Consider the following 48,137-nt stretch of genomic DNA (forward strand, 5'->3'; position numbering starts at 1 on the left):
TTCATTTAAAGCTTGACCACTGCCAACAGTTAACCAAAAACGATCAGGAAACATTTCCGCTAAAGTTGCTGCGGCTTGGGCAATAATAGCGGGGTGATAGCGTTGACCAGGGGCGCAAACAATGCGATAGGATAAATTTGGGGTTGCTTGCATTGCAGCGCCTAACCAAGACCAAGCAAAACCGCTTTGTCCTTGCTTTTCACTCCAAGGATAAAAATGATCGGAAGATAAGCATAAATTAAACCCTGCTTTGTCAGCTTGTTGAACATAATTTAACAGTTGACTGGGTTTAAATTGTTCGTGGGAGGCATGATAACCAATTTTAACCATTACTATTTTCCTTTAATTGTTAGCAGTCATAATCTTACTCACGCATTTTAACGAATAATCTAACACCTTTTATTTTAATAATTTTTAACTAAATTTATTCTATCTTTTGGATGATGTAGAGATTCAAGATTCGTTTCTTTGTAAAAATCAACCTCAAGATAGATGATTTAAAATTGATTCTAGAATAAATCACTCAACAGACCGATTCAATCCCTAATCCCTGTAAGGGCGGGTTCTTTGAAATTTATAAGATCCATTCTAGATTAAACTAAACCCGCCCAAATCTATTAAGTGCTAAACCGAAACGCCCCTAAATATTGATAGGTTCCATATTGTTCTTGACTGCTAAATAGTCGAACTTCATGGTTTCCTGAACCCGGTAAAGAACAAGGAATATTAGACGTTTTACGAGTGGGAGGACTACAGAGAAAGGTTTGTCTATGTCCTTGGGGTACAACTTCCGCCATCATCCAACGATTTTTAGAATTTTCTAACTGAATATCAACCTTATTTTGGACTCGGATATTAGAAAGTTTAGGGGAAATTAACCGGAACCCTTCCGCGAAAAATTCAGGCTGTAAAGAGGGCTGTCTAATAAACTCAGGACGAGATAACGGACGAGCCAATAATTGCCAAGCGGAATCATTTGGAAGATGAGTCATAATCATCACTTCAGGAGGGGTCAGTAAATAGTTTGTTCGGTACTGTTTAACATAGTCCGAACCGTTAACATAGCCCGTGTCCCAAGTGACATCCATTAAATACCATTGATCATTAATTTTAATCCCATTCCAAGCATGACCTTCACCGCTTAAACCCCCATTCAAAGTGCGATAATCTCCGGGGATATAAGCCACTTCTAAACCTGCTGCTTTTCCTAAAGCTTGCATCAATCTAGCATATCCTGAACAAACGGCTTTACGAGTTCTAAAAACAGTTTGGGCATCTTGAGGTGGATAATATTTTCGCAGATAAGCGGCATAATCATATTCAATCTTTGTGACAACATAATCATGCAATGCTTTAACGACTAAAAACGGATCTGATTCTCGTTGAGTAATATATTGGGCGACGGAGATTATACTACTTTCTGCTGAAATTGGCATTCGAGTAACAAGGGAATCAATGCTAGTTTTTTCCCAGGGCCAAGAATTAGTTTGCTGTCGAAAGGCGAGAGTTTGTTGTAGACTGGGAAGGCCAGAAGAATCTGCAACGGCTTTGAAAGTTGTGAGCGGATTGAGTACCGTCAAGCAGGAGATTATTGCCAAACTGAGCGCCAATATTTGCTTTCTTGTTCGTCTAATTTTCATCCATTGAAAAATCTGAAAAGATTTGAATAAAATCAATAAAGAAGCTTGCTTATTCATAGTTTTCACAAAACTTTTGCCGGGTAATGTCAGCTTTTTCCGATGATCAACACGCAGAAATGACTATCCCAACCTGCACCAGAGGTAGGAAAAACGTAAGAAATTCAATTGACTCATAATTCGCTCAGAGAGTATTCGGCTATAGGATTAGAGAGTAATTTTACGAATCCTTTTGACTCCCTTGTGAATTTAATTTCGCTCCGTTTATTAGGATTTCCGGGAGTTTTGAGAATTGCTGTTATTTTTTTCAATCTAATTTAATCAAGCTTAAGTCAATTCAAACCCGAACTTTTTCAAGAAGTTTATGGCAGAGATTTTCCTGAAAATCCTCAGTATAGATGAAGGATTAATGAGATCAGTTGTCTTCCTCAATTCCATCAACAACCGTCAGTGTATAGAAAGTTTTTCTGATGGGGTTTACGGCTAACAGTTAAGCGACAAGAGCCAACAATTATTCACTGCGTTAAGCAATCTGACTCTTTAGAGAGGGAAACGAGTTCCCCAAAGCCAGAATTTAGGAAACAAGGGAAGATGCCACGTTAAACTGATAGGAGTCTAGCTTAGGTGAAGATTGTCATGCCTACAGATCGTCGAGTTTCCCGAGTGGCTGCACAGATTAAACGGGAGGTGAGTCAAATATTAATGCAAGAAGTGAAAGATGATCGAGTCGGAAGTGGTATGGTGAGCATCACAGATGTGGAAGTTGCAGGAGATCTTCAACACGTTAAAATCTTTGTGAGCATTTACGGTAGTGAAGAAGCTCGTCAAGAAACGATGGTAGGTTTACGAGCGGCGACGGGGTACATCCGCTCTACTCTCGGTCAACGGGTGCGTTTACGTCGAACTCCAGAAGTTGTGTTTTTAGAAGATCGTTCGTTAGAGCGAGGTGATAAAATGTTATCGCTGCTCAATCACATTTCTGAAAACCGGAAACCGGATGAAGATCAGCAACCTCTGGAGGATTCTTCAGAGCAATACATTCCTGATACTCCTCAACCTGAATGAATCTCTCGCTAGCAGAACAAGTCGCCCAGATGGTCGTGGTCCGAGCTTCCGGTTATCTGTTTGACCATCAAATTCGCTATCCGGTTTGGGAGCCTCCCTCTGCTCAGTTACAACATTGGTTGCAAGACTTGGCCGTGGGTGGGGTTCTTTTAGTCGATGGTAGCGCTGTAGAAATCACGGCTCGTACCCAACAACTCCAGTCTTGGGCGAAATTTCCCTTGCTGTTAGCCGCCGATATTGAAGAAGGGGTGGGTCAACGCTTTGCGGGAGCGACTTGGTTTCCACCCCCGATGACCATTGGAACTCTGGCGGCGACGGATGTGAAAAAGGCTGTAGACGCTGCAAAACAGATGGGAGCGATTACCGCTCAAGAAGCCTTAGCGATAGGTTTAAACTGGATTTTGGCTCCGGTGGTGGATGTAAATAATAACCCGGACAACCCGGTGATTAATGTGCGTTCGTTTGGAGAGACGGAGGGTACTGTTAGTCAGTTAGCGAGCGCCTTTATTCGCGGTTGTCAATCTTATCCGGTTCTCACGACAGCCAAACATTTTCCCGGTCATGGTGACACGGCGATTGATTCTCATTTAGAATTACCAACGATTCCCCATTGCGATCAACGTCTCCATCAGCTAGAGTTGCTTCCCTTTCAAGCGGCGATTTCTACTGGGGTTGATGCGGTGATGAGCGCTCATCTGTTAATAGCGGCTTGGGATGACCAACGACCTGCAACCTTGTCGAGATCTATTTTAACGGGTCAGTTGCGTCAAAAGCTGGGGTTTGAAGGGTTGATTGTTACCGATGCGTTGGTGATGGGAGCGATCGCTAACCAGTATAGTCCAGAAGAAGCGCCTGTCTTGGCAATAGAGGCGGGAGCTGATATTATATTGATGCCTGTTGATCCAGAGGTGGCAATTCGCTCTGTTTGCGATGCGGTGGTTTCGGGTCGAATTTCCCCAGAACGGATTCGAGCTTCTGTACAACGAATTTGGAAGGCGAAGGCGAAAGTCTATCCGGGATGGAATACAAAGCATCCGGGTTTGTTTCCGCCAGAGATTGAGAAACGATCTTTTAGCGGTTTGAGTCAAAGGTTATCGAGTCAGTCTGCTCAGACGGTGGTTTCTCATCTAGTACGGGAGACGTTGAAGATTGGAGGAACTATCCCGTTAGAACGCTCTTCTCAAACTCACACCCCCCCACTGCGAAATTTGGTGATTGTCGATGATTTGTTGAACTGTCCCTTTTTAGGCAATCATACTCCAGCGATCGCAGGTCCTGCTGAATGGGGTTATCAACTGCAATTGATTGACTCCAAAGAGCAACTTGTTCAGGAGTCGCTCTCGTCGGAGGGGGGTTTAACCTTGCTTCAGCTTTTTATTCGCGGAAATCCTTTTCGCGGAAGTGAGGGTTTGACTGAGGTTGCAGAGAATAGGCTTAAGAATTTATTAAAAACGGGTCAATTACAAGCCTTAGTGATTTACGGTAGTCCTTATGCTTTAGATCGGTTTAGACTTCAAATTCCACCGGATCTACCTTACGTCTTTTCTTTTGGTCAAATGCCATCTGCTCAGGCGGTTGTATTGAAAACCTTGTTTGGACTGTCAACAACCCGCCGTTAAGTTCTAGGACTCTAACGGGGGCTTGAAAAAGCCCAAGTTGACCAGCCTAAGTGTCTAGCGCACTACGTTAGAGGTAAGTGTTAAAGTTCCTACCGGAGGATGCGTAGCTAGTCCCCCGCTCTAGAACCAAGCAGTTAAACAGTCGCGTCGGGTCAGTGGTAGTGCTGATTGGAAAGTACCGACCTCTAACATTGGCGAAGCTCACTTTACCCCGAAAGGGAGAGGCGTTAAGCCGAAAAACAACCCCTATGCGTACAGGTAGAACGCACAAGCCTGTAACTGTCCAGGCGAAAGGCGAATGCAAAACGTCGAATGTCGTTAGTACATCCAAGGCGCCATTGGGTTCTCAAAATTAGTAAGGAAGCAGTACGCCCTGCCCTGCTTTCCTCTCACCGTTAAATCAAAAAGATTATAACGGGAGTCTCCAGCAGGTTAGAGAGATGAAAATTGGATCATTCGCCCCCGGAGCTAGTATTTTTCGGCTAGCCAGGGGCAGTTGTTTTATAAATCAACTATGGTCGAATTTACTTGACCAAGGAGAGAGTGTTTACCGGAGTCAAACCCCCGTATGATCACCCTTTGAGGTCTATTTTCGGAAATTTTAATTTCTTTATGGAAAGATTAGAGGGGAATTGTAATCGCTTATACTGAAAAAAATACTTCCCTAAATTCGATTTTTCCATTATGATTAGATACTGATGCCGTAAACCACCAAAGGCAACCCCAAGAGGGCAAATCTATGACTTACACCACTGTTCAATACTCACTCAATTTGATCAAAGACGAGGCTCGCGAACTCGTCAGCCAAGGCGTCGTTAGCCGTCAACAGCCTATCTACACCCTATGCCAATATATTCCGGCTCGGGAATGGGCAGGCGTGGAGTGCGAGTTAGAAGCTTGCAATTTCCTGCTACGAGATCGGATTGGCGATCTGATTGGCTGTGAAAAGTGGGATAACGATTAAACCTTGTTGAACTGGAAACCTAGCAATCATGCTGGTTTTCCCTAGAATAACCCTATGGTTTTCCCTGTGATGTAATCCAGATAACAGTTACCCAAAATTGGGCTGTGTTTGGAATCAGAAGTTACATCACTTCAATCCATAGCACTCAATTAACACGACTCAAACCCATACAACTCAATTAACCTAATAATAGACGACCACTACTGATCTCAAACAACAGTACCATCGAACGGGAGAGATCTCCCAGGATTTTTCCGCTTAAGTTGACTCATCGTTTGCGTGAGTGAGTGGCATTTAGTTTTTTTTACTCTAAAGTGTTAAATTTTGCAGCCAGCTTTTGGAGCTACTTGTATCCCTTCAGGTAGCCTGGAGCTGGCTTATTAAGTAGTCTGTCGGTAGCTCAATCGGAGTTTGAGTTAGTTTGAGGACTCAGAGCCGCGTAGACGTTCTAGCTCTTGTCGGAGGGCTGCAATTTGAGCGGTGAGTTCTTGAAGTTCTTGGGCGGAGTTCGTCGGTTGAGAAACTGAGACTGAGGTTGTAGTCGTCATCGGGGATGAATAGGTTGAGGCTGTCGGCTCAGTCGTTGCGGAGTTGGTTTGTTGCTCTAAGAGAGTATCTACAAACTTGCGGGCTTCAAGTTCAGTTTGTTCTCCTTTTTCAGCCCACTCCTCAGCGAGCTGAGTCCATTGAGACTGCATTTTTTCTAGATTCTCACTTCGCTTTTGCGAATCTTGCAGCATTTCAATCATAGAGGAGGTTGCGCCGAGTGTGACGCGAAACCCTTGGTGAAGAATCTGAGTTAGGTTATCGGCATTCATGAGAATCAGAACATGAGTGGGTTGAAAATCGACGGTCTCTAAGCAGATGAGTCAATTTGGTTGAATATTTTAACACTAGGTTGAGTATCTGAGCTAGAAACTCATAATCTTAGCTAACTTGCTCTAGGTACTGATTGACATCTTCAACAATGCGAGTCAATTCAGCTTCACTGTTCACCTTAATTCGGTCATCTCTGACTGTAATCAGCAACTTGGCGGCAAAAGGACTCGGCCAAATATTGGGGTTACAAAACACTTCTAAAAACACATCCTCCGTATGTTGATATTCCATTGATTTTTGCGGCGTGGGCTTACCTGTTGTACCGGGAGTAGACTTCGCCGCTACTGCTTTGAGTTGCTCCATCAGTCCATCAAGGGCTGTTTTTAAGCCTTGAGCCGCTTCTGGGGTAAAACGAATCGAAACTGAGCCTTGAATCAAATTTAATGTCAGTGGAGCAGTATACATAATTAAATCGAACGGTTTTCACAATTGCCGCTCTGATTTTACCAAGAAAAACAGGTTTAAAGCCCCGTCGTTCACGACGGATTATTTTATGTTACAATAACTTATCGTGGAGCGACAATGATAAACATGATTGTCTATGAAATGAAGCTACAAGGAACACAAAGCCAGTACAAAAAGTTAGACGAAGCCATTCGTACTGGTCGTTTCGTTCGCAACAGCATCATTAAAGCATGGATAGACGGTCAAGTTCAAAGTCGTAACGATGCTTATACCTACTGCAAACTGCTGTCAGACAACCCGAGTTTTCCCTGGGTAAACCAACTCAACTCTATGGCTCGACAAGCACACGCAGAAAGAGCATGGGCATCCATTTAAAAACGGATAGAGAAGCGGAAGAACGGATTAACTTAACTGTAAAACGCATAGATCTTGGCATCTCACAGATAGCTTAATCCGTTAAATCCTTATCCTATCTGTTTTAAATTGAACGATTTTATCAAAATTGTCGGCAAAAAATACCGGGAAAAAAAGGATTCCCAAAGTTTAAAAAATATCAAGTTAGAGCATCTGTTGAATACAAAACATCGGGATGGAAACTTTCAGAAGATAGACGTTATCTAACGTTTACTGATAAGTTTCAAGCAGGTAGATTTAAACTTTGGGGAAGCCGAGATTTACACTTCTATCAACTCCAACAAATCAAACGAGTGAGAGTCATTAGAAGACACGATGGGTATTACGCTCAATTTTTAATCGACCATGAACGAGAAGAAAACAAAGAACTCACAGGAAAACAAACTGGGCTAGATGTAGGTCTTAACTATTTCTACACCGATTCTTTTGGCTCACACATAGAAAATCCTCGCTTTTTAAGAAAAGACGAACAGCGTATTAAAAAGCTGCAACGTCAGTTATCTCGAACAAAAAAGGGAAGTCAAAACCGTAAAAAAGCCAGAAATCGTTTAGGTAGAAAATATCTTAAGGTTTCACGCAGGCGTAATGATTGGGTTTGTAAACAGGCCCAACACGTCATACAGTCTAACGACTTGGTAGCAATAGAAAACCTACGGATACGCAATTTAGTTAAAAATCATCATTTAGCCAAGTCAATTAACGATGCTGCTTGGTACAGATTTAGAGAATGGTTGGAATATTTTGGGAGGATTTATGGGGTGACGGTGATTGCTGTTGAACCCGCATACACGTCTCAAAACTGCTCAAATTGTGGTGAAAAGGTGATCAAAACTCTCAGTACCCGGACTTCACGAATGTCCTCACTGCGGGTATGTAGCAGACCGAGACGAAAACGCCGCCAAAAACATTCTAAAATCTGCACTCAAACAGCTATCAAATCAAGAAACGGATAAGAAATAGATTAACGGATTAACTTGACTGTAAAACGCATAAATCTAGGCTTCTCACACGTAGCTTAATCCGTTTTTCCGCTTAATATCTGTTTTGAAAATACCGTCGGGCAGATGGAAATCAACGCCTCCCGAGAGACTGATCTCTGCTTAAGTGGGGAAACTCAATTGAGTAAGTCAACTCGACGAAAGAGGAAACCCAAATCGTGAGGTTTGGAATCTCCGTCGTTTAGGGCGGAGAGGATGTCAAGCGCCTCAACTGGAGATATAAAACTTAACGTCTAATAGCGAATTTGCAACGTCACAGAGGCTTGTACTTGCTGTTCTCCACCAATAACAGGGGTTTGCGCTCGTTCTGCGGCTGCCATAGCTGCCTGGGGCATCATTAACGGTTGAGGCACAGGCGCACTGGCACTATTAATTTGAATACCGACAATTTCTCGTTTGGTTAATTGCAAAGTCTCCAGAACCGCATCGGCTTGACGTTGGGCTTCTTGAGTCGCCTGTCTCAAAGCCTGTTGTTGAGCGGTTGAAATTGCACTGTCGGAGGCGACAAAACTAACGCCATCAATGCGAGTTGCTCCGGCTTTTACTGCATCATCAAGTAAACTGCCAATCTTATCAGTTGGGATACGGAAACTCACGGTATTTGTCGCGGAGTATCCCGTTAATTCTTGTTGGTTGTTGAGATAGCTATAGTTCGGGTTGAGACGAATTCCGGTGGTTTCCAGTTTCTCAACATTTCGCGATCGCAATAATTCTACTACGGCGGTGCTGCGTTTGGCAGCCTCTTGTTGAACTTCATCAGCCGTTTTTCCCGACACTTCTACCCCCAGTTGAACTTGAGTCATAGAAGTGGGAATATTAACAATACCTTGACCACTAACAGTTAACGTTCTCATTTGTTGTTCTTGAGCGATAACGGGGGGAGTCTGGGAAAAACTGACTAAACCAACAAAGCCTAAACCTAATGATAACGCGGTTAATAGACCCCAGGAAGAAGAATATAGACGAGGAACGGACATGGTAGGTTTTCTCTCAATAAAATTGTTAAGTTGGCTGAGTTGCAAATAGAAGTCTCTGCTTAATTCATCCGTTTCAGTTTGCCCCAATTGAGTTCAGGATATTTCATTAATTTAATTCGGCTTCAACTCTGGGCAATTACTTCATAAGCTGACGGAGAATGAACCGGAAAAGATTCCGAATTGTGACAGTTTTTACAGTGACCCGTGTAGGGGCGGGTTCCGCATTTATATCTATTTCTTACAGACCACTTTTATCAACCCGCCCTTCCCCAATGTTGAAAGTTGCAATGACCTGTTTGTTTTCCATATACCATTGCGTTTCGTGAACGTATTTAACCGCATTAATATCAAGGCCGCCATAGCGATCATTTTCTGAGGTTTGAACTAACTGTTTGAGTTGCTGAAAACAAACCTCACCTACCGGATCAAGAATTCGTCCGAGGGAGATATGTCCGAGATTGGATTGTTGGAGTGAAGCCCAAGGAATCTGTTGACGCAATTGTTCCCGCAGTTGCTCAAATTCCCCATATCCTTTAACTATTATTGTACCATCGGGCGTGATTAAAAATCCCCGATAAGTCATTTTAAAGATTTGAAAATTATTCAATATTTCTCGACAAATTTCTGTTGTTTTGGTCAGTAAATTGTCCTCAACAGTTTCATCGGGTCGTTTAATGATAAATAATTCCCAGTGATAGTTTTGCGGCTGAACTTGATAAAATCTCGTTGAATTGGGGAGTTTTTGAACAATTTGATCAAAAAGGGATTGAAAGCTTTGAGTTAAAGCATCAGGAAGCGGAAGCCCGACTAGAGTTGTCCAAACTTCAAACTGTTTAGGAACAATTTCACCGTTATTGATGTCAAAGAGATTTCGAGACGTTGTTAAAAACTCCAAGGGGAAATCATCAAGGTCTAGCAATCGCTGTTTTAGGGTTTGATAGCGCTGATCAAGTATCATCGTTTAAAATTGTTAGAGCCATCTACTCATTCAACTTTTCAAATATTGTAGCCTGTTCATCCCGTTTTAGATGTCTAATTTCTTTATCTTTTAAACATGACAGAATCTTTAATACAGTCAGAAAGTCGGCGTCGTTCAAGAATTGTTGTTGCGACAAATAATCCTAACGAACCTCGTTCTCTTATTCAACCCGGAACGGGCTTTGATGGGGTTGTCGCATGGGGAATGAATGGAGAAACTGAATGTAGTGGATCATTACTGTATACAGGTCGTCATATTCTCACGGTTGCACATTGTTTTAATAATATTGATGATACTCCCAATCTCAATCCTAATCCTAACAGTTATACGGTCTTTTTTGATTTACCAATAGGTCGAATCTCAATCCCCGCTAAACGGATTTTTGTTCATCCCAATTGGCGATCAGATTATGATAATAACTCAGATATTGCGATTATTGAACTGTCTCAACCTGCACCCATAGAAGCAGATCGTTATCAAATTTACACCGAGTTTGATGAAGTGGGTAAAGTGTTTGAAAAAGTTGGATATGGGGTGAGTGGAACCGGATGGGAAGGAGAAAATTTTGATGAACTTTCTCAAATTAAGCGTCGAGGAAAAAATCGCTATGATGCTTTTAGCGAGATTTTTAATGATGATCCTCAGAGTAATATTGCACCCAAAACTCAACTGGCTTATGATTTTGATAATGGTTCGTTTTTCAATGATGCGTTTGGTGTAGAATATGGTATTGTAGACTTAGGATTGGGTTCAGAAGAAATTGGCATTAGTGGCGGAGATTCAGGCGCACCTGCTTTTATTGATGGAAAAATAGCAGGTTTAAGTTCTTTTGGTCAAAGTCCGTTTGATCCCACAATTGACGTTACAGACTTTAATGATACCAGTTTTGGCGAATTTTTTAGTGATACGAGAGTCTCAATTTATGCGAGTTGGATCGAAGAAACTATCGCTTTATCTAACAGTGGCGATGATTTAATTGTAGGAAGTAATAAGATCGATATTTTAAATGGAAATCAGGGAAATGACACCATAGAAGGCGTAGGGGGCGGAGATACATTATTTGGGGGTCGAGAGAATGATCTCATTAGAGGTGGAGATGGCGATGATTTTCTCTCGGGAAATTTGGGGAATGATTTCTTAGAAGGAGGATCGGGAAATGATCAGCTATTTGGGGGTCAAGCAGATGATATTCTTAATGGAGGAGAGGGTCAAGATAGCCTGAGTGGAGATAGAGGACGGGATATTTTAACGGGAGGAAATGGGGAGGATTTGTTCATTTTATCTAATCAAACAGCAGTGAATGATCCGCTACAAGCGGATGTGATTATTGATTTTAGTTTAGGCGATCGCATCGGTTTAACAGAAGGACTAACAACCGAAAATTTAACCCTAGAAACCGTTAATCTAGATGGAGTTTCAGGTATTTTAATCCGTAATAGTCTAGCCAATACAGTATTAGGATTTGTGCAGAATACCTCAGTCGAGCAACTCTCGGGGAACTTGATCTCAATCTAATCTGTTAATTGGGTTCGTCTTCTATCAAATAAGAACACCAATCACTCCAACTTCCAGCATAAAGTTTTCCTTGATGAATTCCCGCCATTTCCAGTGACCACAAATTCACACAAGCCGTTACTCCCGAACCGCAATAAACGATGATTTCTTCTGCATCTTTTAGATCAGTCCAACGTTGAGTTTGTTGGTCTATTTTAACATATCCGGCTTCATCAGACACCTGTTTCCAGGGATAATTAACAGCACCCGGAATATGTCCGGCGATGGGATCAATGGGTTCCGTTTTTCCTAAATAGCGTTCCGGTTCACGAGAATCAATTAAAGCAACTTTTGGCTGATCTTTTCTCGCTTTCACGGTTTCAATATCAACCACAAAATCAGGATTAATTTTGGGGATAAACTGACCCAATTTAGGAGTGCTTTGAGTATTATTGACCGGATAACCTTCCGCTTTCCAATGACTAAATCCTCCATTTAAAAGAGCGATTTTTTCATGTCCCATGTATCGCAATAACCACCAAAAACGAGCCGCAAAAGCAAAGTAAGAATCATCATAAGCCACGACAAGGGTATCGGAATTAATCCCCATTTCGCTCAAAGTTTGAGCCAATTTTGTTGGCTCTGGGAGGGGATGACGCCCGCCATGTTGAGCAACTGGACTCGAAAGATCGCGGTTTAGATCGAGATAATATGCTCCTGGAATATGACTTTCTTGATATTGGCGCTGTCCTAATTCTACATCGGCTAAGGAAAAGCGACAGTCAACAACAACAACATCAGGATCATCCAGGTGATTAACTAACCAAGAAGCGGAAACCACAAAAGTATTATCAGTCATCTTTTGCTCTCAAAATTAGAAAAAATAAAGGTTCCCTTTCAAGAACCTCATTGTTGATTATACTTTAATGAGACTCAGATATAGATTTTTCAAAGTCCATGCGTTGTTTAGCATTGTAGAGGAAGTAACCATTCATCATCGCCGAAGCCAGAAGACGACCCAAATTTTTACGATTTGTAGTGATACTAACATCAAACTGTTCGGATGGTAAACCTCCCAACAATTGATGGAGACGACGTTCCATAATTTGAGCAACTTCGGGATCGGGTTTGGAAAGTTGAGCGATGGTTTCCGGGTTCATCGACTGAAGATATTTGAACAGTTCATTTCCGTCGGATGAAGCATCGTTGAAAAACTCAGAAGTTCGATTGGACAGATTTTTATCTTGCATTTTTAACCGTTTTTATTTTTTGAAAAAATGTATGGCTCACGTGGTTCCTAGTTTAACCTAAAATCCAACAAAGTTATAGTGAGTAAAACCGAACCCAATTGGGGGATGTTTCGACTTTCATCTTTCTTCGGGGTTTGAATTTGGCTGACGTTGAAAGAACTGTTTTAAAATTGTTTGGGGAGAACGATCCCAAGTATCTTCATGGCGATAGATTAAAGCTTGGTTGTTGAGGTGGTAAGCGGAGGAACCATTGAAGAAAATTTGCGGTTTCCAGGGAAGTCGTAGGGTTCCTCTTACTGTCCAGTCTGCGGTAATCAGATCAACTGCGGTTTGTTGAACTTGATGCAAATCAAAGTAAATTTCGCGAAAAAATAAACCCGCATGAAATCGCAACGTCCAAAAGATAATTCTATAGTTAAATTTCCATTTAAACGTATTAACAGGGTCAGTAAAGTAAATGTCTGAGGTATAAATATCGTAGGAGATATCTTTCTCAAACAGGGTGGGTAAGTCTTGTTTGAGAGTGTTAATAACAGTCTCTATTTTAGCTTGATATTGTTCGGGAGTGAGTGGGGGTGAGGTTTTGGTTTTCATCTTCTGTAGCCTAACTCTAACAAGAATAGTTCAATCTAGAGATAGACTAACATTGTCTTGATATTTTGCAAATATTGAGGTCAATTTCCCTCCTACGTTTATCCTACAGGAGGGAGCATTACTTTTTTTGTCAACTCTCAACCTGAATCCTGTTTATCGAGTATTATTACATTTTACTCGTTGTTGTTCGATGTTGTCATTACGGGGAATGTTAGATAAATTCATTCCGTTTGTATAAATCGTTTTTGCATCCCAAAGTTTCGCGCCGTCTAAGTTTGCTCCTGTTAGATTGGTTGTGCTATCTATAATGGCACCACTGAGATCAGTTTTACTCAAATCAGCACCGCTCAAATCAGCACCACTGAGGTTAGCATCAACGAAGTTTGCGTAGGGAAATTCAGCATTTTTTAAATTGGACTTGCTGAGATTAGCACAGGTAAAATAAGAGCCTTCAAAATAACCATCGCTGAGATTGGCTCCTGTGAGATCGGCTTGTCGGAGTTGAGCATTAACACGGCGGGTATTACTGAGATCAGCACCTTGGAGATTACATCCCTGACAAGATCTCGCCTCTCCCCGGAGAAAGACATCAGAGTTGTTAGTATTCAGTTGAGCAATAGAGGGAGCAACAATAACCAGAGGAATTAATATGCCAACTATTCCTAAAAGTTGAGATTTCATTTTCTTAGCCTCCTAAGCGTTTTATCGGTTGTTTATGTTTATTTTAGTTTGACCCTCTTTGTTTTGTCGATAGAGGAATAAAAAAGGTTCCGAAGATGAGAATAAGCTTATATTTAAATGATCCGTTTATATCCGAAATCCGCAGTTGTATCTCTTGATAAAATATTAGGTTTTCCTGAAAATTATTGACGCTATTCCTGTCAAAATAAGACTTTTGGTTGGGTATGGATCTATCTGGAGATAGATGCAAATTTATTTCCAAATAGATCCACTTTCAGCCCATCAGATTGATGAACAAACTTTAATTATCGTAAACCCGAGCTTCAAAAGCATCTGGATTTTCGTCGCAGTAAACCTCAAAGGCTGTTTTCTCAATTCGTTCAGCTTTTTGGTGTGCTGCTTCGGCTTGTAATTCTTCTACAATATCCCAAGCCGCAGCACATTCTTTGGAAGTTGGGCCGTTTTCAGCACAAGTCGCCCGAGCTTCTACAATGGCTTCTTGAATACGATCTTCGAGTAAAAGCGCTTTAGGCTTCTCGACGAAATCACCTTTTTTGAGGATATCACTAATAGAAATCACCCCGAGCAAGGTATCTTGAATGACGGGTGCTAAATGAATGTGAGTCTGAGCAAACAAACGAGCCACATATTCTACACCCAGGTCAGGGTTAACGACGATGCAGGGTTTCGTCATAATCTCATAAACTCGCATCTGTTTGGGGTCTTTACCGAAAGCGGCGACTTTGTAAATAATGTCAGTTTCGGTGACAATACCATAAGCGTCTTGGTCGTGGCGACGTTGAACAATTAAAGCCCGCAGTCCTTGAGAGTTCATTTTCTTGACTGCTTCAGCAACGGTGTCTGAACCGCGAATGGTCACGACATCAGTCGTCATAATATCTTTGGCTTTGAGCATCATGGCTCTTTCTCCCTTGATTCACTTCAAACTCTAGCTTGCCTTGTTATGGTATCAAAATAAAGCATTGTTATATTGATTCTAAACTGTTAAAATACATCACCTAAAATATTTAAGGATTGGGAATAACTGCAATTACTTGGACTTGATACGTCGATATTGATAGGGTTGATTTTCAGCGCCCCAGATCTGATTTCCCTCTTGGTCGTATCCGCGATCCAAAGTATCCATGCTTTCGGCGTCCAAAGTGATACTATTGGTGACTTTGACAGCACCTCGATAATTAACGGGACAACCATCGGGTTGGGTTTTCCCAATATATCGAGAACCCGCCAACTCCAGAAAAACACTACAGCGATACTCCCCAATATCCTTAACCGTAACCTGACGTTCGGACTGGGGTTTGTTACATAAATTAGCCCAGGCTTCGGGCTTAGGAGGGATAAACGTCGCCGACTCCACCTTCTGACTATCGGCACTGGGAGAAATCTGTAAAAAACGCTGACGGTAGGGTTTATAGAGCTTATCCGTCATCGCCTGTTCTTGGTAGAGAAAAATAGAGGGGGAACGCTGGGTAATCTCCTCAGCATCAGCCACTTCCACCACACAAGCCGTCATGCGAACACTGGGCGAACCGGGAGAAGCTTCAGCTTGGGCGGTTGTTTCCATTACACCTGTTAGATAAGAAGCTACTTCTATCACCTGTCGCTGGATGGAATGGAAGACTAAGCCACATCCAGCTAAACTAGCAGTAGTCATCAAAAAAGCGATCGCAGAACCGATTTTCAGGGGATAACTCACCCATACCTCCATTGCATGAAATAAAATACTGTTGTTTCTATCATTTGCCGCTACCTTGAGAAATTTGTCAACATAATAATGTCAGACCCAAGAGATGGAAATCTCTATCTGCGATCAGCCTGATTGGTCTTTGATATTAAATTTAACCTTACACCAATTCTTTATGAAGCTGCATCTAATTTATCCCCCCAGCCCCCCTTAGTAAGGCAGGGCTGTTTCATTCTCGGTTCAAAAATGCGATCGCCAAATCTTAAAAGCCTTTCTCTGTAAAGAAAAGGAGGATTATTTCAACAGTTTTGAGATTTTCTGTTTAAATAGAGCCTAAAACTTGCCCCCCATCAAAGGTTTAGCGATCGCCAAATTTTAGAACGAAACGGCCCTGCCTTAGTAAGGGGGGAAGCCGCAGGCGGGGGGATCGAAAAAAGCTGCATAATTAGAAAGAAATGGTATTACACATCCTATGCCAACTTACACCGGAATTTCAAGTGAAGCCTTTCGTCATCCCCTCGACAAACAAGCGGAAATTGCCCTCCGCAGTGTTCCGGGGTTTGATTTAATTGCCAGTAAGTTTGTTGAATTTGTCTATGAACGGCCTCAATACGTTTACCTGATGGGCAATAGTATTCAAGTCGGGCCGCGTCAATATGCCAGCATTTATCATCTTTTTCGCGAATGTGTCCGCGATCTCGATGTCTTGAATGAACCTGTTTTATTTGTAGCACAAAATCCCCAGGTTAACAGTTATGCTTTGGGTCAAGAACGTCCCTATATTGTCCTGAATACAGGTTTATTAGATATCGTCGATGAAGCCCAATTACGAGCCGTTTTAGCCCATGAACTCGGACATATTAAGTGTGGTCATCCGATTTTAAATCAGATGGCTATTTGGGCGATGGGTGTGGCTTCGACCATTGGAGAAATGACAATGGGATTAGGGAATTTAGTCAGCAGTGGATTGATTTATGCTTTTTATGAATGGCGACGCAAAGCAGAACTTTCGGCTGACCGGGCGGCGTTGTTGGTAACAGATGATCTAAAATGTGTTACTCAGTCGATGATGACGATGGCGGGAGTCAGTGGTAAATACGCTTCTGAATGTTCTTTGGATGAGTTTATGCGTCAATCAGAACAGTATCAGAATCTTGATAGCGATGGTTTAAATCAAGTGTATAAATTTTTGTTGTATAACGGCGGTCAAGGGGGAATGTTAACTCATCCTTTCCCCGTTGAACGTCTTCAGTATTTACGGGATTGGGCAAATTCTGAGGACTATCGACAAATTCGTTTAGGAAACTATAAACAAACGGTTTCTGAAGGGGTTGTTGAAGTCGAAGTCGAAGAATCTACTGATGAAGTCGAGACGTTACGGCGTCAAATTGACGAGTTACAACAGCAAATCAATCACATCAAATCGGGTCAAGCAGAAAATTAGAAACAATGGGATGAGGAGATTTGCTTAACGGCAAAGGATGGGGACACAGACCTTGAATCATTCATCCCTCATCCTTCCTCAACTCGGGTTTATATCCGGAATTGACGAACTTGGAAATGAAGGATAAGGTTAAAGTAAAGCGTTAAAGTAGGGGAATATCTCAAATGTTAGGGACTTTTGATCGGAAAAAAGATAATTCGGGCGGGTTTAAGCCGAATTGGGGTGATTTTTTTGGCAAAGGCGCGATTGTATTAGCCATTTTAGCCGGTACCATGTATCTGACTAATCCCGAACGAGAAGAATATTTGAATTATGCTTCGGGTCGATTAGCAGCAGAAGCAAAAGAAAACTGGTGTAAGGAATCTAATGTCCCTGATCTGTTGAGTGGGATTTCAGGATCTTTAGTTGATGCTTGTCAATCTTTATTGACGACTCAACGGGGAACGATTAAGAAATATATTGATAATTCAACTCAGCGTCAGAATGCGGTACTGTTTAGCATTTATACCACAGATTTAGTCGATCACCGCTATCAAACCATTGGAGTTTTTGGTAATTTTCTCACCTTCTCCTCAGAAGATATAGAAGATATAGAAGAAGCAAAACCAGTCGAGCCTGTTTCTAAATAATTGAATGAATTGATGTGATCTGTAAGTTTCGCCCTCATTCTTCCAGAACTCTTTGTTGGGTTTCGTTCCTCAACCGAAGCTACTACTTTTTTTGTGGTTTTCATAACCCTTTGTTGGGCTTCGTTCCTCAATCCAACCTACCATTTGATTAACCCTCTAACGCTTTATCTTTTGATTTTTTGGGCGCAAGCCTTGCGCCCCGACATTTAAAAAATCATTTGTTGATCAATTCTGAATTTCCATCACTTTTAGATTTTGATCGGAAGTTGGAATTTTATTAATTTGTTGAGTTGTTGGACTGAGAAGAAGTAAGCGCTCGGGAGCAAGATGAACAAACCAAGGAAACGGACGATTTTTAAATTTTTCCCATTTTTCCTTAAAAACTTCTGCTTGTAAATGATAATCTTCAGGACTATTTGAGGAGGGTCGATGAAGTTTCAGGAAAAGTGTCATGCGGTGTTGGGTTTCACTGGTCATCGCTAGCCAACAGGGGAAAGTATTGGGATGATTTTTGTCTTCTAGAAAGGTAAATTGATGAGCGCGAAATCCGACATGAGAAAGGGTATCAGGAATCGGTTCAACGGTTTGTAAAATACATCCCCAGTCAATCGCTTCAATTTGATGTTTATTCACAACAACAGCAGGTGAGAAGTTCTTACATCCGGTTAACTGTGCGACTCGAAAAACAGAGGGATGTTCAAAGATGTCTTGTTTGCTTCCTTGAGCGACAATTTCACCGCTATCAATCACTAATAAATTTTCACAAACCCGATAGGCTTCTTCTAAATTGTGAGTTACAAATAATGTTACTCCATCGTGATGCTGAACCGTTGAAATAATCAATTTTTCGACTTGATCACGCAGATGAGTATCTAACGCTGAAAGCGGTTCATCCAGTAATAATGCTTCCGGTTGACTCGCTAACGCCCTCGCTAACGCCACCCGTTGCTGTTGACCCCCGGAAAGTTCACGAGGATAGCGATCGCCCATTCCGCCTAATTGAACAGAAATAAGCTGTCGTTCCACCTGTTGTTTAATTATACTAGAAGATAACCCTTTGGGTAAAGCAAACGCAATATTTTCAGCTATCGTTAGATGAGGAAATAGTGCATAATTTTGAAATAAATAGCCAATATTTCGCTGAGAACTGGGTAAATTAATCCCTCGTTCGGAGTCATAAAGTACCCGTCCGTTGAGGATAATTTGACCGCGATCTGGTGTTTCTAAACCCGCAATACAACGTAAAATAAAGCTTTTCCCGGCACCAGAACCGCCTAACAACCCTAATGGTTGATTGTGGGTACTGAAAGACACATCTAAAACAAAATTTTGCAGTTGTTTTTGGATATTAACAAGGAGTTCTGGTTGGGAAATTGTCTCAGAAATATGAAGGTAACGATATCCATAATTCCCCAAAGTATCTTTTAATTTTTGGGCTTTTACACCTTTTATATAACTCGATTCTTCTGACCAATTGACCGCCGTAATAATGCCTAAAGAAATGACTAAAATAACCACAACCCAGGCAAAAGCTACATCCATTCTGCCACCTTCAGCCGCAAAAAAGATAGCAACGGGGATGGTTTGAGTGCGTCCGGGAATACTTCCTGCTAACATTAAAGTTGCCCCAAATTCACCCAAAGAACGAGCAAAAGCTAGCATTGTTCCTGAGAATAATCCAGGTTTAGCAAGGGGAAGCATGACTCGCCAAAAAATCGTCCATTCAGAAGCGCCTAACGTTCTCGCACAAGCTAATAAGCTGCTATCAATTTGTTTAAACGCACCTAAAGCCGTTTTATACATTAAGGGAAATGCTACAACTGTCGCAGCAATAACAGTCGCATACCAAGTGAAAATTATAGAAAAGTTAAGGCTTGCAAAAAAATTTCCAAAAGGCCCATTTCGGCCAAATAAAAGTAAGAGCAGAAAACCGACAACGGTTGGCGGTAAAACGAGAGGAGCGGTTAAAATACTATCAATTAATCCTTTGCCTTTGCCGCGATAACTGAACATTAAACGAGCCGCAATTATCCCTAAAAAGAAAGTGATAATAGTGGAAATAATTGCAGCTCTAAAGGAAATCCAGGCCGGAGATAAATCAGAAAAAATTTCTTCAAACATGAATCTATTTATAAGGTTAGATAACTTCGTAGGGGTGCAAGGCTTGCACCCGGAATTAATTGGCTTGCACCCGGAATTAATTGGCTAACCCAAAACCATAGCGCTCAAATAAAGATTTAGCTGTATTACTGGATAAAAAGCTAAGAAATTCCTTGGCTGCTTCAGGGTTTTTGCTATTTTTAACAACAGCAATCGGATAAATAATCGGAGAATGAGACTCTGGGGGTGCAGTTGCCACAATTTCTACTTTTTCAGAGAATTTAGCATTAGAACTGAAAGTAATTCCGGCATCAACATTACCCGTTTCCACATAGGATAAAAGTTGACGTACATCTTTGGCATAAACTTGTTTGGGTTGGATGGTTTCAAAAATATTTAAAGACGTTAACACTTCTTGAGCATATTTTCCAGCCGGAACACTTTCCGGTTCACCTACTGCTATTTTTGTGACTGTATCTGCTGTTAAATCCTCAAACCTTTGAATTGTACTTTCTCCTTTGGGGATAATTAAAACCATCTCGTTTTTTAGCAAATCTTTGCGCGTTTCATCCAGTAATAAGCCTTTTTCTTGTAACTCATTTATTTGTTTAGGGGCAGCAGAAATAAACACATCAACGGGAGCGCCTTGTTCAATTTGTTGTTGCAGAGAACCAGAAGGGCCAAAATTATAAGTCAGTTTAACTTTGGGGTTTTCCTGCTGATAAAGCGGTTGAATGGCGTTCAGCGCATCGGTGAGACTGGCTGCGGCGGAAATGATTAATTCGGTTTGTTCCGCCGAACTGACTGGAGAACTGGTTTGTTGAGGTTCTGTGCTTTGGGGAGTGGTTTGGTTACAGCCAACGGCTAGCAGTAGGGAAAGGACAAAGCCACAAGCCAGGTTGAGGATGCGACGACGATTCATTTGAGTGCTAGTTTTTTTGACTTTTGTATAAAATACTTGACATATTAAGTTAGATTTTTTTAAATTTTTGTATTTTTATATACAGAAATCCCAACTAAAGTGATGAAAAACCCGGTAACTTTAGCGCTCACCGGGTTTTGAGGATTCTTTGCAATTCCCTAATAACTGCTAAAAAAATATTCTTTTCAAATCGTTAATTAGACTACTGAATCTCTAAGTCTTATTGATGTATTGTATTAGTATTGAAAGAGTAAAGAGAAAGCTCAAATGGAGTTTTAAAATACCCAATGTAAAACTCCGTGTCCAGAAGGAGAACACGGAGCGATTCAGAATGGAAAAAGTAAAGTTAAAGTTTGATCGTAGTCTCGTAGATTCGTTGACAGATGACTAGAATCGTTAGAGAAATCAGAAGCTTCATGAAGAGTGGAGCGAGTAAAAATCCACAACCCAGAATCACACATCCAGATAAAATCACCAAAATAGTATGAATTTCATCCGGGTCAGCAAGCTTCAGGAATACTGTAGCAACGACAGCAATAGACAAACACAGATAAAAGATAATCACGAGAGATAACCTAACTAAGAACAAAAGATTAGTTAGTCAAAAAATGGTCTTGGGTTGAAATCCAATACAACTCTAACCAAAATCGAGGATTATCTTTTTTAAGTTTTGACATGGGGTCACGAATGAGACGTGTTGAATTAATACAAACGACCTCAATTAACCCCATATTTTCAGCAATATCCTTGAATGCTTCTTGTTGGGCAAGCAATTCTCGTCTTCTTTCTTGAGGATAATAAATCCCGAGATAGTAGAATTGTTTGCCTGAGCGTTCAAGATAGCATTCAAGGACTTTGACATAACACCAGTCTAAAACCTTTCCGGCTTCAGGATAGTAATTCTCGACAAGATGAACAAACTCTTGAACGAGATAGTCACGACTAATCATCATAGACGTTGATAGGTAAGCCAACTTGGTCTTACATAGGGTAAACACCAAACCTTCGTACAAGGATTTTTCAGCTTCTTACATTTGTTTTCAAATGTATTAAATCGATGCTGAAAATCCTCATATTTAGAAGTCTCATTCAGCTCTTTGACCGTAGTAATCGGACAAAATTCTTTGATTTCTTTGCAATATTGAGGGGGAAAATTAGAAATTTTGATCGTGCGATGATTTTTGAGATCGAGTTCTTTTTCTAACTCTTGATCAACGAGAAACTCACTATAATTAGCCAAGTTATCAAGGCCTAAGACATTTAGCCAAACTTCGGTTGCTAGCCAAATGCCAGTTTTGATGAAGAACTTTTTCCACCGAATTTCCATTAGCCCTAACCTTCTGATTACAAGATCCGATCTCCTTCACTCGGCTGACTATTACCCTAGTTCATTAAGCCTTCATGTGATTTCAGAGAAGTTGAAGCTGAATCGACATTCTAGGGTGAAGTGAGAGCGGAGTTTACTTAACTTGAACTTCATTTTGGACTTAATCTGAACGAGATTCAGATAATAGATAATTGCTGAAAGTTTCAGTAAGTTGTTAAGACTACAACTTTCAACAGGTTTTAAATCTTGTAGTCGCTCATTTGGTGAGAAACGAATGTTGATCAGGAAAAACGGATGGGAACCCGTTATGAGTCACCCTTAATTATCCGTTTTTCCACACCCTATCCGTTTAAAAATTAGCCGAGATAAGCTTCTTGATGGGTTCTAATCGTGCAATCAGAGCGAGGATAAGCAACACAAAGCAAAACCCATTTCTTTTCTAATTGTTCGTCATCGAGGAAGCTTTGATCTTCTTGATCAACTTCTCCTTCTTCAATGCGACCTAAACAACTAGAGCAAGCACCAGAACGACAAGAAGAGGGTAAATCAAAGTCTTCTAGTTGTTCTTCAGCCGCTTCTAGGATATAAACATCTTCTGGAACTTCAATCGTTACATCCTTTTCTGGGGGCTTTTTCTTGCTGCCTTTGATCAGGCGAACTTTGTAGGTTGCAGTCATAATAATATTCTCCAAAAGTTGGTCGAGAGGTTTTGGGTTTTTTAGCGTTCAATACGCTCAAAACATCAGACTTTGAACCTTAGCTACAAGGTGTAGCAGAAGGGGTACAGTCACCTGCGGCAAAGGATTTACCACAGCCACAGGTTTCAGTTGCATTGGGGTTTTTGAAGACAAACCCGCTTTGCGTCAAACTTTCAACAAAGTCAATCACAATCCCATCCAAAAGCGGCGCACTTTTCGGATCGACATAGATACTTACTTTGTCCTGCTCGAACGTCAGATCATCTGGCTTGGGATTGCTGGTAATATCGATTGAATATTCATAACCATTGCAACCGCCATCAACCACAGCCAGACGAACACCTTTTTGAGCCTCAGTGCCACCTGCACTGCCTCGTACAAAAGTCCGAAGCCTAAAAGCAGCTTTTTCTGTCAAAATAACACTCATCTTAGTCTCCTGAAGGGTGAGAAGAGGAAGTTTGCGCGTGGTTAGCAGGCTAGCCTCTCCAATGAAGGGTACAAAAGCTCACTAGCCGATCCCGCTTGATCAGATTTGCCTTGACCACAAATCTGACAGTTAGGATCATGGTAAGCGCGAAGTTTCGTAAATTTAGCGTTCCCTAAATCCATCGTTAGAAGTTGCCCGTTTAGAGTTTCTCCTAACCCTGTAATCAACTTGACAGCTTCCAGCGCGGTTAGACAAGCCAGGGTTCCTGAAACCGCACCCAAAACCCCAAATCCCCACCGATCCCACTGGGGTTTTTCAGGAAAGATGCACGATAGACAGGGGGTTTGACGAGGGATAATGGTCGTGAGGTAAGCCTCCATTCCACTCATCGCTGCTTCAATCATGGGTTTATCCCACAACACACAAGCAGCGTTGAGTAAATCCCGTTCATCAAAGTTGTGAGCGCAACTTAGAGCCAGATCAGAGCGTTGAACCAACCCATCGACGTTATCCGACGTAATGAATTCCGGAATCGCCTCAATTTCGACATCAGGATTGATTTGAGATAGGGTTTCCTTCGCCTTTAGCACCCTCGGTTGACCGACCCAATCATGAGTCATCAAGATTTGACGGTTCATGTCATCGAGGCGCAAGTCTCCTCCCCGGACTAGGATTAATTTGCCAATCCCAGCGACTGCGAGGTAAAGTGCGACGGTTCCCCCCAATCCACCCACGCCTGAAATTAGAGCAGTTGAGGCTTTCAGTTTGGCTTGTCCAGCTTCTCCGAAACCGGGAAGTTGCATTTGTCGGCGATAACGTTCGAGTTCTGTTGGTGTCAGTTCTAATCCGCCCATGATGATTATGATTCAGTACCGATGTCTTTGGTTAATACAACGTTTTTGGGTGCGTCTTTGAAGACTTTAAAGAGTTTGGTTTCGAGCGGGCTAGACGTCTTAAAGACTTCATAGGCTTCCTCTAGAGCGAGCTTGTATTTGTCTAGTTTTTCTGCTTCGCTCAGATCAGGAAAGGCGCTGTCAATTTCTTCAATTAACAGAGAGAACTGTTTTAAAATATGAAGACGATTGACGTTGACAAAAGTTTGATCGTAGGGCAACTCAAAGAAGATAAAAAATTCTTCGGCATCGACGAGTTTTTTGAAGTCGGCAAAGCTTTTGGGGCTAGAAGTTGTAGTCGTCATTTGAGTTGAGCCTCCCAGGTTTTGAGTTGTTTTTTGAGATCAGATAACTCACGAAACACTTCGTAAGTTTTAGCTGCTTCTTCTTGCAGCTTTTCAAAATCGGTAGGTAAACCTTCTGCGAGATCATGCAGATCCATTTTCATTTGACCTGCTTGGCTATTGAGGCGTTTGATTTTGGTTTTCAGTTCCTCAACAGCTTCGCTCGTTGGAATTTCAGTCGTGTGAGTCATTCCATCAACTCCTAATCATCCAGTCACTTAGCAGTCAGAAAAAGAAAATGATTTCCTTTTCTCTGTGAGAACATTTAAGCTTTAGCAGCATCCGCAAACTTTTCAATGCTCTCGATACCGGATTGAACCAGTTTTTCACCTTGGGCTGCTAATTTTTCCAAGGAATCAAAACCAAAACGTTGAGCGTCCCGCAGCGTGCGGTTAATCACAATCAGGCGACCTGTCCAAACTAATGCCCAACCAAACCCTTCGTGACTTAAATCAATCACCACTTGGCAAAGTTTTCCGGTTTCTGTTTCGACGCAAGCCGCTACAGCTCTATAAAAACACAGAATCCGAAGTTGGGTGGCGGGATCGACTTCTCCCTCAAGCGAAATAGAGCGTTTTTTGTCTTTGGTGACAATAAAAGGAGAGAGAACTAACTCATCTGACCAACTGCGATAAACACCGTAGTGATCTTGAGCGCGAATTTGTTGGACTAGCGCCTGTAACAATGGATTGGATTCAACAATATTGGTACTGGATTCGCGGGTAGCAGTTTGTGTTGAACTCATAGTTGGTTTGTTCGTCATTACTATATTAGGCTCGGAGCAAAGACATCCAAATTGAATGTCTATTTTGTAAAGACGTGGCATCAACACGTCAGTACAAACTTTTAGCAAGATAGAAGACCCGGATGAAGGGATTTATTCGTCTTCTTCCTCAAGACCAGCGTAAGAGAATTTTTCTTCTTCTTGCTGGATGACTTTCCGCAACCACGGCGGCGGATTGCCATTGAGAGTTTTGACTAACTTATCCAGAATTGCCGTAATTTCCTCTTCATCCGATTGGGCTTTCACGGGCGTTATTTTTTTGCGAATTAAACGCGCCGCCGCACTGCCTCCAATCGCTGAAACATAAACTAGAGTGCAGTCGGATAGTGCCTCGATTTTGGGAACTAGCTTATCTTCATTCCCATCTTCTTTTAGATTATCATCAAATTCCAGGGTATTTGAAAAATTATAACCCTCTTTTGAAACTTCGTAAACATCAATTTTTTGTGCCGATCCAAAATGAGAATTGATGTGAACTTGATCGCAGGTTGCGAAAGCAACTTTCATTTCATACCTCCTTTAGCTTGCTCTTTTTAAGGGAACAGACAGCCCTCGGGCTGGAAAGTCAAAATATTCTCTAGCTCGTTCTAAAGCATTTTGGATAACCCTTTCACCTTCGTAGGTGAGATGTTCCACTGATTCAAAACGAAAGCTATCGGTATCTCGCAAGAACTGAGAAATCACCAAGAGGCGACCGCAAAAGACCAGAATCCAACCGATATCATCTTGACCGAGATTGATAAAGATCTCAACCCTTTGACCCGTTTCTTGCTCAAGACGAGAAGCTACAGCCCGATAAAAAGCTGAAATCTTTTGTAGGCTTGGGATATCGTTATCCGCCCCTAAAGTCGAATAGCCTATTAAAGATTTTAGCAACAATTCATCGGATAAATCTTGATCAGCAACTGTCGTATCTTGAACACGAACTTGTTTAACGATCTCTCTGACAAAAGAAGGATTGAACAGAGAAGAATTGGAGTGGGAAATGGCTTCAAGATGAATCATAGTTCTAGGTCTTACGATGCAGTGTAGGAGGTGAATGATTCGCAACTCTTGTCAGAAACATTGGCGAGAATATAGACTCTATTAAGTCAATACATATCGGGGCTATTCCTTTTGATTTTATCGAATTAAAAGCGGGGATTTTCCACTTTTAATTTTGATTTTAGGATTCTTCAGCCTCGATAAAAAGATTACCTAAATCCATCAGAAACTGAATCGTTCCGCGATAACCAATTAAGCATCTTTGACCATTTCCAAAACGATCAAAAATTGGATAACCCATACGATAAAGAGGAATCTTGAGTCGTTCAGCAATGGCTCTCCCGTGAGAGTTTGTAATCAACAAGTCTGATCCAACTGCTAAATTTTCAAAGTCTTCTAAATCGCCTATCGTCACCGATTCAATTGGTAAATTTTCCAGTAACGGAGATTTAGTTGTCGTCACAGCCGCTTGAATTTCAGCGCCCATTTCATGTAGCAACCAACTGGTTTGATACAGCAAATCCGGTTCCATTGCCAATGAAATGCGCTTGCGACCAAAATAGAAATGCGTATCTAACATCGCATCCTGCAACTGACGTCGTTGACGATTGAACTTCTCCGGCACCTCATAGGGCTGAACAAAATGAGCATCTTGGCGGGAGTGAACAATCTTCGACAGACGCAACAAAAACCGATCCATCGCCTGCAAACCGCTTAAGCGCGGAAACACTTCGTAATTCGTCCCGAACTTTTGCTTCAAAGCGTCCGCCGACTTCCGCATACTTTCGCCGATCGCTAAAGTAAACGTTGATTCCCCCAGACGGCGCAAATCATCTAACGACGTTCCTCCAGTGGTTACACTGTTGAACCCATCATCGAGATGCCCATCCATCGATCCCGACAAATCGGGGATCATCACAGGCGTTAACCCAAAGGCTTCAACAATAGCCTTCACTTCTTCAACGTCACCCGGCCCCAGGAGCGAACCCGCTAAAATTGTTACCCTTGGCTTGACTTCGCTCGACAAGTTTGGTATAATATCCTCGGATTCAACGAAAGCCCCGTAATAAGTGGTGACAATCTCCTCAACGGTAGCCGCATAACCATCTTGCATTGCCCCTTTATAATCGGGAGTCGAAACCGAAATAATCGGCAACCAATCTAACTCTGGGTGCTGGATGCGGAAATCCTTGAGGATGCGTTGCATATCATCCCCCCGGGTTTCCGTTAAGCCTGTCGTCAACAGACCGATCACATCGGGCTTTGCCTTCTCAACCAAAGTTAAGATCGCAGTCGTTATATTTTCCTCTCCGCCCAAGATGCTACTAACTTCCGTCATAGCCGTCGTAGACAGAGGAATCGCTTCTCGGAAGTGACGCACTAAAATCACTTTGGCAAACGCTGTACAACCCTGAGAACCGTGAAATAGAGGAATCATTCCCTTCAACCCCAGAAATGCCAGAGACGCACCCAGAGGAGGACTCAATTTTAAAGGGTTAACAGCCGCCGCTTTTTTCGGTTGAGTAATAGTTGTCATATCTTCTACCAGGGAACGAGGAACAGGGAATAAGCTAGGCGCAGCGCAGACCTTGTGAACTCTTGAACTTGTGAACTCTTTAACTTCTAACTGGTCACTGTTAACTGGTCACTAAGATTGCGAACTGTGCTTCTGCCGGAAACCGCCGGGCCGCAAGTTCGCGCTGGTCACTGTTAACTGGTCACTGGTCACTGGTGACTGTTCACCCTTCCCAGTTTCCCAAGGTGCGGGAGTCCGAAGTTGTTCCCAAATCGGGGAGTAAAGTGCTTCTTCAAGTTCTTTAGCCATCTCAATCATCCCCTCGTAACCCGCATAAGCATGATGGCGTTCTTGGTTAATATCAAGGAAAGGAACACGAGCCTTCAATGCCGTATATTGGTTACGACCTCCAGCAATTAACAAATCCGCTCCCGTTTGCTCAATCACTTTCAGCAATTCTTGCGGACTGCCTTTTTCAATCGTGATTCCATCTTTACCCAACAATTGCTTAATGCGAGCCTTATCTTCTTCGGTGCTTTTCTTTGTGCTAGTGGCAACCACCTCAATCCCTAAATCCTTCGCTGCCGAAATAATCGACCAACTCTTAACCCCTCCGGTATACAACACAACCCGTTTACCTTTGAGTCTGCTTCGATAGGGCGCAAGCTTTTGGTCAAGGGCTGCATTTTCCGAAGCAATTAGTTTTTCTACCCGTTGTTTCAAGGCTGGATCGCCAAACTTCTCGGCAATATTTCGCAGACAACGATTCATATCGTCAATGCCGTAGAAAGACTCTTCGATGAAAGGAATGCCGTATTTTTCCTCCATCTTCCGCGCCATATTGATCAACGCTTTCGAGCAGATCATCACATTCAACTTGGCACGGTGGGCGTAGCAGATTTCTTGATAACGAGCATCTCCGGTGATTTTTGATAACACCCGAATGCCGACTTTTTCCAACAACGGAATCACATTCCACATTTCCCCGGCGATATTATACTCACCGATGAGATTAATATCGTAAGGTGTGGTATACTCAGGTTCAGCCGTACCCACTACATGGTCAAGTAAAGCTTCTCCTGCCAGTCGATTCCCTAAGTTTTTGCTCCCTACGAAACCCGCCGCATGAACAGGAATCACGGGTGTACCGAATTTTTGAGCGGCGGCTTCACAAACGGCATCAAGATCATCTCCTATCAGAGCTGTCACGCAAGTCGAATAGACGAAAACGGCTGCGGGTTGATGATGTTTAACGATTTGAGCGATCGCTTGATAGAGTCGCTTTTCACCGCCAAAAATGATATCGTTTTCTGTTAAATCAGTCGTAAACCCAGTTTTGTAGGTCACGGGACCCGATGAAAGACTGCCCCGACTTCCCCAGGAATTTCCCGAACAAGCAATAGGGCCATGAACTAGGTGAGCTGCATCAGTAATCGGTACAAGCGCAATAGAGGCTCCGTCAAAGGCACAACCCCCTTGAGCTGCTCCAGGTTGAGCTTGTTGTTTACAGGCTTTCTTGTTGGGTTGTCCGGCGTGAGAATGATTATGTTCGCAACCTGGCTCGTTAACCAGTTCTGTGATTTTGCCTCGGGTGAGTTTCATAGCAGGGATGTATCGTCTACAGTTATCAGTTTTACGCTGTTAAACCCATTAACAAATGTATTGGGAGATATCTTCACCGCATTCATCGGCTAGGTAACTCAAAGCCCGGAAACGCAAACCGACAAACTCGTTATAGAGAGGATTCAATTCACATAAGGGTGGAATATGAAACAGCTTGCGTCCGAATAGAGCAATATCACGGTCAAATGGACAATCACAAGGAATCAGTCGGCAGATGATGTGAGCGTAGTTGGCGTTTTTGACTTCGATCAGGTCTACCCAACGGCGTAAGGGAGCCAAAAGGTCAAGTTTAGGTTTGGCGGGAGATGAAGGGGTAGAATAAGTATTAGCTTGGTGGGTATGAGTGATTGCCATAGCAACCTCTTTTACAGTAATCAGTTTACGGTTATCAGTGATCAGTGTTTTCAGTTATCAATTAACAGTTATCAGTTATCAATATTTTCTATTCACTGGTCACTGTTTACTGATTACTGTTTACTGATTACTGTTCACTGTGTAGGAAGCCCGCTTTTTGGCGGGCTAACCTAGTGAGCGATTAACGAACCAAGTCGAAGGAGATGTCGGTTTTCGCTACGATGCTGGTGCTGCGATCTAAGTCTTCAAAGATTGTATTGACAATCCAGTTCAGCAGGTTGATCGCACCCGAGTAACCAATTGTTGAATAGCGGTGCAGGTGATGACGATCAAAGATCGGATAACCAATACGAACTAAAGGAATCTTGGTATCGCGCCACAGGTATTTACCGTAGGAATTTCCAATGAAGAAATCAACGGGTTCAGTAAACAGCAGTGAGCGTAAATGCCAGAGGTCTTTGCCGCCCCAAATGGTCGCTTGTTGACCATGAGGACTAGAAGCAAGCAGTGCTTTCGCTTCTTCTTCAAATTCGTTGGTGGTGTTTGTTACCAGAACATGAACAGGTTCAATCCCCATTTCCAGCATGAACTGCAACATTCCCATGACTAAATCGGGATCACCATAGATAGCAGCGCGCTTACCATGAACCCAAGCTTGAGAATCTGTCATAGCGTCAACTGCACGACCGCGCTCGAATTCGAGTTCTTCAGGAATCGGTTTTCCGCTAACTTCAGACAACTTCATCAAGAACTCATCAGTTCCGCGAACGCCCCAAGGACGAGCAACGGCTGTGCCTTGCTTCCATTTCTTCTCGATATATTTGCGAGTTTGAACGGTGGGATAAGCTTGTAGAGCGAAGGTAAATTCACCATTGATGGCGTCAGCCGCATCTTCTAGAGTTGTACCACCTTGGTACATCTTGAATTCACCTGTATTCGGAGAATCCAAATAGAGTTCGTTGTCGGCTAAAATCGTTGCATCAATTCCCATCGCAGAGATGATGTGCTTCAGTTCCCGCAGGTTGCCCATGTAGGTTTCAAAGCCAGGAATGAAGTTGATTTTGCCGTTGGTGGTTTCTTTCTTTTTGCCTTCGGTTAGATCTGACAGAATGCTCTTGAGCATATTGTCATAACCGGTGACGTGAGAACCGACAAAGCTGGGCGTATGGGCAGCAGGAACGGGTAAATCTTCAGGGATGGCGTTTGCTGCTTTAGCGTTTCCGATGAAGGCACCTAAGTCATCTCCGATTACCTCTGCCATACAGGTGGTGCAGACAGCAATCATTTTCGGTTTGTAGAGGGCATAGGAGTTTTGTAGCCCATCAATCATGTTCTTCAGACCACCGAAAACGGCTGCATCTTCGGTCATCGAACTCGAAACCGCACTGAAGGGTTCTTTGAAGTGACGAGTGAAGTGAGTACGGAAGTAAGCCACACAACCTTGAGAACCATGAACGAAAGGCAGTGTATTTTCAAAACCAACGGCCGCTAAAATCGCACCTAAAGGTTGACAAGCTTTTGCGGGGTTGATAGTCAGCGCTTCACGAGCAAAGTTCTTTTCGCGGTATTCCCAGGATTTCGTCCATTCTGCAACTTTATCAACTTCCTCAGAAGCGGGCATTCCTTCAACTTCCCGCTTGTTGGCAAAAAGCTCTTGGTATTCAGGCTGGCGAAATAACTCTACGTGATCTTTAATATTCTCGACGTTCTGAGACATGATGTTACTCTCCGTTCGTTGGGATTACTCGATTACAGTGATCAGTGATCAGTGACCAGTGACCAGTTTTGTAGCGATCAGTTTTCAGTTATGCAGTGACCAGCTTTTACAGTTTTCAGTTATGCAGTGACCAGTGACCAGAGTTTTCAGACGTGCGCGTTTTCACTTATCAATATTCACTGGTTACTGGTTACTGTTCACTCTCTTACGAACTTCGCTCTCGGCGGAAACCGCCGGGCCGCGAGTTCGCGCTGGTCACTGGTTACTGTTAACTCTTAACTGTTTTTTTCCAGGGAGCGCCGATTAAGCCCCAGGTCGGACTGTTCAGTGCTAAGTCCATGTCACGGGCAAAGATTGCGAACCCGTCATAACCGTGGTAGGGACCAGAGTAATCCCAAGAGTGCATTTGACGGAAAGGTAAGCCCATTTTTTGGAAGACGTACTTCTCTTTAACGCCTGCTGCAACTAAATCCGGCTTGAGTCCTTCTGCAAATTTCTCGAACTCATATCCCGTTACATCGTCATAGATTACCGTTGCATCTTTGACGTAGTGGGTGGTACGTTTGTAGTCGTCGTTGTGAGCGAATTCATAGCCTGTACCGACGATTTCCATGCCTAAGTCTACGAAAGCGGGAACAACGTGGCGGGGGCGTAAACCACCGACCATCAGCATCACTTTTTGACCTTCGAGCTTCGGACGATATTTAGCGATTACATCGTCAGCTTGCTTTTGGTATTTAGCGATGACGCGCTCTGCACCTTCTTTGATATTGTCATCGAAGTTGGCTGCGATCGCCCGGAGAGATTCAGCAATTTTGGTGGGGCCGAAGAAGTTGTATTCTAACCAGGGAATACCATACTTTTCTTCCATGTGGCGGCTGATGTAGTTCATCGACCGATAGCAGTGGATGAGGTTCATTTTGACTTTGGGAGTCATCTTCATCTCATGGAGCGTACCATCTCCAGACCACTGAGCAACAATCCGCAATCCCATTTCTTCGAGGAGGATACGGCTAGCCCAAGCGTCTCCACCGATGTTGTAGTCTCCGATGATGGCTACATCATAGTCAGTGGCTTCAAATTCTACGTTTTCTTTGTCGGCTTGGGGGAATACCCAGTCCCGAATGATGTCGTTGGCGATGTGGTGTCCTAAAGACTGGGAAACACCCCGGAAGCCTTCACAACGAACAGGTGCAATGGTTTTACCTGTTTTTTTGGTCGCTTCACGAGCAACGCTTTCGATGTCGTCTCCGATTAGACCAACCGGACATTCTGACTGAATACTGATACCACCATTGAGGGGGAACAGTTCTTCGATTTCTTCGATAATTTTGGCGAGTTTTTTGTCTCCACCGAATACGATGTCGCGCTCTTGGAAGTCGGAGGTGAAGTTCATGGTACCGAAGGTGTCAACTCCTGTGGTACCGATGTAGTAGTTGCGACGACCTGACCAGGAATAATAACCGCAACCGACAGGACCATGAGAGATGTGTACCATGTCCTTGATCGGACCCCAAACTACCCCTTTCGATCCTGCATAAGCACAACCTCGAGCGGTCATTACACCGGGAAGTGATTTGACGTTGGATTTTACTCCACAGTCGGCTTTGCCTTCTTCATGGACGTTAAGATGCTTGGCCCGTTGTTTCTTGGCTTTCTCTGGATAAGCTTCTAGAACGTCCTGAATTAACTGTTTGTTGTCCTCTACAGTTGACATGGTGTTCCTCTGTTGTTGGTGATTAGCGATTAGTGAAGCCGCGCTCATGGCGTTGCGTGGGGGGTTAACCGTTAACAAGTTTTCATACGATTGTTAACGGTTAACGGTTGACGATTTGACTAGGCTTTCTTGACGTTGGTTGCTTTGAGGAGTTCTTGCTCTTTAGCGTCAGCTTCTCGTACTTTCTCGTACTCTTCTTCAGAACCCAGCAGACCGTAGTTGATTAACAGTTCTTCGAGTGTGTCGTTGTCAATCGGTGTCGGGATGGTCAGTTTGGTGTTTTCTTCGATCTTCTTAGCCAAGGTGCGATATTCCGCAGCTTGTTCGTGATCGGGGGAGTATTGAATAACGGTCATCCGACGTAATTCAGCTTCTTGTACCTGCTTGGAGCGAGGAACGAAGTGAATCATTTGAGTGTTTAACCGTTCTGCTAATTCTTCGATCAGGTTAACTTCACGGTTAACGTTACGGCTGTTACAGATTAAGCCACCTAAGCGAACTCCACCTGTATGAGCGTATTTTAAAACGCCTCGAGCGATGTTGTTAGCGGCATACATCGCCATCATTTCCCCTGAAGTTACGATGTAGATTTCTTGCGCTTTTCCTTCACGGATAGGCATGGCGAAACCACCGCAAACAACGTCACCTAGTACGTCGTAGGATACGAAATCTAGATCTTCGTAAGCTCCTGCTTCTTCGAGGAAGTTGATGGAGGTGATAATTCCACGACCTGCACATCCAACTCCAGGCTCAGGACCACCAGATTCTACGCATTTGATGCCTTCAAATCCTTCGAGCAGTACATCTTCGAGTTCTATATCTTCAACTGAACCGCGTTCTGCTGCTAAGTGCAGAACTGTAACCTGAGCTTTACAGTTGAGGATCAAACGAGTGGAGTCAGCTTTCGGGTCACAACCAACAATCATGATGCGATTGCCGTTTTGCGCCATTCCAGCCAGGGTGTTCTGAGAAGTGGTGGATTTACCGATACCGCCTTTACCGTAAAATGCAATTTGTCGCATGGTGTGTTTCTCGCTTTAACTCGACTTAAGTTTGATAGGAACGAAAACGAATTCACTTGGAAATTCTATAATCTATGAACTCTTAATCTGAGATTAAGCAGATCTTTAGATTCAAAATTTCAGCCAGATTGATTTCGTTTTGACAGTTAGACTTTAGAACTGAATGCTTCAGAAAGGATTCAAGGTTTAGGTGTTGATCCTATTCGGATTTTACTCTAGCTAAATCTTGTGTTTCTGTTGCAAATGTAACTAAAATCTTGAAGAAGAGATGCACTTTTTAAGTGCGCGTGTAGCTTGAGTTGAGTAATCGGTTATTACCGATTCGGGGTGGAAGTCTGAGTCACAGGTTCTTGTTGAGGAAAAGCATAGAAGTTTATTAATTTATATAAACTTCTCGGTCGGGATGTCCCTACTTGTTCCCTCGAACTAAGCCTTGACTTTATTCTCTAACCCCTGGCTGAGAAAGCGACGCTTCGGGCGGCGATCGCTCTCGCCTTTTATCATTAGAAAGGATGAACATGGGTAGATAATTAGAATTTAGATTGTTTGCGGAAGTCTTAAGTTAAAGTTAAATTTCTTCAACTTCAAACTTCTCGGGGTAAATTGAATCAAACCGATTGCACAATGATGTTGGGTGAAACCAGTTGACGTAATGTGCCTTCAATCGCAATCTTCAGGGTTTCTGTACTGCTTGCACAACTACTACAAGCCCCTTGCAGAATTACTTTGACGATATCGCCTTCTACATCAAACAGTTCTACATTGCCGCCATCTTTTGCTAAGATAGGTTGGATTTGTTCGGTTAACACCTGCTGAATCAGCGTAATTTTTTGCAGGTTTGTGAGAACTTTCGGTGCAGTTAAGGTCGCTGTAGCTGAGGCTGTTTGATAAACAGGACTTGATGACATCCCCGAAATTCTTGCTTCAGAAACTTCAATCAAAATATCATCAATATCGGCCAGACAAGAACCACAGCCGCCGCCAGCTTTCACATAATTAGTCACTTGTTCGGCTGTATCAAGATTATTCTCTAGAATAATCCGGCGAATGCGGGGTTCACTAATTCCAAAACAAGAACAAACTAAGCGACCGTCGTCTTCTTCGTGGGTTTCAATCGGAATCCCTTTGTAGGTATGAATCGCCGCTTCTAATGCTTCCTGTCCCATCACAGAACAGTGCATTTTTTCTTCCGGTAATCCACCCAAATAATCAGCAATTTGGCGGTTGGTAAGCTGCATCGCTTCTTCAACTTTTTTACCGATGAGTAATTCAGTTAAAGCTTCAGAAGAAGCGATCGCACTAGCACAACCAAACGTTTGAAATCGGGCATCGGTAATTGTTTGTGTTGCTTCGTCAATTTTGAGGTGAAGACGGAGAGCATCCCCACAGGCGATACTACCCACTTCTCCAGTAACAACCTTTTCGCCTTCTTGAGTATCAGTAATGGTTCCCTGATTGCGGGGATTTTGGAAATATTCCATTACTTTTTCGGTGTAGTCCCACATGGCAACCTCTTGTACAGTAATCAGTTATCAGTTATGCAGTGAGAAGTTTTTACAGTAATCAGTTATCAGTTATGCAGTGAGAAGTTTTTACAGTAATCAGTTATCACTGGTCACTGGTCACTGGTCACTGATCACTGGTCACTGTTTAATGAGCCATTACAGCTTTTTCTTGCTCTTTCAACCAATCGGCATCATCACTATTGAACGGAGACATCGCTCGCAGACGATCAACGACTTGTGGCATTACCTCTAACACCCGATCAATTTCAGCTTCAGTAGTGTAGCGAGACAGAGAAAAACGAATTGATCCATGGAGGACACTATAAGGGAGTCCCAAGGCTCGCAAAACGTGAGATGGTTCTAGAGAACCCGAAGTACAAGCCGAACCGGAGGAGGCACAGATGCCAAACTGGTTCAGTGATAAGAGTATCGCTTCTCCCTCGATATACTTGAAGCCAATATTGGTGGTATTCGGTAAGCGTTTTGTCGGATGACCATTCACCACAGTATTCGGAATCCGGCTGAGGATGCCTTTTTCTAAGCGATCGCGCAGGCATTGTTCTTGGTCAACATGAGCAAGATGCTGTTGAGCCAGTTCAGCCGCTTTGCCGAGAGCCACAATCCCCGGAACATTTTCAGTACCGCCACGACGACCCCGTTCTTGGTGTCCGCCAATCATAAAGGGACGGAATCTGACACCTCGACGAACATAGAGCGCTCCAATGCCTTTAGGGGCATGGATTTTGTGACCCGACAGCGCCAACATATCAATCGTGCTGGTTTTCATGTTGAGGGGGATTTTGCCCACCGCTTGCACGGCATCAACATGGAAGATCGCCCCATATTCTTTGGCAAGCTGTCCAATTTGCTCAATCGGGAAAATCACGCCGGTTTCGTTGTTGGCATACATCACACTCACCAAAGCGGTATTGCCTGTGAGGGCAGCTTCGAGTTCGTGTAAGTCAATCAAGCCTTGATCATCAACGGATAGATAAGTGACCGTGTAGCCTTCTTTCTCTAACCGCTTGCACAAGTTCAGGACTGCCGGATGCTCAACAACAGTGGTGATGATGTGCCGTTTGTTGGGTTGAGCGGAAAGTGCGGCGCGAATGGCTGCATTATCTCCTTCGGTGCCACAACTGGTAAAAACAATTTCAGAATCTTCAGCCCCCAAAAGGGAAGCAATTTGAAGTCTGGCTTGTTTCACCGCTTGTCCGACCTGTCCCCCGAAGGTGTGCATACTGGAGGGATTTCCGAAGTAGGTGGTCAGGTAAGGTAACATTGCCTCAATGACCGCTTGATCGACTTGCGTTGTGGCGTTATTGTCAAGATAAATACAGTCTTTCATAGCCCTCTCCGTAGTTTGATCGGGGTGAGTTTTGACGAAATCAAAACGTTTCGATTGATTCACTCAGACTCAACTCACCCGTATATAGCCGTTCCAAGTGCCGTTATCAGTTGTCATGGGTGGGTCGGTATCAGTTGGAGTCTGTCACGTCGGTTGTGACTGGATGTGAGATCCGTTGATCGATCAGTGGTGTAAGCCATAACTCGACTCCTGATAACTCGTTGCACTTTGGATTCAGATTTGGCGTGCTGGGTTGGGGGTGGAGAGAGAAAACAGAGGTGTTGAGTCTATTTTCTGAAATAACTGCTCTCGCCCCCAATGATCAGTTATTTCCAGCTTCAGTCTTTTGGATGTACTGCTCGTAGAAGTCTAGAGCGACTTTATCGATAGTGTCGTAAGCTTCAAAGACTTCAATTCCGGCGGTCTGCAATTCTTTTTTGGGACAATCTCCAATCTTAGAAACCAGTACACCTTGGCAGTCGGAGATAGTTTTGATGATATTCTCTAGCGTTGCGTCTTCGCCGTATCCACCTTGACAGAAATGATCAATTTTTCGGTGTCCGACAAAACGCGCTTCGATGCCATCGACTTCATAGATTTGGAATTCTTTGGCATGGCCGAAGTGTTGGTTAACCAACCCACTGCCTTTTGTGGCGATCGCAACCAAAATCTTGGGTTGATTTTTGGCGGGTTGCTTTTTCGCCTCTTGTTGTTGCTTGGCGGCTTCAAGTTGTTCACGGAATGTCTCAATTCCGGCGTGAACTTCCTGACGTTGTTCAAAATTGTATTCCTGGGGCATATCCATGAATTTATCTTTAGTAAATTCTTGGCTGCGATCTTCTCCCAAGAGTCCAACGGCATCTGCACGACATTGACGACAGTGACGCATCAACTTCAGACCATCTGCACAGTTATCTTGCAGATTTTTTAATTCTTTGGGAGTCGGTCCCCGTTGTCCGGTTAAACCGTAGTGAGTACCGTGTTCGGGAGCGGAAATCAGGGGCATAATGTTGTGGAGGAATGCGCCTTTTGACCGAACCACTTCATGAACTTCTTGTAAGTGTTCGTCGTTGACTCCCGGAATCATTACCGAGTTCACTTTGCAGAGGATATCTGCTTCTCTGAGGGCGTCTAATCCTTCCATCTGACGTTCGTGAAGGATTCTGACTCCTTCAATGCCGCGATAGCGACGACGACCATAGTGAACCCAAGGATAAATCTTTTCACCGATCTCGGGGTCTACCATGTTGATGGTGATGGTGACGTGATCGATATTTAAGGCTTTGATGCGATCGATGTAATCGGGTAACATCAAGCCGTTGGTAGACAAGCACAATTTAATATCAGGTGCTTTGTCTGCAATTAATTCAAAGGTGCGGAAGGTTTTTTCGGGGTTGGCTAAGGGATCTCCGGGGCCAGCAATGCCCAAAACCGTCATTTGAGGAATTTTACCAGCAACCACTAAGACTTTGTGCGCCGCTTCTTCTGGGGTGAGGAGTTCACTGACAACTCCGGGGCGGCTTTCGTTTGCACAGTCATATTTGCGGTTGCAGTAGTTGCACTGAATGTTACAAGCGGGTGCAACAGCAACGTGCATCCGGGCATAGTGATGATGGGCTTGTTCGCTGTAACAGGGGTGTTTCTCAATACGCTCTAGGAGTTTCTCGTCTGTGATTTTCTTCTGAGTAGAAGAATCACAGCCACAGTTTCCTGATTTTTTGTCGGAAACCGGAGACGGTGTAGCGGTCTGAGTTTCGAGTGTCAGAGTGCCTTTAGGATGTAACATTGAATTCCGTAAATAGTGAGAAGGACTTTGAGATCAATCAAAAGGAACGGAAAAATCGGAAAACAACCTTAGTCGGTCGTTGTGAGTGAGCATCGAGAATCGGCTAAAAACTAGCCTCGATCTACTCCGAAGAGTTTTTTCCGTATTCGATATCCGTTTCTTTGGAATTCCTCATGCTTGCATGATGGAGGATAAGCCACTCCTTCCTTAGCTCAGAAGGATATGAGGGAACGAGAAACTAGAAAGATTAATCTCTATACTCAGCGTACAATTAGCTTTTGAGTTGGCTATTGTTTCCTCGTTTAGTTTCTTTCCCTGATTCTCCTCACTTTAAGCTTCCGGACTCATCCCGCGCTTTCGGCAATTCCAAATTCTTAACTGTGAATTAGGTTGTACTCGTTTTTCAGCGTTAGCAACTTTATACCATCCACCTTCAGACGCCCCTTGAATTTGGCATCCGGTTCAGGTTTATTGGATTAGTTAAGGATGTACTCACCCTTTCAAAGCTTTATAGAATCTGGGTTGAATATTTGTTTTGGGGTAAGGTTTTAGTATTTTTTAGGTTGGGTTCTAGTCTTTTTAACCAGAGTGAGCTGTATTTGTGTACTCACCCTCTATTGTTTTATTCATAAGGTCTTGAGCCTATTATTTCCTTTAAATAGACCCCTGTTTATTTTGTACTCATACCCCTAAAAAAAACTGGAGTCAGCCTCTCAAGCTCCCCCAGTGCTGTCACGGAATTCAATTCTGTATCTAAGTTAACATTTTTATATAGGGGGGTTTGATATACGTGTCTATGCCCTCAAAATTTTCGAGTTCAAAAAGCTTGAAAGCTAGAACTATCAAAGGTTATGACCTGAGTTACCCCGAGGATTTTTGAGTTCAGCTTTGATCGGCTAAAAACTTGCCCTCAAAATTCCCTTCAAACACCGATTAGGCATATACTTGAGTATGAGGCTGGAAATACTCATTCCCCTACCCATAAATACCTTAACCCCTCTGTAAAAATACCAGCTCCCCTCCCCAAAAAAATTTTTTGAGAGGCTGTTAAGTTCTATAGAATCAGGGTTCAAGTCAGTTGAGTACATCTTTAACTAATCAAATAAATCTAACTGGCTTGGTGCATACTGGCAGAGAGTGAGCCACTTGGTATAAGCAGTAGAAACGACACCTGTTCTAATTGACTCACGGAATCTGATGCTACAGCCCATCACACTACGGACAGCTCACAAAAGTACGCCCACAGGTGGCGTACCTGTGTCCTCCGGAGAAGGTCGAATCAGGGAGACAGACGATCCACAGACGGCTTCATCAAGTCCTGTGGATTGCCTCCCGACAACCTCTCCAGGCTCTGAAGTCAAAGATTTACACTCTTCTACTTCAGCGACTCGAGCTTCGGGGTTAAAAGCACTCTGGAATGATTTCCAGATTGTTTTTGAGCGAGATCCGGCGGCTCGCAACTGGTTAGAGGTACTCTGCTGCTATCCCGGTTTACACGCTTTAGCAGTACATCGGGTGGCTCACTGGATGTACAATCGTCGTCTTCCCTTTTTTCCTCGATTTTTGTCTCATTTGGGACGGTTTTTCACGGGAATTGAAATTCATCCGGGTGCAACCATTGGAAAAGGGGTGTTTATCGATCACGGCATGGGAGTTGTAATCGGTGAGACAGCAATCATCGGTGATTATTGTTTAATCTATCAAAATGCAACCCTTGGAGGCACCGGAAAAGAAAGTGGTAAACGCCATCCGACTTTAGGAAATAACGTCGTGGTGGGAGCTGGAGCTAAAGTTTTAGGCAATATCACCATTGGTCATCATGTGCGGGTGGGTGCGGGTTCCATTGTTCTCAATAGTGTCCCGGATGACTGCACTGTGGTCGGTATCCCTGGCCGCGTGATTTCTCGTTCGGGTCGAGATTGTTGTCCGTTGGAACATGGCAAGCTTCCCGATGTGGAAGCCAAGCTAATACGGACATTACTCGATCGCATTGAGCAATTGGAACAACAAGTTCAAGAAATTCGCAACTACGAAGTTAGTGTTCGCAACTAACACCCGTGATTCTCAATGATTGGCTTGATCGTCCTGAACTTTCTCTGCGGAGCTTCGCACCATGTTTAAACTATCTCCTTCAAGTGCTGTCATTAGTCCGGTTGACGTTTTGCAGGGCGATCGCTGGATCGTCTACCATCGCCTACAAGAGTTAATGATTCCCTGTTGGTGTCCTGAAGATGGACGACTGTGGGTAGAAATTCATCACGGAAATCACGCCATTCTATTACGAAGCGCCATTCAACAGTTTACGGCTTCTCGTTTGGAGTTAGTTGATTGGTTAGAACGCTGTTGGGAAACGGACATTTCTCCCCAAGGAGTAGAAAGTTACGAGTTTCACGGAGAGTTAGAACGCTAATGTCTAAAGTTGAAAAAGAGGATTCAGTTTTCCCTCTTTTTCAATGAGACACCGTTTACTTCTTTAGTGAAACTAATCTTGTATTCCTCTAAACTCAGCTTTTCAACCTCTAGAAAGTATGAATTTAGAGCTGCACGAACTACAGTTATAGCAAGCTGTCGCAGCAATTCCCAACCGTTAAAGTTCAAGACTTTTGTTCAATTTACATACCCTTAATCCTCAAGGGTTTCGATTTGGAAGGCAGGCTAACAAGTTCACAAGCAAGGACTAGCATGATCAAGGATATTTTTCAAGTTTGGAGTAAAGAGATCAATCACCCCCAATTCGGTGGTTTAGAAAGAAACCCAGGCGTTTCCCTTATGCTTTGGATTGAAGATCTCTGTTGTTCATCTTCTAGGTTTTGATCTTCTCAATCAAAATCTCTATCTGAAGTTTGAAGGTACAGCCGAATTTTCTTCTCTAGATCAGGAGTTTAACCGATGAGGGGAAAAAGTTCAAGAAGCGATTCATCATATAAGGGAACATCTACACAACTTGGGTGTACCTTCACTGCAAAAAAAGTCAAGTTTGATCTTGATCCTTTTAAACCTTCAGATAGCTTTGTTTTGGCATGAACTGAGTCTGCGTGATTAAGCGGGAAGGGAAGGAAACGAATTTGAGAAAAGTTTCCTCAAGACTTGATCAGTTTGATGATTAATCCTTTCCTCATTTCCCAAAACCCTATCACGAACCTCAACGGAAGTGCTGTCATGGAACACAATTTACATTTTACGGAATTCTGCCGCTTTTTGCAGGATGAACTGGCTGTTTCTCACGCCGAATTAACGGTTGTCATCCAACGCAGAAAACAGGCAAGCGACCCACTACCGATGCTGCTTTGGCAATATGGATTTATCTCTCTTAGCCAGCTTCAAAAGATTTTCGATTGGCTCAAAAACAAGCCTCAGTTTGATTTCTCATGAACAGACAGCAAGAAAGGGACAAGGCAACTCGGAAATAAACAGACAACGAGGCTTCCACTAAACACTAAGCCTACAACATACAGATTCGCGCTGACTGTCCATCCTCAATTCCGAATCCTTAATCCCTGAATCAATCCTCCCTTATTTTAGGAGCATAGTCAAATCAAATCTGAAATGCACTGCCAAATTTCAGGGGACTGATTGTAAAAGCTGCGGGTTGTTTGTTGCAACTTAGCGTGTATTATGCCAAATCTGTTTCTCAATTGTGGGGAAGTCTAGCCATGAATGAAATTCAAATCAACGATACGACCTTACGCGATGGTGAGCAAGCGGCTGGAGTCGCTTTCACGGTCGATGAAAAAATTGCCCTTGCGTCTTTCATGGATGCGATTGGTGTCCATGAGTTAGAGGTCGGTATCCCAGCAATGGGAAGTGAAGAAGCTCGTGCTATTTCCGCGATTACCCATCTTGACCTGCGGACTTCACTGATTGGCTGGAACCGGGCGGTACGCTCTGACATTGAAGCGTCTATCGCCTGTGGTCTGAAACGGGTTCACATTTCGATTCCGGTTTCTGAGATTCAGATTGCAGCTAAATTTCAGGGAGATGTGCAGGGGGTGTTACGGCGTCTGCGAGAAGCGGTGCAATTTGCGGTTGACCAGGGGTTGTATGTGGCGGTTGGGGGTGAGGATTCCTCCAGAGCCGATGAATCTTTCTTGCTGGATGTGGCTTTGTCTGTTGAAGAATGGGGCGGGAGTCGTTTTCGCTTTTGCGATACGGTGGGTATTCTTGACCCCATGAAGACGAGTCAAAAAGTCGCCCATTTGGTGCAACACCTCTCAATTCCGGTGGAGATGCACACGCACAATGATTTTGGGTTAGCCACAGCGAATGCGTTAGCGGGTTTACAAGCGGGTGCAACTTCGGTGAATACTACCGTTAACGGTTTGGGGGAACGGGCTGGAAATGCTGCTCTTGAAGAAGTGGTGATGGCGCTCAAGCAAATGTATAACGTGAATTTGGGCATCAATACTCGTCGGTTGCGGGAGTTGTCGGACTTGGTGGCTCAGGCTTCTGGCTGTTCGGTGCCGCCTTGGAAAGCAATTGTTGGTGAAAATGCCTTTGCTCACGAGGCGGGGATTCATGCTCACGGGATCTTAAAAAATCCTAACACTTATGAACCGTTTGCCCCTGAAGAGGTGGGTTGGCAACGTCGTTTGGTTGTGGGAAAACATTCGGGGCGGCATTTAGTCTCAAATGTTCTTCAACAAAATGGCATTACGTTAAGCAAAGAAGAAATCGCCACGGTTTTAGAGGGGGTGCGGAATCTTTCTGTGAAGTTTAAACGCAGTTTGACTGTGGAAGAATTGTTAAATCTAGTACCTGAAAGGAGAGTAGCTCATGGGATTAGTTAGAGTTGATGATGTGGAAATCAATGATTCACCCAAATACGAACTGGAACAAAAAGTTAGAGTTCGTAAACTGATTCGCAATGATGGAACGTTTCCGGGGAAAGAACTCGGAGAAACTTTAGCCAAAAAAGGCGAGGAGGGCTATATTGTCAGCATCGGAACTTATTTGCAAGCCTACTACATCTATGCCGTGCATTTTCTCGATAGAAATGTTATAGTTGGATGTCGGGGAAAAGAATTAGAGTCCGCCGAGTAAAGTTTTGATTGAAGATTGTGGATACTCTACAGTTTTGACTTCACAATCTTCAATTCTATTTTGTAGGTTTTAAGTTTTAGCAGGTAGATTGAACTTGGATTTTCATCTCATGCTTGAATATTTTTACCGATGAGCAAACACCCAACAAAGGAGGTTTTACTATGAAAGTAATGTTACGTCAAAGTGCTAGTGGAAATTTATCGGTATATGTTCCTAAAAAAGATTTAGAAGAAGAAGTCGTTGAAGAAAAAATCGGTGAAGATGGCAAAATTTTTGTTCTGGCTAACGGCTGGGAATTAATGTTTCCAAAATTGGAAGAACCCTTTAATTTGCCGTTAACAACAGAAGCAAAGCGACTGTAATCAAAGTCGGGGTAATTCATAAATTACCCTGAGCCGTTATCAGTTTTTTTCCTATTGCATATTGCCGGAAAAGATTTGAGCGAATGATAGGCTCCATTTTGGTCATTTTTTAAAATGCCTGAAGTGTTGCTGAAGTGATTAAAAACTCTTAGAGTTTTAAGACTTCAGAATCCCTGCTGAAAGAAGATTATTCTTTGGGTATCAGGGAAAAATCCCATCACCGAATTAACAAGAGGTTGATGTGGGGCTGTCATCAAAAGAAGGCGGGGAACTCGTGTGAATCTTGATTGATTTTTTATTGAGTTCTTAAGGAGTTGAAGTAATGTTAAAAGCATCTGACATTATGACGACAGATGTCGCCACAATTCGCGGTTCTGCAACTGTAGCTGAAGCGGTTAAGCTGATGAAATTCAAACAGTTGCGTGCTTTAATTGTGGAGACTCGAACGGGTCAGGATGCTTACGGTATTGTCACCCAAACGGACATTGTGACGAAAGTGGTGGCATACGGTAAAGATCCAGCAGCAATGCGTGTGTATGAAATTATGACCAAGCCTTGTATCGTGGTTAATCCCGATCTGGGTGTTGAATATGTGGCGCGGCTATTTGCGAATAGTGGAATTCGCATTGCGCCCGTTATTCAAGGCGAATTGCTTGGCATTATTTCAGATAGCGACATTCTCTATAAAGGCGATTTTCTCGAAAACCCAAAATTACCGTTACTACAACGGGAATTAAAACGGGCAATTGAGCAAGCCAATGAAATTAGTGCAGCCCAGGGTGCAACCTCTGCCGAAAGCCTGAAAGCTTGGGAATTGGTTGATGAACTCGAAGCGGAAGCCGCTTATCAAGAAGGCGTTAAACTGCCGGAAATAACAGCTTTCCAAGAATTCTGTAATCAATATCCAGAAGTGCTGCGTGTTCGTCACGATCAGCTTTTAGCCAGCACTGGCGGCGCTGTTCCTGTTAGCGTAAGCTAAAGAACTTGGGTTTAGGAATTACGGAAGCCATCAGGGAGTCAAGACTTTAGTGAGGGGGAGTAGGTAAACAACAAAAGCGTGAAAGCATCAATGATTTCCTCGTCTGTCTGTCCTACTGTTCCCCCTGTTTCTATCCTCCTGAGTTCTGAAGCTTTCCTTATGAACTTTCCCGACATTTCCTGAAACCAAGAAACCATGAATCACTCTACCATTAATCTCAACAAACCCCAGATTTTAGACAGTTCCGCTTCTGTTGAAGTCGCCCATCAAGAATTGGGAAATGCCTGTCGCCAACAAATTTATGCGGCTTGTATTCGTCAATCAAACTTGCGAGAACATAGCACCAGTCCGCTTGAAGAAAAGGGTTCAGTCGCGAATCTATTGTATCAGTGTGAGTGGAGTATTAATTCTCACGCAAACACAAATACTTTAGCGATTCAATGTCCGAACTTAAACTCAAATTTGCTTGTGCTTGAAAAAGTTATGCAGTTTGGTAGCCTGTTGAAGCAGTTGGCAATTGGCAAAGTCCGTTTCAGTTCCGATGGGGAAACTTCCTTAGAAATCGGAGTTGATGAAATATCGCTTGATCGAGATTGATCACCGTTTTTCTGAGGTGCATCTGCAAGGGAAGTTGAGTTCAAAACACAACACGGTCAGGAGAATTGTACTATGGCTAAGATTGGCATCTTCTACGGTTCAACATCCGGTGTTACTGAAGAAATCGCCACCGCATTGCGGGATAAATTGGGCGAAGATCTTTGTGATTTGCTCAGTATGGAAGAAGATTTCAACGAATTTAGCGACTTCCTAGAGTATGATTATTTGCTCTTAGGCTGTTCCACTTGGGGAGCGGGTGAAGTGCAGAACAATTGGCGCGATCCATTGTTTGAAATGGAGTTGGAAAAACCGGATTTTTCGGGTAAAACCATTGCTCTATTTGGCCCCGGAGATTATGTCAATCATGGGATGCACTTTGTGGGTGCATTAGGCTTGATGTACGACATCTTTACCAAGTTGGGTGCAACCGTTGTTGGTGCTGTTCCAACTGATGGTTATACCTTTGAACATTCGACAGCAATTCGAGATGGTTTATTTGTCGGATTACCTCTCGATGAAGTCAATGAAAGCGAGAAAACAGATGAACGTCTAAATCGCTGGATTGAAACATTGACTCCTTATTTCCCCATTGAAAATCGAGTCTTAGCGGGTGCAAGCGCCTAGAATTGATTTTCATTTGATTCAATAGAACACTTACTCTCAACCGATCTAACTGACGACCTTTGTAGGAGAACACATATCATGGCTACCTTAACCAGTGTAAAAAAAAGCGGTAAAACTTGGGAACCCAAATTTGTTGAATCGCTGAATCAAGAAAGTTGTTTGGGTTGTGGAAGATGCTTCAAAGTCTGCGGTTTTAATGTTTTGGGATTAATTGCCCTTAACGAAGATGGGGAAGTTGTTGATGAAGATGAAGATGAAATTGAACGCAAAGTGATGAATATTGAAAACGCTGAAAATTGCGTCGGCTGTCAGGCTTGCGCCCGGATTTGTCCTAAAAATTGTTACACTCACGCCACAGTATCAGTTTAGGACAATATCCTAACAGTTATCAGTGAACAGTGAGCGGTTGAGGAATAATGGTAACTATTGAGTTTATCACCGTTCACTGGGGACATCTCAGGGTACGTCATTTGTCGGCGTACCTCTGTCCTTGTTTTCTGCACATTTTGAATTTTGATTGTGCAGACTGTTAACTTTTAGCACCTGGAGTTATAATCATGCGCGTTGCTCATAATATCACTGAATTGGTGGGTCGAACTCCCCTCGTTCAACTTAATTCGATTCCCCAATCTGAAGGCTGTGTCGCTCAAATCCTGGTAAAATTGGAGGGGATGAACCCGGCTGCTTCTGTTAAAGACCGGATTGGCGTGAATATGATTAACGCCGCAGAACGAGAAGGGTTGATTATTCCAGGTCATACGGTACTCGTTGAACCTACATCTGGAAATACCGGAATTGCCCTGGCTATGGCGGCAGCAGCGAAGGGATATCGCCTGATTTTAACCATGCCGGATACCATGAGTTTAGAGCGACGCTCAATGTTACGGGCCTATGGCGCCGAGCTTGAATTAACGCCCGGTTCTCAAGGGATGAAAGGCGCCATTCAAAAGGCACAGGAGTTGACGGACACGGTTCCTAATGCCTATATGCTGCAACAGTTTAGAAACCCCGCAAACCCCGAAATTCACCGCCTAACGACGGCTAAAGAAATTTGGGAAGATACCGACGGACGAGTTGATATTTTAGTGGCAGGTGTGGGTACTGGAGGAACAATTACAGGCGTTGCTGAGGTGATTAAACAATACAAATCTCAGTTTAAAGCGATCGCTGTTGAACCGACAAATAGCCCGATTTTATCGGGAGGAAATCCTGGCCCTCACAAAATTCAAGGCATTGGGGCGGGTTTTATTCCTGAAGTGTTAAACGTTGATTTAATTGATGAAGTTGTTCAAATTACCGATGATGAAGCCATGAGTTATGGCCGACGTCTGGCGCGGGAAGAAGGGATTTTATCAGGTATTTCCACAGGTGCGGCTTTGGCTGCGGCGATTAAAGTTGCTCAACGTCCTGAAAATGAAGGTAAACTGATTGTGATGATTCAACCGAGTTTTGGGGAACGCTATCTCAGCACTCCGATGTTTCAAGACTTAGAAGAACAACGAGAACCGATGTTAATCAGTTAACCCTGTAGGGGCGGGTTCTCAATAGATTTATGTTTCTCAGAAATAAGTTCAATAAACCCGCCCCGACTACCCCAACGGGTTGATCTGTAGGGGCGGGTTCTCAATAGATTTATGTTTCTCAGAAATAAGTTCAATAAACCCGCCCCGACTACCCCAACGGGTTGATCTGTAGGGGCGGGTTCTCAATAGATTTATGTTTCTCAGAAATAAG

Annotated in this window: 50 protein-coding genes and 2 pseudogenes (1 of these 52 cut by a window edge); 19 read left to right on the forward strand and 33 right to left on the reverse strand. The window is 43.2% G+C overall.

Annotation, left to right across the window (positions count from 1 at the left end; all coding sequences use genetic code 11):
- Together VB836_RS00530 and VB836_RS00535 are read right to left on the reverse strand one after the other, a co-directional pair.
- On the reverse strand, nucleotides 1-330 hold the start of the coding sequence (locus tag VB836_RS00530) for a TIGR03885 family FMN-dependent LLM class oxidoreductase (protein ID WP_323217530.1). Its footprint begins 633 nt before the window's first position; 330 of the gene's 963 nt are visible here — the first part of the coding sequence; it begins with the start codon at nucleotides 328-330; its stop codon lies beyond the left edge, outside the window.
- 287 nt (nucleotides 331-617) lie between these two features.
- Nucleotides 618-1,697: a transglutaminase domain-containing protein gene (locus VB836_RS00535; protein ID WP_323217531.1), complete on the reverse strand. Its 1,080-nt coding sequence runs from the start codon at nucleotides 1,695-1,697 to the stop codon at nucleotides 618-620.
- A 576-nt stretch (nucleotides 1,698-2,273) separates the two neighbouring features.
- On the opposite strand from VB836_RS00535, the gene rbfA reads away from it, so the two are divergent.
- The 3 genes from rbfA to VB836_RS00550 all read left to right on the forward strand — a co-directional run bounded on the left by rbfA (nucleotide 2,274) and on the right by VB836_RS00550 (nucleotide 5,285).
- Nucleotides 2,274-2,702: a 30S ribosome-binding factor RbfA gene (rbfA, locus tag VB836_RS00540; RefSeq protein ID WP_046277015.1), complete on the forward strand. Its 429-nt coding sequence runs from the start codon at nucleotides 2,274-2,276 to the stop codon at nucleotides 2,700-2,702.
- Nucleotides 2,699-4,321 (forward strand): glycoside hydrolase family 3 N-terminal domain-containing protein, encoded by a 1,623-nt coding sequence (locus VB836_RS00545; protein WP_323217532.1) that lies wholly within the window; start codon nucleotides 2,699-2,701, stop codon nucleotides 4,319-4,321. The genes rbfA and VB836_RS00545 overlap by 4 nt, the downstream gene beginning before the upstream one ends.
- 739 nt (nucleotides 4,322-5,060) lie before the next feature.
- Nucleotides 5,061-5,285: a DUF4327 family protein gene (locus VB836_RS00550; RefSeq protein WP_046281793.1), complete on the forward strand. Its 225-nt coding sequence runs from the start codon at nucleotides 5,061-5,063 to the stop codon at nucleotides 5,283-5,285.
- 416 nt (nucleotides 5,286-5,701) lie between these two features.
- Here VB836_RS00550 and VB836_RS00555 read toward each other — a convergent pair whose 3' ends face one another.
- Nucleotides 5,702-6,103, reverse strand: coding sequence for a hypothetical protein (locus VB836_RS00555; RefSeq protein ID WP_323217533.1), 402 nt, complete (start codon nucleotides 6,101-6,103; stop codon nucleotides 5,702-5,704).
- A gap of 109 nt (nucleotides 6,104-6,212) precedes the next feature.
- Nucleotides 6,213-6,569: a hypothetical protein gene (locus VB836_RS00560; protein ID WP_323217534.1), complete on the reverse strand. Its 357-nt coding sequence runs from the start codon at nucleotides 6,567-6,569 to the stop codon at nucleotides 6,213-6,215.
- A 126-nt stretch (nucleotides 6,570-6,695) separates the two neighbouring features.
- Between VB836_RS00560 and VB836_RS00565 the strand changes: the two are divergent.
- Nucleotides 6,696-6,938 (forward strand): annotated as a pseudogene (locus VB836_RS00565) (RNA-guided endonuclease TnpB family protein); the annotation flags it as partial.
- A gap of 113 nt (nucleotides 6,939-7,051) precedes the next feature.
- Nucleotides 7,052-7,943: pseudogene (locus tag VB836_RS00570) on the forward strand (RNA-guided endonuclease InsQ/TnpB family protein); the annotation flags it as partial.
- A 271-nt stretch (nucleotides 7,944-8,214) separates the two neighbouring features.
- On the opposite strand, the gene VB836_RS00575 reads toward VB836_RS00570, so the two are convergent.
- Both VB836_RS00575 and VB836_RS00580 read right to left on the reverse strand, forming a co-directional pair.
- Entirely contained in the window at nucleotides 8,215-8,958 is a 744-nt protein-coding gene (locus tag VB836_RS00575; protein ID WP_323217535.1) for an SIMPL domain-containing protein, read from the reverse strand.
- 238 nt (nucleotides 8,959-9,196) lie between these two features.
- Nucleotides 9,197-9,916 (reverse strand): hypothetical protein, encoded by a 720-nt coding sequence (locus VB836_RS00580; RefSeq protein WP_323217536.1) that lies wholly within the window; start codon nucleotides 9,914-9,916, stop codon nucleotides 9,197-9,199.
- Nucleotides 9,917-10,012: 96 nt separating this feature from the next.
- Between VB836_RS00580 and VB836_RS00585 the strand changes: the two genes are divergently transcribed.
- A complete protein-coding gene (locus VB836_RS00585; RefSeq protein ID WP_323217537.1) occupies nucleotides 10,013-11,452 on the forward strand; it encodes a trypsin-like serine protease in 1,440 nt (479 codons plus the stop codon).
- A gap of 4 nt (nucleotides 11,453-11,456) precedes the next feature.
- Here VB836_RS00585 and VB836_RS00590 read toward each other — a convergent pair whose 3' ends face one another.
- The 6 genes from VB836_RS00590 to VB836_RS00615 form a co-directional block, all read right to left on the reverse strand.
- The gene (locus tag VB836_RS00590; protein ID WP_323217538.1) at nucleotides 11,457-12,290 is read right to left on the reverse strand and encodes a sulfurtransferase; all 834 of its coding nucleotides are present in this window, start codon (nucleotides 12,288-12,290) and stop codon (nucleotides 11,457-11,459) included.
- A gap of 64 nt (nucleotides 12,291-12,354) precedes the next feature.
- On the reverse strand, nucleotides 12,355-12,681 hold the full coding sequence (locus VB836_RS00595; RefSeq protein ID WP_046279268.1) for a DUF760 domain-containing protein: 327 nt from the start codon (nucleotides 12,679-12,681) through the stop codon (nucleotides 12,355-12,357).
- Nucleotides 12,682-12,798: 117 nt separating this feature from the next.
- On the reverse strand, nucleotides 12,799-13,275 hold the full coding sequence (locus VB836_RS00600) for a DUF2358 domain-containing protein (RefSeq protein ID WP_323217541.1): 477 nt from the start codon (nucleotides 13,273-13,275) through the stop codon (nucleotides 12,799-12,801).
- Between the two features lie 153 nt (nucleotides 13,276-13,428).
- Entirely contained in the window at nucleotides 13,429-13,956 is a 528-nt protein-coding gene (locus VB836_RS00605) for a pentapeptide repeat-containing protein (RefSeq protein ID WP_046279266.1), read from the reverse strand.
- A 301-nt stretch (nucleotides 13,957-14,257) separates the two neighbouring features.
- On the reverse strand, nucleotides 14,258-14,875 hold the full coding sequence (locus tag VB836_RS00610) for a CP12 domain-containing protein (RefSeq protein ID WP_046279265.1): 618 nt from the start codon (nucleotides 14,873-14,875) through the stop codon (nucleotides 14,258-14,260).
- A 132-nt stretch (nucleotides 14,876-15,007) separates the two neighbouring features.
- Nucleotides 15,008-15,673, reverse strand: coding sequence for a chromophore lyase CpcT/CpeT (locus VB836_RS00615; RefSeq protein ID WP_323217543.1), 666 nt, complete (start codon nucleotides 15,671-15,673; stop codon nucleotides 15,008-15,010).
- A 460-nt stretch (nucleotides 15,674-16,133) separates the two neighbouring features.
- Here VB836_RS00615 and VB836_RS00620 point away from each other — a divergent pair, with 460 nt between their 5' ends.
- Nucleotides 16,134-17,105: a M48 family metallopeptidase gene (locus VB836_RS00620; RefSeq protein ID WP_323217544.1), complete on the forward strand. Its 972-nt coding sequence runs from the start codon at nucleotides 16,134-16,136 to the stop codon at nucleotides 17,103-17,105.
- 164 nt (nucleotides 17,106-17,269) lie between these two features.
- Nucleotides 17,270-17,734: a DUF4359 domain-containing protein gene (locus VB836_RS00625; RefSeq protein ID WP_323217545.1), complete on the forward strand. Its 465-nt coding sequence runs from the start codon at nucleotides 17,270-17,272 to the stop codon at nucleotides 17,732-17,734.
- Between the two features lie 225 nt (nucleotides 17,735-17,959).
- Here the strand turns inward: VB836_RS00625 and modB are convergent, their stop codons facing one another.
- The 21 genes from modB to nifB all read right to left on the reverse strand — a co-directional run bounded on the left by modB (nucleotide 17,960) and on the right by nifB (nucleotide 38,801).
- The gene (modB, locus tag VB836_RS00630; protein ID WP_323217546.1) at nucleotides 17,960-19,855 is read right to left on the reverse strand and encodes a molybdate ABC transporter permease subunit; all 1,896 of its coding nucleotides are present in this window, start codon (nucleotides 19,853-19,855) and stop codon (nucleotides 17,960-17,962) included.
- Nucleotides 19,856-19,931: 76 nt separating this feature from the next.
- Entirely contained in the window at nucleotides 19,932-20,756 is an 825-nt protein-coding gene (modA, locus tag VB836_RS00635) for a molybdate ABC transporter substrate-binding protein (RefSeq protein ID WP_323217548.1), read from the reverse strand.
- 593 nt (nucleotides 20,757-21,349) lie between these two features.
- Complete coding sequence (locus VB836_RS00640) at nucleotides 21,350-21,709, reverse strand: hypothetical protein (RefSeq protein ID WP_082172435.1); 360 nt, start codon at nucleotides 21,707-21,709, stop codon at nucleotides 21,350-21,352.
- Nucleotides 21,706-22,083 carry a hypothetical protein gene (locus tag VB836_RS00645; RefSeq protein WP_323217549.1) on the reverse strand — a complete coding sequence of 126 codons (378 nt, stop codon included), beginning with the start codon at nucleotides 22,081-22,083 and terminating at the stop codon, nucleotides 21,706-21,708. The genes VB836_RS00640 and VB836_RS00645 overlap by 4 nt, the downstream gene beginning before the upstream one ends.
- 356 nt (nucleotides 22,084-22,439) lie before the next feature.
- A complete protein-coding gene (locus tag VB836_RS00650; protein ID WP_323217550.1) occupies nucleotides 22,440-22,760 on the reverse strand; it encodes a 2Fe-2S iron-sulfur cluster-binding protein in 321 nt (106 codons plus the stop codon).
- 79 nt (nucleotides 22,761-22,839) lie between these two features.
- Nucleotides 22,840-23,208, reverse strand: a complete 369-nt coding sequence (locus tag VB836_RS00655; RefSeq protein WP_046276708.1) for a HesB/IscA family protein — start codon at nucleotides 23,206-23,208, stop codon at nucleotides 22,840-22,842.
- A 41-nt stretch (nucleotides 23,209-23,249) separates the two neighbouring features.
- Entirely contained in the window at nucleotides 23,250-24,062 is an 813-nt protein-coding gene (locus VB836_RS00660) for a HesA/MoeB/ThiF family protein (RefSeq protein WP_323217551.1), read from the reverse strand.
- A gap of 5 nt (nucleotides 24,063-24,067) precedes the next feature.
- Nucleotides 24,068-24,406, reverse strand: coding sequence for a nitrogenase-stabilizing/protective protein NifW (gene nifW / locus VB836_RS00665; protein WP_323217552.1), 339 nt, complete (start codon nucleotides 24,404-24,406; stop codon nucleotides 24,068-24,070).
- Nucleotides 24,403-24,636, reverse strand: a complete 234-nt coding sequence (locus VB836_RS00670) for a CCE_0567 family metalloprotein (protein WP_323217553.1) — start codon at nucleotides 24,634-24,636, stop codon at nucleotides 24,403-24,405. Before VB836_RS00670 ends, nifW begins: the two co-directional genes overlap by 4 nt.
- Before the next feature lie 74 nt (nucleotides 24,637-24,710).
- The gene (locus VB836_RS00675; RefSeq protein ID WP_082172436.1) at nucleotides 24,711-25,190 is read right to left on the reverse strand and encodes a NifX-associated nitrogen fixation protein; all 480 of its coding nucleotides are present in this window, start codon (nucleotides 25,188-25,190) and stop codon (nucleotides 24,711-24,713) included.
- Between the two features lie 132 nt (nucleotides 25,191-25,322).
- Nucleotides 25,323-25,736 (reverse strand): nitrogen fixation protein NifX, encoded by a 414-nt coding sequence (gene nifX / locus VB836_RS00680; protein ID WP_323217554.1) that lies wholly within the window; start codon nucleotides 25,734-25,736, stop codon nucleotides 25,323-25,325.
- A 12-nt stretch (nucleotides 25,737-25,748) separates the two neighbouring features.
- Nucleotides 25,749-26,234, reverse strand: coding sequence for a DUF269 domain-containing protein (locus tag VB836_RS00685; RefSeq protein ID WP_323217555.1), 486 nt, complete (start codon nucleotides 26,232-26,234; stop codon nucleotides 25,749-25,751).
- Between the two features lie 160 nt (nucleotides 26,235-26,394).
- Complete coding sequence (gene nifN, locus VB836_RS00690; RefSeq protein ID WP_323217556.1) at nucleotides 26,395-27,750, reverse strand: nitrogenase iron-molybdenum cofactor biosynthesis protein NifN; 1,356 nt, start codon at nucleotides 27,748-27,750, stop codon at nucleotides 26,395-26,397.
- Between the two features lie 111 nt (nucleotides 27,751-27,861).
- Nucleotides 27,862-29,331: a nitrogenase iron-molybdenum cofactor biosynthesis protein NifE gene (gene nifE, locus VB836_RS00695; protein ID WP_323217557.1), complete on the reverse strand. Its 1,470-nt coding sequence runs from the start codon at nucleotides 29,329-29,331 to the stop codon at nucleotides 27,862-27,864.
- Nucleotides 29,332-29,379: 48 nt separating this feature from the next.
- Nucleotides 29,380-29,706 (reverse strand): Mo-dependent nitrogenase C-terminal domain-containing protein, encoded by a 327-nt coding sequence (locus tag VB836_RS00700; protein WP_046276700.1) that lies wholly within the window; start codon nucleotides 29,704-29,706, stop codon nucleotides 29,380-29,382.
- Nucleotides 29,707-29,887: 181 nt separating this feature from the next.
- Nucleotides 29,888-31,423 (reverse strand): nitrogenase molybdenum-iron protein subunit beta, encoded by a 1,536-nt coding sequence (nifK, locus tag VB836_RS00705; RefSeq protein WP_323217559.1) that lies wholly within the window; start codon nucleotides 31,421-31,423, stop codon nucleotides 29,888-29,890.
- 268 nt (nucleotides 31,424-31,691) lie between these two features.
- Nucleotides 31,692-33,140: a nitrogenase molybdenum-iron protein alpha chain gene (gene nifD / locus VB836_RS00710; RefSeq protein WP_323217560.1), complete on the reverse strand. Its 1,449-nt coding sequence runs from the start codon at nucleotides 33,138-33,140 to the stop codon at nucleotides 31,692-31,694.
- Between the two features lie 119 nt (nucleotides 33,141-33,259).
- On the reverse strand, nucleotides 33,260-34,162 hold the full coding sequence (gene nifH, locus VB836_RS00715; RefSeq protein WP_323217561.1) for a nitrogenase iron protein: 903 nt from the start codon (nucleotides 34,160-34,162) through the stop codon (nucleotides 33,260-33,262).
- A gap of 608 nt (nucleotides 34,163-34,770) precedes the next feature.
- Complete coding sequence (nifU, locus tag VB836_RS00720) at nucleotides 34,771-35,667, reverse strand: Fe-S cluster assembly protein NifU (protein WP_046276697.1); 897 nt, start codon at nucleotides 35,665-35,667, stop codon at nucleotides 34,771-34,773.
- Nucleotides 35,668-35,812: 145 nt separating this feature from the next.
- Nucleotides 35,813-37,015 (reverse strand): cysteine desulfurase NifS, encoded by a 1,203-nt coding sequence (gene nifS, locus VB836_RS00725; RefSeq protein WP_323217562.1) that lies wholly within the window; start codon nucleotides 37,013-37,015, stop codon nucleotides 35,813-35,815.
- A gap of 322 nt (nucleotides 37,016-37,337) precedes the next feature.
- Nucleotides 37,338-38,801, reverse strand: coding sequence for a nitrogenase cofactor biosynthesis protein NifB (nifB, locus tag VB836_RS00730; protein ID WP_323217563.1), 1,464 nt, complete (start codon nucleotides 38,799-38,801; stop codon nucleotides 37,338-37,340).
- 1,428 nt (nucleotides 38,802-40,229) lie between these two features.
- On the opposite strand from nifB, the gene cysE reads away from it, so the two are divergent.
- The 11 genes from cysE to cysK all read left to right on the forward strand — a co-directional run bounded on the left by cysE (nucleotide 40,230) and on the right by cysK (nucleotide 47,926).
- Complete coding sequence (cysE, locus tag VB836_RS00735; protein ID WP_235440955.1) at nucleotides 40,230-40,853, forward strand: serine O-acetyltransferase; 624 nt, start codon at nucleotides 40,230-40,232, stop codon at nucleotides 40,851-40,853.
- A gap of 61 nt (nucleotides 40,854-40,914) precedes the next feature.
- Nucleotides 40,915-41,211: an Asr1405/Asl0597 family protein gene (locus VB836_RS00740; RefSeq protein ID WP_046280721.1), complete on the forward strand. Its 297-nt coding sequence runs from the start codon at nucleotides 40,915-40,917 to the stop codon at nucleotides 41,209-41,211.
- A 749-nt stretch (nucleotides 41,212-41,960) separates the two neighbouring features.
- Nucleotides 41,961-42,173, forward strand: coding sequence for a DUF2949 domain-containing protein (locus VB836_RS00745; protein ID WP_046280727.1), 213 nt, complete (start codon nucleotides 41,961-41,963; stop codon nucleotides 42,171-42,173).
- Nucleotides 42,174-42,454: 281 nt separating this feature from the next.
- Nucleotides 42,455-43,588 carry a homocitrate synthase gene (gene nifV, locus VB836_RS00750; RefSeq protein ID WP_323217564.1) on the forward strand — a complete coding sequence of 378 codons (1,134 nt, stop codon included), beginning with the start codon at nucleotides 42,455-42,457 and terminating at the stop codon, nucleotides 43,586-43,588.
- Nucleotides 43,575-43,841: a nitrogen fixation protein NifZ gene (locus VB836_RS00755; protein WP_046280720.1), complete on the forward strand. Its 267-nt coding sequence runs from the start codon at nucleotides 43,575-43,577 to the stop codon at nucleotides 43,839-43,841. Before nifV ends, VB836_RS00755 begins: the two co-directional genes overlap by 14 nt.
- A 161-nt stretch (nucleotides 43,842-44,002) precedes the next feature.
- Nucleotides 44,003-44,203: a putative nitrogen fixation protein NifT gene (nifT, locus tag VB836_RS00760; RefSeq protein WP_046280725.1), complete on the forward strand. Its 201-nt coding sequence runs from the start codon at nucleotides 44,003-44,005 to the stop codon at nucleotides 44,201-44,203.
- 322 nt (nucleotides 44,204-44,525) lie between these two features.
- A complete protein-coding gene (locus VB836_RS00765; protein ID WP_323217565.1) occupies nucleotides 44,526-45,182 on the forward strand; it encodes a CBS domain-containing protein in 657 nt (218 codons plus the stop codon).
- A gap of 195 nt (nucleotides 45,183-45,377) precedes the next feature.
- Nucleotides 45,378-45,779: a hypothetical protein gene (locus tag VB836_RS00770; RefSeq protein ID WP_323217566.1), complete on the forward strand. Its 402-nt coding sequence runs from the start codon at nucleotides 45,378-45,380 to the stop codon at nucleotides 45,777-45,779.
- Between the two features lie 72 nt (nucleotides 45,780-45,851).
- Nucleotides 45,852-46,403 (forward strand): flavodoxin, encoded by a 552-nt coding sequence (locus tag VB836_RS00775; protein WP_046280718.1) that lies wholly within the window; start codon nucleotides 45,852-45,854, stop codon nucleotides 46,401-46,403.
- 78 nt (nucleotides 46,404-46,481) lie between these two features.
- Nucleotides 46,482-46,772, forward strand: coding sequence for a ferredoxin III, nif-specific (gene fdxB, locus VB836_RS00780; RefSeq protein WP_046280717.1), 291 nt, complete (start codon nucleotides 46,482-46,484; stop codon nucleotides 46,770-46,772).
- A gap of 188 nt (nucleotides 46,773-46,960) precedes the next feature.
- Nucleotides 46,961-47,926, forward strand: coding sequence for a cysteine synthase A (gene cysK, locus VB836_RS00785; RefSeq protein ID WP_323217567.1), 966 nt, complete (start codon nucleotides 46,961-46,963; stop codon nucleotides 47,924-47,926).
- The last annotated feature ends 211 nt before the right edge of the window (nucleotides 47,927-48,137 follow it).

Source organism: Limnoraphis robusta BA-68 BA1, from assembly GCF_034932365.1.
Taxonomy (GTDB): Bacteria; Cyanobacteriota; Cyanobacteriia; order Cyanobacteriales; family Microcoleaceae; genus Capilliphycus; species Capilliphycus robustus.

Excerpts from the sequence above, each read along its gene's own strand:
- VB836_RS00535 (WP_323217531.1), bottom strand. The coding sequence starts at position 1,697 with ATGAATAAGCAAGCTTCTTTATTGATTTTATTCAAATCTTTTCAGATT.
- rbfA (WP_046277015.1), top strand. The coding sequence starts at position 2,274 with ATGCCTACAGATCGTCGAGTTTCCCGAGTGGCTGCACAGATTAAACGG.
- VB836_RS00545 (WP_323217532.1), top strand. The coding sequence starts at position 2,699 with ATGAATCTCTCGCTAGCAGAACAAGTCGCCCAGATGGTCGTGGTCCGA.
- VB836_RS00550 (WP_046281793.1), top strand. The coding sequence starts at position 5,061 with ATGACTTACACCACTGTTCAATACTCACTCAATTTGATCAAAGACGAG.
- VB836_RS00555 (WP_323217533.1), bottom strand. The coding sequence starts at position 6,103 with ATGAATGCCGATAACCTAACTCAGATTCTTCACCAAGGGTTTCGCGTC.
- VB836_RS00560 (WP_323217534.1), bottom strand. The coding sequence starts at position 6,569 with ATGTATACTGCTCCACTGACATTAAATTTGATTCAAGGCTCAGTTTCG.
- VB836_RS00575 (WP_323217535.1), bottom strand. The coding sequence starts at position 8,958 with ATGTCCGTTCCTCGTCTATATTCTTCTTCCTGGGGTCTATTAACCGCG.
- VB836_RS00580 (WP_323217536.1), bottom strand. The coding sequence starts at position 9,916 with ATGATACTTGATCAGCGCTATCAAACCCTAAAACAGCGATTGCTAGAC.
- VB836_RS00585 (WP_323217537.1), top strand. The coding sequence starts at position 10,013 with ATGACAGAATCTTTAATACAGTCAGAAAGTCGGCGTCGTTCAAGAATT.
- VB836_RS00590 (WP_323217538.1), bottom strand. The coding sequence starts at position 12,290 with ATGACTGATAATACTTTTGTGGTTTCCGCTTCTTGGTTAGTTAATCAC.
- VB836_RS00595 (WP_046279268.1), bottom strand. The coding sequence starts at position 12,681 with ATGCAAGATAAAAATCTGTCCAATCGAACTTCTGAGTTTTTCAACGAT.
- VB836_RS00600 (WP_323217541.1), bottom strand. The coding sequence starts at position 13,275 with ATGAAAACCAAAACCTCACCCCCACTCACTCCCGAACAATATCAAGCT.
- VB836_RS00605 (WP_046279266.1), bottom strand. The coding sequence starts at position 13,956 with ATGAAATCTCAACTTTTAGGAATAGTTGGCATATTAATTCCTCTGGTT.
- VB836_RS00610 (WP_046279265.1), bottom strand. The coding sequence starts at position 14,875 with ATGATGCTCAAAGCCAAAGATATTATGACGACTGATGTCGTGACCATT.
- VB836_RS00620 (WP_323217544.1), top strand. The coding sequence starts at position 16,134 with ATGCCAACTTACACCGGAATTTCAAGTGAAGCCTTTCGTCATCCCCTC.
- VB836_RS00625 (WP_323217545.1), top strand. The coding sequence starts at position 17,270 with ATGTTAGGGACTTTTGATCGGAAAAAAGATAATTCGGGCGGGTTTAAG.
- modB (WP_323217546.1), bottom strand. The coding sequence starts at position 19,855 with ATGTTTGAAGAAATTTTTTCTGATTTATCTCCGGCCTGGATTTCCTTT.
- modA (WP_323217548.1), bottom strand. The coding sequence starts at position 20,756 with ATGAATCGTCGTCGCATCCTCAACCTGGCTTGTGGCTTTGTCCTTTCC.
- VB836_RS00640 (WP_082172435.1), bottom strand. The coding sequence starts at position 21,709 with ATGATGATTAGTCGTGACTATCTCGTTCAAGAGTTTGTTCATCTTGTC.
- VB836_RS00645 (WP_323217549.1), bottom strand. The coding sequence starts at position 22,083 with ATGGAAATTCGGTGGAAAAAGTTCTTCATCAAAACTGGCATTTGGCTA.
- VB836_RS00650 (WP_323217550.1), bottom strand. The coding sequence starts at position 22,760 with ATGACTGCAACCTACAAAGTTCGCCTGATCAAAGGCAGCAAGAAAAAG.
- VB836_RS00655 (WP_046276708.1), bottom strand. The coding sequence starts at position 23,208 with ATGAGTGTTATTTTGACAGAAAAAGCTGCTTTTAGGCTTCGGACTTTT.
- VB836_RS00660 (WP_323217551.1), bottom strand. The coding sequence starts at position 24,062 with ATGGGCGGATTAGAACTGACACCAACAGAACTCGAACGTTATCGCCGA.
- nifW (WP_323217552.1), bottom strand. The coding sequence starts at position 24,406 with ATGACGACTACAACTTCTAGCCCCAAAAGCTTTGCCGACTTCAAAAAA.
- VB836_RS00670 (WP_323217553.1), bottom strand. The coding sequence starts at position 24,636 with ATGACTCACACGACTGAAATTCCAACGAGCGAAGCTGTTGAGGAACTG.
- VB836_RS00675 (WP_082172436.1), bottom strand. The coding sequence starts at position 25,190 with ATGAGTTCAACACAAACTGCTACCCGCGAATCCAGTACCAATATTGTT.
- nifX (WP_323217554.1), bottom strand. The coding sequence starts at position 25,736 with ATGAAAGTTGCTTTCGCAACCTGCGATCAAGTTCACATCAATTCTCAT.
- VB836_RS00685 (WP_323217555.1), bottom strand. The coding sequence starts at position 26,234 with ATGATTCATCTTGAAGCCATTTCCCACTCCAATTCTTCTCTGTTCAAT.
- nifN (WP_323217556.1), bottom strand. The coding sequence starts at position 27,750 with ATGACAACTATTACTCAACCGAAAAAAGCGGCGGCTGTTAACCCTTTA.
- nifE (WP_323217557.1), bottom strand. The coding sequence starts at position 29,331 with ATGAAACTCACCCGAGGCAAAATCACAGAACTGGTTAACGAGCCAGGT.
- VB836_RS00700 (WP_046276700.1), bottom strand. The coding sequence starts at position 29,706 with ATGGCAATCACTCATACCCACCAAGCTAATACTTATTCTACCCCTTCA.
- nifK (WP_323217559.1), bottom strand. The coding sequence starts at position 31,423 with ATGTCTCAGAACGTCGAGAATATTAAAGATCACGTAGAGTTATTTCGC.
- nifD (WP_323217560.1), bottom strand. The coding sequence starts at position 33,140 with ATGTCAACTGTAGAGGACAACAAACAGTTAATTCAGGACGTTCTAGAA.
- nifH (WP_323217561.1), bottom strand. The coding sequence starts at position 34,162 with ATGCGACAAATTGCATTTTACGGTAAAGGCGGTATCGGTAAATCCACC.
- nifU (WP_046276697.1), bottom strand. The coding sequence starts at position 35,667 with ATGTGGGACTACACCGAAAAAGTAATGGAATATTTCCAAAATCCCCGC.
- nifS (WP_323217562.1), bottom strand. The coding sequence starts at position 37,015 with ATGAAAGACTGTATTTATCTTGACAATAACGCCACAACGCAAGTCGAT.
- nifB (WP_323217563.1), bottom strand. The coding sequence starts at position 38,801 with ATGTTACATCCTAAAGGCACTCTGACACTCGAAACTCAGACCGCTACA.
- VB836_RS00740 (WP_046280721.1), top strand. The coding sequence starts at position 40,915 with ATGTTTAAACTATCTCCTTCAAGTGCTGTCATTAGTCCGGTTGACGTT.
- VB836_RS00745 (WP_046280727.1), top strand. The coding sequence starts at position 41,961 with ATGGAACACAATTTACATTTTACGGAATTCTGCCGCTTTTTGCAGGAT.
- nifV (WP_323217564.1), top strand. The coding sequence starts at position 42,455 with ATGAATGAAATTCAAATCAACGATACGACCTTACGCGATGGTGAGCAA.
- VB836_RS00755 (WP_046280720.1), top strand. The coding sequence starts at position 43,575 with ATGGGATTAGTTAGAGTTGATGATGTGGAAATCAATGATTCACCCAAA.
- nifT (WP_046280725.1), top strand. The coding sequence starts at position 44,003 with ATGAAAGTAATGTTACGTCAAAGTGCTAGTGGAAATTTATCGGTATAT.
- VB836_RS00765 (WP_323217565.1), top strand. The coding sequence starts at position 44,526 with ATGTTAAAAGCATCTGACATTATGACGACAGATGTCGCCACAATTCGC.
- VB836_RS00770 (WP_323217566.1), top strand. The coding sequence starts at position 45,378 with ATGAATCACTCTACCATTAATCTCAACAAACCCCAGATTTTAGACAGT.
- VB836_RS00775 (WP_046280718.1), top strand. The coding sequence starts at position 45,852 with ATGGCTAAGATTGGCATCTTCTACGGTTCAACATCCGGTGTTACTGAA.
- fdxB (WP_046280717.1), top strand. The coding sequence starts at position 46,482 with ATGGCTACCTTAACCAGTGTAAAAAAAAGCGGTAAAACTTGGGAACCC.
- cysK (WP_323217567.1), top strand. The coding sequence starts at position 46,961 with ATGCGCGTTGCTCATAATATCACTGAATTGGTGGGTCGAACTCCCCTC.